The sequence below is a fragment of the Streptomyces sp. NPDC001348 genome (genome assembly GCF_053597535.1).
Map to the genome: position 1 here is coordinate 15,319 of NZ_JBSFIK010000051.1, position 48,666 is coordinate 63,984.

Sequence of the window (48,666 nt, forward strand, 5' to 3'; positions counted from 1 at the left end):
GTTGCGGGAGTGGGGCCCCTGCCGGGGGTCGACGGCGCGGCCCTGGCGGGATGCGGGAGCGTGGCGCCTGGCGGGTTGCGGGAGTGGGGCCCCTGCCGGGGGTCGACGGCGCGGCCCTGGCGGGATGCGGGAGCGTGGCGCCTGGCGGGTTGCGGGAGTGGGGCCCCTGCCGTGGTCCGACGGCGCGGCCCTGGCGGGATGCGGGAGCGTGGCGCCTGGCGGGTTGCGGGAGTGCGGCCCCTGCCGGGGGCCGGGAGCGTGGCGCCTGGCGAGATGGGAGAGCGCGGCGCCTTGCGGGATGCTGGGGCGTGGCCCTTGTTCGGGAGCGTGCCCCTTGGCGGGCCGGGGAGCACGCCTCCTGAGGAGGCCCGGGAGCTTACCCCCGGCGGGGGATCGGGGGCGTGCTCCCCGGTGGGGTTGAAGGGGCGGGGCCCCTGGGGGACGGGACGGGTAGGGGCGGCGGGGGCGAGAACCCCACGCCGCACCCACGCTCAGCCCTGCGGCAGCACCACCGCACGCCCGTTGACGCCCCCCGCGTGCAACCGCTCGTAGGCCGACGGAGCCTCTTCGAGGGAGAAGGTCTCGACATGCGAGGAGACGAGCCCCTGCCGCGCCAGCTCGAGGACCTCCATCAACTCCCCGCGGCTGCCCCAGTAGGGGAACGAGGCGGACACCTCGAACGGCAGCCCGCCGCCGAAGCCGACCGCCAGCGTGCCTCCGCCGATCCCGACGATCGTCACATCGCCCTCCACCGCCACCGACGCGGCGGCGACGTCCAGGGTGCTCCGCACTCCCACGAAGTCCAGGACCACCTCCGCTCCCGCACCACCGGTGAGTTTCCGGATCCGCCCCGCCGCCTCGGCATCGCAGAGCAACGTCTCGTGGGCGCCGACCTCACCGGCCAGCCGCAGCTTCTCCTCGCCGACGTCGAGGGCGATCACCCGGGCGGGGGTCAGGGCGCGCAGCAGCTGTACGGCGAGATGCCCCAGGCCGCCGACACCGATGACCACCGCCGTGCCGCCCGGGACCAGCTTCGGCAGAGACTTCCGGATCGCGTGGTAGGGCGTCAGGCCGGCGTCGGTCAGCGGCGCCGCCTGCACCGGGTCCAGTCCGCGCAGCGGCACCAGATGGCGGGGCGAGTCCACCAGCATGTACTCCGCGAGGGCGCCGGGAGAACCGAGCCCGGGCGGCATGATGCCGAGAGCGGCGGCGTCCTGGCAGTAGTTCTCCCTGCCCTCGGCGCACTTGCGGCACAGCCCGCAGCCCCACGGGCCGTACACGGCGACCTCGTCGCCCTCCGCCACCTCCGTGACACCGCTGCCCACGGCCGCGACCGTGCCCACGCCCTCGTGACCGAGCGTCAGCGGCAGCGGATAGGGGAACTGCTCCTCCGGCCAGCCCATGACGGCCAGGTCGGAGTGGCACAGTCCCGCCGCCGTCACCCTCAGCAGCACCTGGCCCGGGCCCGGCGCTGGCACGGGCACCTCGACGACCTCGGGGGCCTGCCCCACCTTCCGGTACTGAAGAGCCCTCACCGTCCCACCCCCTCGGCGCTGCCGGGCACGGCCCCGGTCCCGGTGACCGCGGCGGGGCCGGCACCCGGCGGCCGTGGCGCCTGCCGGCGGCGCAGCATCGCCGGCAGGGAGATCCGTCCGCCCGTGAGCACCAGCGCGGTGATGAGGACCGAGCCGGTGAACAGGCTCGCGGCCCACTGCGCGCTGGTGGCGAGCCCGAGCCCGGTGACGCCGGTGCCGAGCAGCAGCACCGCGAGCACCGTGCCCCAGGCGTTGAAACGGCCCGCGCGCAGCTGGGTCGCCCCGACGAAGGCCGCCGCGTAGGCGGAGAGCAGGTAGGGCGTGCCCGCCGTCGGCGACCCGGACCCCACCGAGGACGCGAAGACGACTCCCGCGAACCCGGACAGGAGCGCGGAGGTCACCAGGGTCAGGAAACGCAGCCGGTCGGTGCGCACGCCCTGCAGCCGCGACGCGTCGGCGTTGAAGCCGGTCGCGTACAACCGGCGCCCGGTGGCGGTGTGTTCCAGCAGGAACCAGATGGCCACCGCGGCGAGCAGCAGGTACAGCACCGGCAGCGTGATGCCGCCCGCGTCGAGCTGGGCGATGCTCGCGAACGGCTTGGCCAGGAGCTGCACACCGGTGATGGAGCTGTCGTCGGTGACCATGGTGATCAGCGACTGGATCAGCGCACCGGTGGCCAGGGTGGCGATGAAGGAGTCGACGCGCAGCAGCACCACCACGACTCCGTTGACCACTCCGACCAGCAGCGCCGCGGTCATCGCCAGGGCGACGGCGGTACCGGGCCCGAGCCCGGCGGAGACCAGGAACCGCGCGGTCAGCACGCTGGTGAGCGACATGGTGTAGGCGACCGACAGGTCGAAGACACGGGCCGCCAGCGGCGGTACGACGCTGAGCGCCACCAGCCCGGCCACGGCGTTGCCGTTGAGGACCTGCTTGACCGTGGTCACCGTCGGGAACGTCTGGGGCGCCCAGACGGAGAAGACCGCGACGATGACCAGCCACACGTACACGGCGCCGATGTTCCGGAACGACAGCGCCGCCGCCCGCCGCCTCAGTGTCCCCAGGGCGGACGGCGCGGGCCCGTCCGGCACGGACGGCCGGATTCCCGCAACCCGGGTCGGGGTGGATGTCATGTCACTCGGATCCTTCCAGTGCTCATCTCACTCGGTTCCTTCCATGGCGTGCACGAGCGCGGCCTCGGTGATGTCGCGGCCGCTGATCTCCCGTGCGATCCGGCCGTCCCGCACCACCAGGACCCGGGTGCACAGCGCGAGCAGGTCCTGGGTGTCGGACGAGGAGACGATGACGCCCATGCCCTCGTCGGCCTGGCGCTCTATCAGGTCGTAGAGCTGCAGGCGGGTGGCGATGTCCACGCCGGCGGTGGGTTCGCAGAGCGCCAGCACCGGGGGGCGCTGGGCCAGACAGCGGGCCATCACCACCTTCTGCTGGTTGCCTCCGCTCAGTGTGGTGATGCGGGCCCCGCGTCCGGCGGTGCGCACCGCGACCCGCTCGATCCACTCGTCGACGAGCGCGGACTCGCGGCGCCGGTGCAGGTGTCCGCCCCGGGCCCGCAACCGGTGCAGCAGCGGGAGGGTGAGGTTCTCCCCGACCGCGAAGTCACCGATCACTCCCTCGCCCGCCCGGTCCGCCGGGACCAGGGGGATGCCCAGTGCGCCCGCGCCGCGGGCGTCGGTCCACCGCTCGGAGCGCCCGGGCAGCCGCAGCCTGCCACGCACCGGCCCGGTGCCGGCCCCGCACACCGCGTACGGCACGAGCTCGTGACCGGAGCCCACCAGGCCGGTGATCCCCAGCCGTTCGCCCCGGGCCAGGTCGAAGCCGATGCTCCGCAAGGGTCCGGCCGACAGGTCGCGGACCTCGAGGACCGCCTCGGTGGCACCGGCGGGGCGGGCCGGCCGGTGGTCGGTCTCCGTCTCCTCGCCCGCCATCAGCTCCGCCAGCGAGCGGGGCGTCAGGTCGGCGACGCGGCGGGTGGCGATGCGGCGCCCGCCGCGGATCACCGTGACGCGGTCGGCGAGGGCGAAGATCTCGTCCATCCGGTGCGACACGTACAGGACGCTGGCACCGGCGTCGCGGACCTCGCGCACGATGTCGAACAGCCGGGCCACCTCACCCGGCGGCAGCACGGCGGTGGGCTCGTCGAGCACCAGCACACCGCGCCGGCCCTCCCAGCCCTGCAGCGCCGCCGCGATGGCCACGACCGCGCGCTGGACGGGAGAGGCCTGGGACAGCGGCCGGCGCACGTCGATGCCGAGGCCGAACCGTTCCACGAGTGCGGTCGTGCGCCGCTCCATCTCCGGCCAGCGGATGTTGCCGAAGGCGGTACGGGCGAAGCCGCGGCTGAGCGCGAGATTGTCGATGGCGCTCAACTCGCCCACCAGCCCGAGCTCCTGGTGGACGAAGCGGAGCCGGTCGTGCCGGGAAGCCGCGACCTGGCCGAGGCCGAACGGCTCGCCGTCGAGCTCGGCGAGCGCACCCGGCTCCGCATGGTGGTATCCGGCGAGGATCTTGATGAGGGTGGACTTGCCGGAGCCGTTGGGCCCGATCAGGGCGTGGATCTCGCCGTGCGCGACCTCCAGGTCGACGTCCTGCAGCGCCTGGGTGCCGCCGAACCTCTTCGACAGCCCGGTCACCCGCAGTACCGGGCGGTCCGCGTGTTCCGCCGAACCGTCGACGTGGTGTCGCGCCCCCGGTGACGTGTCAGCGTGCACCGGTCCTCCTTACGTTGCGCGGGAAGGCGCCGCCGCCGGCACCGGAGCCGGCGGCGGGCCGGCCGGTCAGTTCAGTCCCCAGAGCGCCTTGAACTGCGCCCGGTAGTCCGCGACGATCGGGAAGTCGCCGTCGGCGGAGGGCAGGTTGTCCTTGGTGACCAGCATGTTGGGCAGTACCGCCTTCTGGTCCACCGCCATCGACTGGCCGGTGAAGTGCCGGGCCAGCGCGTCCACCTGGATCCAGGCCGTCTCGTGTGAGTTCAGTGCCATCGCGCCGTCGGTGAGACCGCTCTGGATGTACTGGTAGTTCTGCGCGTCACCGACGTTGACGACGATGTGCTTGCCGGTGATCCCGGCGGTCTTCAGCGCGGCCGGGACGCCCACGTTGAGCAGCCCCAGGGAGAAGACGACGTCGGTCACCTTCGGGTGGGAGCGGAGGTACGACACCACGCGGTCCGGCATGTCCTTGCCGACCGCGGTGATCGGCACGTCGACGTTGTCCAGCGCACAGCCGTCGCACCACTGCTTGTACTTGGCCGCGAAGGTGTCCTTGACGGGCTTGAGGATGGTGTAGGCCGGCAGGTCGAAGTACACCGTGTTCGCCTTGGCGCCGCTGTTCGCCACCACCCACGAGGCGATCATCGCGCCCTGGACACCGACGTCCTTCGGGCCGTTCTTCAGCAGGGAGACGCCGCCGCCCACCACGTCGTCGGCGTTCGACTGGATGACGGGGATGTGGGCCTTCTTGAGCTGCGCCAGTTGCTTGGCGTAGACGGCACGCGGGAATCCGGAGGCGACGACGGCGTCCGGCTGGTCGCGCACCGCCTGTTCGTAGGCGGCCTGGACGGACTCGGGAGTGCCCTGGGTGGCGATCTGCTTGACCTTCCAGCCGAGCTGACCGGCCGCGGCGGTGAAGAAGTCGGCCAGATCCTTGCAGGACTGGACGCCGCAGAGGATGAAGTCGACCTGCTTGCCCTTGGGGATCTTCTTGCCCACGGGCTTGCTGACGGGGATCGAGTCCGGGCGCTCGGAATACTTCTGGAGGGCCGCGCGGGCAGCCGCCAGGCCGGGGGAGTCCGCCGCCGCCTGCGTCGCGACCGCGGCCGGAGCGGTGCTGCTGCCGCACGCCGTCAGGGCGAGCAGCGCGGTGAGGGGGACGATCGCGGTGAGGGCGCGGCGGACCGCGCGACCGGGTCTGGAACTCATCGTTGAGTACTCCCGTGGTGTGGTGCCTGAGCTGCCGCGGCCCGCGTCGCTCCCGCGTCCGCGGCGGTCGGCTCCGTTCAGGCGGATCCTGGGCCGCCCGGGGCGGGACGGCACGCGTGGGGGGTGAGACATGGAGGGCTGCGGTGCTCGCCGTCGTGGGGTACGGCGCGGGCCGCCCGGTGTCCGAGCGGCGCTGGGCCGGGAGGGTCGGAGCCCGGCCGATGCCAGAAACTTATGAGGCACTACAGCCTCAAGTGGGTCGGAGTGTGACACGGCGCGGACGCGTTGGGGAGGGGGCTGTCGCAAAAAATTCCCGGATGGTCCATGGATTCCACGGTGACCTCGGGTGATGCGACCGCGTCGACCGTCACGACTGTTGCTCCGGGCCGCGCTCGGTAACTACACTCGATCTAAAGTTTCTGCCGGAGGAGAGATGATGGACGAAACGTCGGAGGTGGGCACGGCGCGGTGCCCTGGGCCCAGCGTCCAGGACTACCTCGACCGGGACAGCCGGCCGGTTCCCGCCGCCTTGAGGTTCGAAAGGAACGACTACCTCGGCAGCGAGGACATCGACTCCGCGCGCTTCGTCTCCCGCGAGTGGGCGGAACGCGAGATGCGGCAGGTGTGGCAGCGCGTATGGCAGTTCGCCTGCCTGGAGAGCGAGATCCCCGAGGTCGGTGACCACGAGGTCTACGAGATCGGCACCGACTCGCTGATCGTCGTGCGGACGGCCCCGGACGAGATCCGCGCCTTCGTCAACGCGTGCCTGCACCGCGGCCGCAAGCTCCGCATCAGCGGCGGCAACGTCGGCGAGTTCCGCTGCCCGTTCCACGGCTTCGCCTGGAACCTCGACGGAACCATGCAGGCGCCGCCGTGCGCCTGGGACTTCCCGCACGTCACCGAGGAGAAGTTCTCGCTGCCCGAGGCGAAGGTGGCGACCTGGCGCGGCTTCGTCTTCATCAACATGGACCCCTGTGCGGAGTCCTTCGAAAGCTACCGCGGCACCTTCGACGACTACTACATCTGGCCGCTGGAGAACCGCTACAAGTCACTGCACATCGCCAAGGTGCTGCCCTGCAACTGGAAGGTCGCACAGGACGCGTTCATCGAGTCCTTCCACGTGATCGCCACCCATCCGCAGATGCTGCCCTGGCTCGCCGACGCCAACTCCCAGTACGACGTCATGGCCGACCAGCCCCACTGGAACCGCATGATCAACATCCAGGGTGCCCCCAGTCCGCACGTGGCCGACTCGGTCACGGAGGAGGACGTGCTGGAGACGTTCTACGACTCGCGCGCGTTCTACTCCGCGGCCCAGGGCCGTGACCTGGTGAGGCAGGAGGGGGACGAACTGCCGGCGATACCGCCCGGCGGCACCGCGCGCCAGGTGCTCGCCGACCGGATGCGCGAGCAGCTCGCCGCCACCTCGACGCAGGACTTCTCACGGACCGCGGACACCGAACTGCTGGACGCCATCAACTACCTGCTGTTCCCCAACTTCAATCCCTGGGGCGGCGCCAAGTCCAACATCGTCTACCGGTTCCGGCCCGACGGCCTCGACCCCGACTCCTGCATCGCCGAGATCATCTTCATGTCGGCCCCCAAGGAGCCCGGCGTGATGCCGGCCCCCGCCGGGATCCGCTGGGTCCCGCAGGACATGCTCTTCGCGGACATCCCCGAACTCGGTGTGCTCGGACCCGTCTTCGACCAGGACTGCGAGAACCTGCCCTACGTCCAGCAGGGACTGAAGACGATGCGCAAGCCCGGCATCACCCTGGCCAACTACCAGGAGAGCCGCATCCGGCACTTCAACCGGACACTCGACCACTGGATGGACAAGTGACCCATCGTGTGGCCGTCAGGCCTTCGGGTGCCGAGCTCGAAGTGCTCGACGGCGAGGACCTGTTCAGCGCCGCGAGGCGGCTCGGCTACCGCTGGCCCACCGTCTGCGGCGGCAAGGGCACCTGCCGTACCTGCTTCGTGGAGGTCGACGAGGGCGCCGAGAACTGCTCACCGGTGGACCCGCTGGAGCGCGAGGGCCTCCAGGCCCTGCGCCGGCCGGTGGACGGCCGCACCAGGCTCGCCTGCCGGCTCCGGGTCGCCGGCCCGGTGACCGTGACCAAACGCGGCGTGCGCCGCCGAGTGCAGGAGTGAGCACCATGCCCAAGCAAGTCACCCATCCGCTGACCGGCCACGTGTACCGGCTCACCGACGAGGGACTGGTCGAGGTGACCGACCCGAAGACCGGGGCGCGGGGCATCTTCGACTTCCAGGCCCGCTGGCAGTCGGGCGAACTGCGCCACGCCGACCTGCAGATGGCCGGCTGGGTGGGCCGGCTCGCCCGGCGGCGCCCGCCCGGCCGGCCGGAGGAGTGAGCCGATGACGGCCCGCACCACCCGGGTGGTCTGTCTGGTGCGCCGCCCGGCCGGCGAACCGGCCCCCGGCGACTTCACGATCGAGGAGCGTGTGCTGCCGCCGCTCGGCGCCGGCCAACTCCTCGTCCGCAACCTCTACATGAGCGTCGACCCCTCGATGCGCGGGCGGCTGGAGAGCACCGAGAAGCACTACACGCACAACTTCACCCCCGGATCCCCGCTCGACGGCCGGGCCCTCGGTGTCGTGGAGGAGAGCCGCTCGGCCGCGGTGCCACCGGGCACCTTCGTACGCCACCAGCTCGGCTGGCGGGAGTGGGCCGTCGTCGACGCGTCCGACAGCGACGGCGCCGGGCGCATCGACCCCGGACTCGCTCCACTGCCCACCTGGCTGGGACTGCTCGGGCAGACCGGCTTCACCGCCTACGTGGGACTGACGCGGATCGCCGCGGTACGCCCCGGTGACACCGTTCTCGTCTCGGCGGCGGCCGGTGCCGTGGGCAGCGCCGCCGGACAGTTCGCCCGGCTCCTGGGCGCCCGGCGCGTCGTCGGGACCGCGGGCGGGCCCGACAAGTGCGCGCTGCTGGTGAAGGAGTTCGGCTACGACGCGGCCGCGGACTACCGCGCGGAGCCGGTGCGCGACGCGCTCGCCCGGCTGGCGCCCGACGGCATCGACGTCTACTTCGACAACGTCGGCGGCGAGCAGCTCGTGGCCGCCCTGCACGCCCTGCGGCCCGGCGGCCGGGTCGCGCTGTGCGGCATGATGTCGCAGTTCGGCGGCGGGGGACGGTCCGCCGGCATCAACCAGCTCATGCAGGCGGTCCTCAAGCGGCTCACGCTGCGCGGGTTCATCGTGCGCGACCACGAGGACCTGCGGCCCGAGTTCGAGCGCCGGGTGGCGGGCTGGCTGCGCTCGGGCGAGGTGACGGCCCGGGAGACCGTGGCGGACGGCCTGGAGAACGCGGCCCAGGCGCTGCTGTCCCTGCTCGCCGGCGGCAACGTGGGCAAGATGCTGGTCAGACTGGACGAGAACGCCTGAGGGGCCCGGGGCTGCGTGCCCCAGGCCCCTCACCAGGCTCGGCGATCCTTCAGCGCATGTCGTGCGAGGCGGCCACCGTGTGGGTCTGGAGGCTGACGCCCACGCGCACGAGCCCGGACGTGGCCGCCCGGAACTCCTTCATGTGCGCGGTGGTGAAGTGCTCGTCGAGTGCCGGCTGGGACGACCACCGTTCGTACACCCGGATCCGCCGTTCGTCGGCGGGATCCGGGGTCATCGCGTAGTCCAGACAGCCGGGTTCCTCTTCGCGCGTGCGGCGGCCCAGCGCGACGAGGTGGCCCAGCATCGTGTCGCGGTCCTCCGGCTCGTAGTCCATCCACCCGGAGACGATGATCTGCTCTGCCATGTGCGTCCCTTCCATGACCGCGGGCCCGTCGCTCCTGTCAGGGGAGCGACGGGCCCGCGGCGTTCAGATGCCGGCCGCGGCCGGAACGCTGTCCACGGTGACCGTGCCCTTGTCGCCGTCGACCGTGATCACCATCCCGTCGCGCAGCCGCTCGGTTCCGCCCTCGACGGAGATGACGGCCGGAATGCCCAGTTCACGGCAGACCACGACGGCATGGCTGTTGAGCGCGCCCACGTCCACCACGGCCGCCCCGGCGACCAGGAACAACGGCGTCCAGGCCGCGTCCGTGATCGGCGCGACCAGCACCTCACCGGGCTCGAGGGCCTCGCACGAGGCCGGGTCGGTGACCACCCGCACGGTACCGGTGTAGGTGCCGTGGCTGCCGCCGACGCCGCTGAGCACATCCCCCTCGGCCGCCGCGTCGGTGCGCTCCACCGCCCGCCGCGGCCAGGTGTCGATCTCGGTCCGCGCGTCGTCGGCGACGAAGAACGGCGGCTCCAGCTCGTGCAGTCCCGCGTACTCCTCGAGCCGCCGGCCGATGACGGCGCCGAAGGGCTCCGGGTCGGCGACGTAGTCGTCGAGCTCGGTCTCCAGCAGCATCATCACGTCCTCGGGCCTGGCGAAGCGCCCGGCCTCGACGCCCCGGCGGCCGAGCTCGCGCACCGCCATCCGGATCTCGTTGACCACGGTCACGCAGTTGCCCTTGGTGCGCTCGCGGGCCGGGATCCACACCTGGGAGGCGTGCATGCCGGCGTCGAACATCGGTTGCGCGTCCTCGGGCAGGGCGGCCCGTACCCCGGCCGCGGTCTCCTCGCGGCGTGCCGTCAGCCTGCGGTGCCGCCCGGCGGGGGAGTCGGCCTCGGCGCTGTGCCGGATACGGTCGACCAGGGCCAGCGCCTGGACCGGCGCCGCCTCCCAGGACAGCGCGTGGATGTCCCACTCGTTGGGGCCGCGGTCACCGTGGGCGGCCAGGAACTCCTCGAAGGAGTCACGGAACGCCTTGACGTCCCCGGCGGCCCCGTCGAGGGCCCGCTCCACCGCGTCCGGTCCCCGGTCGAACAGCTCGGTCAGCTCCGCCGAGGCCACCACCTGACGGGACAGGTCCCACAGGCCGGCCGAGGACGACGCCGAGTCGACGTCGCCGAGACCGCTGATCAGGTCCAGCATGGCGTCCGGCCGGTCCACGCTCGCGCAGAGCGGGCCGAGGATCGCCGGCCCGACGGACGCGGGCAGCGAGGACTCGACGTGCCGCTGGAAGGTGGTCTCCACCTCCGGGAGCAGCGAGCGGACGTGCGCCACCAGTCCGGCGTCGGACAGCTTCGCCAGATCCGGCCGTTCGCGGCGGATGCGGCGCACCCGCTCCCGGTCGCTGTCCGCCTCCGGGAAGCTCGTCTGGCCGAGCATCCGCTGCAGTGTCGCGCCCGCCTTGGCCGTCAGCTCCTCGTCCTGGTCCTCCGGGTGGGGCACGTACACCGGGGTGTCGGAGCGCCGGCCGACGAAGGCCGCGTCGATCTGGTCCGCCGTCTGCCCCATCCGGATGCCGAACAGCCGCATGTGCGACAGGTTCAGGTAGAAGTAGCCGCCGAACATCCCGACGAACGGGGGCCTGGGACCGGCCACCTCGTCGTCGCGGTAGATGCCGAAACCCACGAAGCCCTTGCGCCAGCCCCGCAGACCAGGCCCCCACACCAGGGTCCAGCCCAGTGGGCTGGCCGGTTCCGGCAGGGTCTCGCCCGCGTTGGCGCGGGTGTAGTGCGGCAGCCGCTCACTGCGCTGCCAGTCCGTGATCCAGCTCTTCATGACCGGGGTCTCCCGCCGTCCGTGCCCGCGCCTGCCACTGCCCGTCCCGCGCCTACCACTGCGCCGTCCCGCCGTCGACGCTGATCAGCGCGCCGGTGATGCCCGCGCCGGCGTCGGACGCCAGCAGTGAGGCGACCGCGGCGATCTGTTCCACCGTGGTGATCTTCTTGGTGGCGGCGTGCTCGGCGAACCGGCCGAGCCACTCCTCGTAGCTGATGCCCTCGGCCTCCGCCGCGGCCGGGCCGGCGGCCCGCATCAGGTCGGTGTCGACGGCGCCGGGGCAGATGGCGTTGCACGTGACGCCCTGGGTGCCGTACTCGAAGGCGGTCGCCTTGGTCAGCCCGTGGATGGCGTGCTTGTTGGTGATGTAGTGGCTGATCGCGGGCTTGTTGGCCTGCTTGCCCTCGACGGAGGAGATGTTGATGACGCGGCCCCAGCCGTGCTCCAGCATCTTCGGCAGCGCCCGCCGGGTGCCGTAGAAGTAGGCGTTGAGGTTGAACGCGAGCGCGTGGTTCCAGGCCTCGTCGCTGAGCTGGTGCAGGGGAGCGAAGCCCTGCGTGCCGCCCGCGTTGTTGACCCAGATGTCGAGCCGGCCGAACCGCTCGGCGGCGAAGTCGGCGAGGCCCTCGACGTCCTCCTGGCTGCTGGTGTCGCAGGGGTGGAAGACGGCCCGGTCCCCGGCGTCCATCTCCTCCAGTGCCTGCTTGCCCTTGACCTCGCTGCGGCCGCTGACGACGACCGTGGCGCCGTCGGCGAGGAAGGCCTCGGCGATGGCGCGGCCGATGCTGCGTGTGCTGCCCGTGATCACCGCGACACGTCCGTCGAGGCTGCCCGTAGCCACCATGGTGTTCTCCTGCGGTTGTTGTGGATCGGTCACCTGGCGGCTCTGGGTGCGTTGTCCAGGTGCTCGTGAATGGTGCGGTGGAAGTGCTGGAGGCCGGGCTCGTTGCGCCCGAAGACGAAGTCGGTCCCGGCCGCGGCCAGGGCCTGCAGCCCCTGCTGGACTCCGTAGGTCGTCGCGTAGTCCTCGTCGCGGACCACTTCGTAGAACCACTCGCCGAACTGGTCGGCGGCCCCCCGTTCCTCCTCGGTGACGGCCGGCTCCCGCAGCAGGATGATCTGCTGGGTGACCGATTCGGTGGCCGTCCGGGGCAGGACCAGCGAGACGGCGATCTTCTGACGCCAGCCGCCGGCGATCGCCAGCCCGGGGAAGAGCCAGTAGATGGGGCCGACGCAGTCCCCGGGGTCGCGCTGGTCCGGCGGCAGGTCCACCGCCTGGGCGATGGGCCGCAGAGCGGGCGCCACGCGCTGGTGGGGGCCCCAGGTGTCGTGCGCCATCATGTTCGACAGATTCGTCTCGAACACCGTCTTCGGGTGCAGCGAGGCGAAGTGGTACGTCTCCAGGTACCCGTCGAGGGTGACCTTCCAGTTGGGGCTGGTCAGCTCGCGTGTCGCATAGTGGTGGCACTCCGCCAGGCGAAGCCCCTCCAGCAGCGGTCCCAGGTCGCCCAGCCAGGCGTCGAGGTCCTGCTCGGCCGCCGGATCCAGGGAGACGAAGACGATGCCGGCGCGCTCCGCGGCGGGCAGCCGGACCAGGCCGCGGCCCTCGCGCGGCACGTTGCCGAAGGTCTTCTCGGCGTACACGCCCCTGAGCTCACCGGCCAGGTCGTAAGACCACGAGTGGTAGGGGCAGGTCAGCCGCTTCGACACGCCGCAGCCCGCTTCGAGCAGTCTGGCCCCGCGGTGCCGGCAGGCGTTGATCATCGCGTGCACGGCGCCCTGCCGGTCACGGGTGATCAGGACCGGGACGCCGAGCACGTCGATCGCCTTGTAGGTGTTCGGCCCGGGAAGCTCGCACGACATGGCGAGCGGCAGCGGCACGCTACGGTGGACGGCGTCCGTCTCGCGCCGCCAGCGGTCGGCGTCGAGGTAGTTCGAGACGGGTTCCGTCCACTGGTCCGCGGCCTCGTGCGTCGTACCCGCGCGGTAGTGCTCCACGACACGTTCGACGAGCTGGCCTGCCTCTTCCCGCATCACCACGGAAGCGGGGTCGGTGGACCGGTCCTGGCTGATCCACGAGGAGTATTCCGGCGCCCCGGGCGGCTGACGCTCGTCAGTCGTCTGCTGGGGCTCCAGTGAACTGGTCCGGACCACGGCGTCCTCACAATCCTCCCAGCCGAGCTGGGGAACGGCTCCGGTTGCGGCAGCTGGGCTGTGAGCGACAAAACAACAGGGCTTAGTGTTGTCTGTCAATAGTAAGTAGGAAAAGTGATGGACGGATTGCCCGCGTTCGAGGTGGTGGCCGGTGGAGCCCGGTGTGTCGATGACTCGGCCTTTCGAGGCCGGGATGGTCGTGGCGGACCAGGAGTTGATGGAGCGGTTCTACCGTGAGGCGCTCGGCTGTCGTCCCGTGCACCGCTCGGTGGTGCCCCAGGGGATCGCGGGGCCGGCGGGTCTGGGCGGGGAGCTTCTGGTCGTCTGGCTCCAGGTGCCGTCGGGAGGCCTGATCAAGTTGATCCGGCCCCGGGTCGCGGCCGTGCCGGCCCGGGCGGCCGTACCGCTCGCCGCACGCGGCGGACTGTCGTATCTCACCTTCCCTCTCGACGACATCGAGCCTGTCGTCGCCGCGCTGCCGGCCGCGGGTGCCCGGCCGCTGTCGTCCCCGGTCGTGGTGGAGGCGCGCGGGCGGCGGATCAGCTTCTGGGTCGATCCGGAAGGCAATGTCGTCGAGTTGGTCGACTGCCGTAGTAATTAGACAGCCTCTTCAGTAAGGTGCCCCCTGCCAGTTACTGTAGGCAGACACAACAAAGTCCGATCGGTGGGACACCTCCCTCGGGGCGAAGGGGCGGACGATGGCTCACACAACACCGCAGCAGCCGACCGCGCAGGTCATCCGTGACCTGCACGAGCGCATGGTCCGCATCCGGCTGTTCGAGACCGAGGCGGGAAAGCTCATGGAGGCCGGCAAGCTGCCCGGCTTCCTGCACCTCTACGTCGGCCAGGAGGCCGTGGCGGCCGGGGTGATGGCGGCGCTCCGCGACGACGACCAGATCACCTCCACTCACCGCGGACACGGGCACGCCGTGGCCAAGGGCGTCGGCCTGCGGCAGATGTACGCCGAGCTGTACGGCCGGGTCACCGGCGCCTGCCTCGGACGCGGCGGCAGCATGCACATCAACGACGTCCGGCTCGGCATGCTCGGCGCCAACGGCATCGTCGGCGCCGGCATCCCGATCGCCGTCGGCGCCGCCTTCGCCGCCCGGTACAAGGGCGAGGACAGCGTCGCCGTCACCTTCTTCGGTGACGGCGCCACCAACATCGGCTCCTTCCACGAGGCCGCCAACATGGCCGCCGTCCTGCGCCTGCCGGTGCTGTTCGTCTGCGAGAACAACGGCTACGCCGAGTTCACCCCGCAGTCCAAGCACATGCTCCTCACCGACGTCGCCGACCGGGCGGCGGCCTACGGCATGCCCGCCGTGATCGTCGACGGCATGGACGCGGTCGCCGTCCACCGGGCCACCGTCGACGCCGTCGCACGTGCCCGGTCCGGCGAGGGCCCGATGATGATCGAGGCCAAGACCTACCGCTACTTCGACCACCAGGGCGTCAAGGGACTGCGCCACCCCTACCGCTCGCAGGAGGAGGTCGACGAGTGGAAGGCCCGCGACCCGATCGACCTGCTGGAGGCCCGTGCCGTCGCCGACGGCACCGCCACCCGCGCGGAGCTGGACCACGTGTGGCAGCGCACGCGCGACGAGATCGCCGAGGCCATCGCCCACGCGGAGGCCAGTCCGCTGCCCGACACCGCCGACCTGCTGCTCAACGTCTACTCGGGGTGACCGACATGACCGCCATCACCGAAGCACCGGCCGGCGCCCCGCAGCGCACGGCCCGCACCCTGACCTACGTCAAGGCCTTCAACGAGGGGCTGGCGCAGGCCATGCGCGAGGACGAGAACGTCTTCGTCGCCGGAGAGGACGTGGCCGGATACGGCGGCGTCTTCCGCATGTTCGACAACCTGCTGGACGAGTTCGGCCCCCGCCGCATGATCGACACCCCGATCTCCGAGGCCGCGCTGGTCGGCCTCGGTGTCGGGGCCGCCGCCCGGGGCCTGCGCCCCGTCGTCGACCTGATGTTCATGGACTTCATCGGGGTCTGCCTGGACCAGATCGTCAACCAGGCCGCGAAGATGAAGTACATGTTCGGCGGGGCGGTCTCGGTGCCGCTCACCATCACCACCGCCTCCGGCGCCGGGCTGGGCGCCGCCGCCCAGCACAGTCAGAGCCTGGAGGCCTGGCTCGCCCACGTGCCCGGCCTGAAGGTGGTGATGCCGTGCGACGCCTACACGGCCAAGGGCCTGACCGTCTCGGCGATCCGGGACGACAACCCGGTCGTCGTCATGCTCAACAAGGTGCTGCTGGGCAGTAAGAGCGAGGTGCCGGAGGAGATCTACGGCATCCCGCTCGGGCAGGCCCACACCGCGCGGCCGGGATCCGACGTCACCGTGATCGCCCTCGGCCGGATGGTCGGCGAGGCCCTGGCGGCGGCCGGCGAGCTCGCCGCCGAGGGCATCGAGATCGAGGTGATCGATCCGCGCACCGTGCAGCCCCTGGACACCGAGACCATGATCGCCTCCGCCCGGCGGACCAACCGGGTGCTGGTGGTGCACGAGGCCGTCACCTTCGGCGGACTCGGCGCGGAGATCGCCGCCCGGATCCAGGACGAGGCCTTCGACTTCCTCGACGCGCCCGTCCTGCGGATCGGCGCCCCCTTCTCGCCGGTGCCGTTCTCCCCTGTGCTGGAGAAGGCCTACGTACCCGACGCGGCCCGGATCGCGCAGGGCTGCCGCCGGCTGCTCGAAAGGTCGTGAGGACATGGCTGTCGAGGTGCTGCTGCCGAAGATCGGCCTGACCATGCAGGACGGCACGATCGACGAGTGGCTGGTGCCGGCCGGGGGGACCGTCCGGGCCGGTGAGGCGCTGCTGCGGCTGGCCACCGACAAGGTCGACGTGGACGTCGAGGCGGAGGCCGGCGGAGTGTTCCACCCCCTGGTCCCCGTGGGCACCACCGTCCCGGCGGGGGCGCTCATCGGCTGGCTGCTGGCCGAGGGCGAGCAGCCACCGGGCCCGGGGGGTACGCCGATGCCTCCCGGGCCCGGGACCAACGGGGCCGCTCGCGAAGTCCCGCCCACGGCACCCCCCGCGGACGTCGCCGTCCCCGTGAACGGTGCCGCGTCCCTGGGCGGCGACACGGCCCGGCGCGGAAGCGGAGGCCGGATCCTGTCCTCGCCCAACGCCCGGCGGGTGGCGGCCGAGGCCGGTGTCGACCTGGGCGCCCTGCATGGCACGGGACCCGGCGGCCGGATCGTCTCCGAGGACGTGGAGGACTTCCTCGCCGCCGCGCCCGCGGAACACGCGTCCCCCGTCCTCCCCGTCTCCCCGCTGGTCCGCCGTCTGGCGAAGGAGCGCGGTATCGACCTCGCCGACGTGCGCGGCACGGGCGCGGGGGGCCGCATCCGCAGGGCCGACCTCGATGCCGTCACCCCGGCACCCGCTCCCACCCCGGCACCCAAACCCACCGCGGCGCGGCCCACTCCGGCGCGCTCCGCTCCACCGCGCCCCGGCGACGTCGTCCCGCTGACCGGGATGCGCGGCACCATTGCCCGCCGGATGCACGCCAGCCTCCAGGAGATGGCGCAGCTGACCCACGGTTACGAGGTGCGCATGGACGCCGTCGTGGCCCTGCGGGCCCAGCTCAAGCAGGAGTGGGCCGACAGCGATCTGCCGGTGCCGAGCCTGAACGATTTCCTGCTGAAGGCCGCCGCACTGGCCCTGCGGGAACACCCGCTGCTCAACGCGGGAGTGCACGAGGACGGCATCCACCTCTACGAGGACATCCACCTCGGCTTCGCCGTCGCCGTTCCGGGCGGCCTCCTCGTACCGGTGATCGAGGACGCGGCGGCCTTGCCGCTGCCAGAACTAGCCCGCCGGACGAGGGAGTTGGCGGACGCCGCCCGCGCGGGACGGGTCTCCCCGGCCCAACTGGAGGGAGCCACGTTCACCGTCACCTCACTCGGCGGGTACGGCGTCGACTTCTTCACCCCCGTGATCAACCCCGGCAACGTCGCCATCCTCGGCGTGGGCAGGCTCCGGGACGGCGTCGAGTGGGTCGACGACCGGCCGTCGCGCACCCGGGTGCTCACCCTCAGCCTCACCTTCGACCACCGCGCCGTCGACGGTGCTCCCGCCGCCGAGTACCTGCGCACCGTGGAGAGGTTGCTGCGCGGGCCGTTGCGCCTGCTGGTGTGAGGCTCCCCCGTCGTGCCGGTCAGCGCGCCACGGTGATCCGGTCGGCGAGCCGGTGGACCTCCTCGGTGAACGACCGGTGCCCGAGAGCCCGGTAGACCTCGTCGCCCCGGATCTGCGAGATCGCCGCGTTCTCCAGCAGCGCGAGCACCCCCAGGCCGGTCACCGCCGCCTCCGCGTCGGTGACCGGCTCGCCGTCCCTGCGCACCAGCCGTACGAGCTCTTCCAGCAGGTGCGCACGGATCTCGTGGCGCAGCACCTCCGCCTCCTGGCTCATCCCCGCCGAGGAGACGAAGAAGACGGTGGCGGCCGACCGGTGCTCCGCCAGCCACGCCAGCAGCGCCGTCACCTCCGTGCCGACGCCCGAACCGGGGGTGTGCGCCTCGGTGAGCGACTTCAGCTGCTCGCGCAGCGCCGCGGAGAACACCCGCATGCCTTCCACCAGGACCTGGTCCTTGGAGGAGAAGTGGTAGTACACCGCCGCGGACGTCATCTCGGCCCGTGCGGCGATGTCGGCCACCGTCACCTCGTCCGGCGGCTGGGTGGCGAAGAGCTCGGTGGCTGCTTCGATCACCCACTGCCGGCGCGAGGGGCGGTGAGCGGCACGAGGTCCGGAAGTCGTCATGGTGTCAAGTATGCCCAACGCCACTTCCCGCAGCACCACGGCGGTACCAGGATTTACGGCACCGTCATGACCGAGTTACTGGATAACATGGTCAGTACGCCGGGCGTATCGGCACCGGACCCGGAAGCCGCAAGGGGAGCACACATGGCCAGCACGCAGAACGGCAAGCAGCCGGCCCACCGGCCCTCACGGCGGCAGCACATCATCGACGCCGCGGTGCGTGTCTTCGGCCGCAAGGGATTCGCCGAGACCAGCGTCCAGGACATCGCGGACGAGGCCCAGGTGGTGCCCACGGCCGTCTACTACCACTTCGACGGCAAGGAGGAGCTTCTCGAGCTGGCCATGCGCCGGGTCTTCGACCAGCTGAACGCCGTCGTGGAGGAGGCCCGTCCGGAGACCGAACCGGGTGACGCCCAGGGGCTGGTGCGCGTCATCGACGCCGTGTGGGACTGGGTGGAGAAGAACCCGGACGAGGCCCGTCTCTTCCAGGTGCAGGTCGCCTCCGCCAACGGCAACGTGAAGCTGCTGCGCGACGAGTTCGAACAGCGGCACATCCAGCGTGCGTACGACTACCTGCCCGAGGCGGCCACCCGCAGCCCCCGCGCGGCCAGGGCCAGGCACGCCGCGCAGGCGCTCGCGGTCCGTACCCTGATCAGCACCACCATGCTGGTCACCGCGCTGCGGGCGGAGGGCGGGCCGCTGGCGGGCCTGCCGCCGCGTGCCGTGCAGGAGGCGGTCAGGTCGACGGCGCTGCGGATCATCGCCGCGGAGCAGGACGCCGCCGCGTCCGTCTGAACGCGGGTTCGCGCCCGGTGCGCTGCGGTGCCTCGCCCCCGCGTCGGTGACCCCCGGGCGGAACCTGGCCTCGCCTCTCACACCGTCAGCACCGAGCAAGCGCTGATCCCCGGTGCCCCGTACACATGGGTGAAGCCCACGCGTGGGCCGCCGGGCACCTGTACCCCTGGTGCCCGGCCCTGCAACTGCCGTACCACCTCGTGGAACTGGCGCAGTCCCGAGGCGCCGACGGGCTCCCCGCCGGCCAGGCAGCCGCCGTCGGTGTTCACCGGCAGCCGCCCCGTGGGGTCGGTCTCCCCGGCGGCCAGCAGTTTCTCCTGCTCGCCGTGGGCGCACAGCCCGGTCTCCGCGAGGTGGATCAGTTCCGAGCCGCTGTCGGTGTCCTGCACCTGGGCCACCCGCACGTCCGCCGGACCCACACCGGCCCTGCGGAAGGCCGCCTCGGCCGCGTCGACGCTGGGACTGCGGTGCGGTCCCGGCGGCAGCCAGGGAGAGAACACCTCGAAGGAACCGAACCGCCGGGTGCGGAAAGCCAACGACGCGAGTCTCACGGGGCGTTCGCACAGGTCGAAGGCCCGGTCACCCAGTGCCAGCACCAGTGCCGCCGCGCCCTGCCCCGGCGAGCAGAACATGTACTGGGTCAGCGGCGGACTGACCTCGGCGGAGTCCAGGATCTCCTGCTCGGTCAGCGGCTTGCGGCGCCAGGCCAGGGGATGCCGGGAGCCGTTGCGGAAGGCCCGCGCCGCCACCATCGCCAGCGCCCGCTCCGAGATGCCGTGCTCGTGCAGGTACCTCCGGGTCTTCAGCGCGAAGAACTGCGTCGTGAGCATCATGCCGCTCTCGGCGTACCACTCGCCGAGTCCGTAGCGGGCGGGGGAGGCGTTGAACGCGCCGCGCCCGTGCTTGTCGAAGCCCACCGCCAGCCCGAGCGAGGCCTCGCCCGCGCGCAGTGCGGCCGCCACCGCCAGCACGGTCGAGGCGCCGGTCGCGCAGCCGTTCTGCACGTTGACGAACGGCACTCCGGTCAGCCCCAGCCGGCCCACCAGGGTGTCGGGTTTCCCGGACACGTCGGAGCCGCCCGCCGCGTACCCGATGTCCTGCCAGGCCACGCCGGCGTCGGCCAGTGCCTCGCGCACCGCCCGTTCGGCCATGTCCATTCCCGTGACGCTCTCGTCCCGGCCGAAGGGATGCATCCCGCAGCCGACCACGTAGACCTCGTCGCTCCGGCTCATCGCCCGCCTTCCCGGGCCGGCCCGAACGCGAAGGTCAGCACCTCGGTCCCGTCCTCGTCGTGGTACGCGGCCACCGTGGTGAGCCGCACCGGAAGCCCGATCCGTATCCCGGCGCGGGGAATCGCCAGCCGCGACTCCACCAGCACCTCGCCGAGGTCCACATAGCCCACGTGGTACGGCTCGTAGCCCCCGGCCGGCGGCCGGTACGGCGGCTTGGGCGGGAACGCCTGGAGCGTCCAGGACCACAGCCGTCCGCTCACGGGCAGCGCGTGCGCGGACATGGCCCCGTCCGAACACCTGGGGCACGCGTCCTGCCTGGGGAAGACGACGGTGCCGCACCCGGAGCAGCGTGCGCCCGCCAGGCGCGGTGGATCCACGCCGTCGAACAGGGTCTCGTCGATGAGTCTGGTGGTCATCCCGTTCCGCCCGGTCATTGCGTTCCGCCTTCCGCCCTCACCAGCCCAGCAGCGCGGCGAGCCGTTCCCGGTGGTGCGCGGCGCCGCCCAGCAGGGCGGCGTCGGACTGCGCCCGCCGGAAGTACAGGTGCGCGTCGTGCTCCCAGGTGAAGCCCATCCCGCCGTGCAACTGCACGCACTCGGCGGCCACGAACAGGAACGCCTCCCCGCACCACGCCTGCGCCACCGCGGCCGCCTCGGCCAGCGCCCCGGGGGAGTGCGCCGCGCGCACCGCGCGCACCACCGCCGACCGCGCGGCCTCCACCTGCAGCAGCATGTCGGCGCAGGTGTGCTTGACCGCCTGGAAGCTGCCGACGGCCCTGCCGAACTGGGTGCGTTCCCGCACATGGGCCACCGTCATGTCCAACGCGGCCTGGGCCCCGCCCAGTTGCTCCGCGGCCAGTGCCACCAGGGCCACGTCCAGGGCGCGGGTGACGACCTCCGCGCCCTCGCCCCCCGCGGTCAGTGCCCGGGCCCGCGCACCGGAGAAGGACACCACCGCCTGTCCGCGGCTGAGGTCCAGGGTGCGGACCCGGCGCACCGAGACCCCCGGATCGTGGGGGTCGACGAGGAACAGGTCCACACCGTCGGTGCCCGCGGCCGCGACCACCAGTGCCTCGGCGTCGGCGCCGTCCAGGACGAACGGCGCGGTGCCGTCCAGCACCGGGACACTGCCGTGCCAGGAGGTGACCGCCACCGGCACGGCACCGGGCCGCCAGGCGCCGTCGCGGGACGCCACCGCGAGCGCGTGCGTCGTCCCCTCGGCCAGCCGTGCCAGCGCCGCGTCCGCCGTGCCGCAGCCCGCCAGCACCTGCCCGGCGAGCACCGTGGACGACAGCACCGGAACCGGGGCGAGGGTCCTGCCCAGTTCCTCGCAGACCACGGCGATCTCGGCCAGACCGCCGATGCCCCCGGCCGCCTCGGGCAGTCCCAGGGCGGCCAGCCCCACCTGCCGGCCGAGGGTGTCCCACAACCCGGCGTCGATGCCGGGCGCGGTCTCGGGCAGCCGGCGCACCGCCGCGGTGCCGCCGGCGTCCGCGCACACCGTACGCACGGTCTCGCGCAGGTCTTCCCGTTCGGTGTCCGACAGGGCCGTGCCCTCGGTCACGGTGCTCGTCATCGTGGGATCTCGCTCTCGTCGTGCCGCTCCCGCAGGGCACTGTGCGCGGCCGCCATCCGGGCGACCGGCACGCGGTGTGCGGAGCAGGAGACGTAGTCGAGGCCCAGGTCGTCGCAGAGGCCGATCGACTCGGGGTCCCCGCCGTGCTCACCGCACACGCCGAGCTTGATGCCGGGACGCGCGCGCCGTGCCCGCTCGGCCGCCAGGGCGATCAGGGCGCCCACCCCGTGCGGGTCGAGCCGCGCGAAGGGGCTGGCGGTCAGGAACCCGCGCTCCAGGTAGGAGGCGAGCACCTGCCGTTCGACGTCGTCCCGGGAGAAGCCGTACGTGAGCTGGGTGAGGTCGTTGGTGCCGAAGGAGAAGAACTCGGCGTGCTCCGCGAGCTCGGCGGCCAGCAGGGCGGCCCGCGGTGTCTCGATCATCGTGCCGATCCGGTACGGGACCCGGACGCCGGTCCGTTCGGCGACCGCGTCGGCGGCCCCCCGTACGTACGCCGCCGCCGCGGCCAGTTCCTCCGGCAGGCTGACGAGCGGGATCATCACCTCCAGCGCGGGCCGCACGCCGGTGGCGGCGACATCCGCCCAGGCGGCGAACAGCGCCTCGGCCTGCGCCGGGTACAGCCGCTCGTGCAGCAGGGCCAGGCGCACCCCGCGCAGCCCGAGCATGGGGTTCGCCTCCCGCAGCGCGGCGGCCCGCTGCTCGGCCCCGGCGTCGCCGGCCTCGCCCGGCGCGGGCAGGAACTCGTGCAGCGGGGCGTCGAGCAGCCGTACGGTGACCGGGCGGTCCCCGACGGCGGACAGCAGGGCCCGGAAGTCCTCGTGCTGAGCCTGCTCGAGGGCGAGCAGCGCCTCGTCCCGGGCGTCCCGGTCGGCGGCGAGGAGAACCCGCCGGATCAGTGGCAGCCGGTCCCCGAGGAACTGGTGCTCGGTGCGGCACAGGCCGACGCCCTCGGCACCCAGGGCCACCGCGGTGGCCACCTCGGCAGCCGTGTCCGCGTTGACGCGTACGCCGAGCCGCCGTAGACCGTCCGCCCAGCCCAGCAGGGTGGACAGCTCCGGTGGCGGGCCGGCGACCGTGACCGGCAGCGTGCCGGCGTACACGGCGCCGGTGCGGCCGTCGAGCGACACCGGGTCGCCCTCGTGCAGCACCCGGTCCCCGATGCGGACCGTGCCGGCCGCCCGGTCCACGCGCAGGCCGTCGGCGCCGCAGACCGCCGGTGTGCCGGCGCCGCGCGCCACCACGGCGGCGTGCGAGGCGATGCCGCCGCTGCCGGTGAGCACCGCGGCGGCGGCCAGCATCCCGGGGACGTCGGCCGGTGTGGTCTCGTGGGCCACCAGGACGGCGGGGGTGCCGGCCACGCCCAGTTCGAGGGCGCGCTCGCTGGACAGGGCGATCGGGCCGGCCGCGGCTCCGGGGGAGGCGGGCAGCCCGCGGACGAGGGGCTCGTCCGTTCCGGCCGGCTTCAGCCGCGGGTGCAGCAGCTCCTGCACCTGGGCGGGACCGACCCGGCGTACCGCCTCTTCCCGCCCCAGCGAGCCCTCCGCGGCCAGGTCGGCGGCGAGGCACACGGTGGCGCGCAGCGGAGGGCGGCTCGGGGTCGAGGCGGCCAGCAGCGCGATCTCGCCGTCGCGCAGCTCGAAGTCGACACGGACCGGCGCGTGCAGATGGCGTTCGAGGGTGAGCAGGGAGTGCTCGAGGAGCGCGTGGGCCGGGCCGAGCTGCTCCAGCGGCTCACCCTGGTGCGGGGGCGGCGCGCTGCGGCGCACGCCCCGGAAGAAGGAGCCCCGCGCCGCGAAACGACCGGTGTCGGGGTCCCGGCTGTCCGCGGTGCCGTAGCCGGAGCGGTCCCACGGTCCGATGCGCAGCGCCTGGACGTGCAGGGCGATGCCCAGGTCCGCGGGCAGCCGCTGGGCCTTGCGGGACCGCCTGGCCCGGGGAGAGGCCCACCGCGCCAGCATCGCCCGGGCGGCCAGCGCGAGCTGCTCGGCCGGGTCGTCCGGGTACGGCCGCCCCGTGTGCCGGGCGACGGCCGACAGCAGCGCGTCGACGCGGGCCCTGGCACCGGCGGCGTCGAGCAGGGCGTCGTCGAGGTCCGCTGCGGGCACGCCGAGGGCGTGTTCGGCGGTCATCCGGACAGTGGCCGCCCAGACCTCGTACAGCGCCTCCTCCCGGCCGATGACGGCGCACAGGCCGTCGGCGCCGGCCGGGGCGAGGCCGATCCCGGCCAGGTCGGGCGGCAGTCCCGCGACCTCGGCCGGCGCACTCGCAGACAGGCGCAGCAGCAGGGGTCTGGCCCGGTCGCCGATCCGCCGTCCCGACAGCTGTTCGACGAGTTCCACGGCGGCGCGGGCGGTGTCCGGCTCGCCCAGTGACGCCGCCGACCCGGCGGCCAGGGTGAGCCCGGGGACCACGGGGAGTCCCAGGGCCACCAGCCGGTCCATGGCGACGCCGTGCGTGCCCAGTTCACCGGCGTCCAGCCCGCGGATCCGTCCCTGGCCGTACGGCACCAGGCTGTGGCCGGGAGCGGGAGCGGGAGCGGGAGCGGGGGCCCGGGTGGGCGGGCCGGCCGGGCGGTCGGTGATGCTCAACCCCGGCTCCCCGCGACGAGCTCCTCCTCGAGCGCCTCGTCCTCGGCCCGGCTGACGCCGAGCACGAGCAGCAGCTCCTGGTGCAACCGCATCCACACCGTGTGGTACGAGTCGCACAGCGGCGAGGCCAGCCACTCCACCGCGCCGTCGTCGAAGCGGTCGAGCGCGTCCTCCAGGGCGGCGAGGTACCGCCCGCTGCCCACGAGCACCCGCTCGAGCCTGCGCAGCACGGGCTGGATGGCCTCGTGCACGTCCTCCAGGGCCTCGCGGACCTCGGCGTCGTAGACGCTGTCGGTGTGGTCGTTGGCGGTGCCGTCGGGGCGGCACTGCCACGCCGTGCACACCTCGCGGATCCTGCGGTTGACCGGCAGGAAGGCCCGGTAGGCCGCGGTGATCCGCTCCTCCTGCTCGGAACCCGCGGGCACCCGCAGGAGCCGCGCGGCGATCGCCTTGGCGCGCTCGGTCGGCAGGACGACCGGGCCCTTCACCATGGCCAGCCCGGCGCCCGCCAGGCCGCCGTACTCGGACTCCGGCCTGCCGCGCCACATGCCACGCAGAACCAGGTCGACAACGGCGTCGGTGAGGGACTCGTCGAGAGCGTCCGTCCCGGCCGTGGCAGCAGATTGCATCGCCGCACCTTTTCCTTGGGTTTCCGCGGTTTCCGCGGGTTCCTTGGGTTTCCTCGGGTTTCCCTGGCTTTCCCTGGGTTCCCCCGGTTCCGTGTTGCCCGGAGGTTACGCTCCGGCAGCGCCCTTAGTGAAGGGGTTGTCAAGAAACAGTTTCCGGATCGCGTGGCGGGGTGCGCCCGCCGCCGCTCTCCGCGCGGGCCCGGGCGGCCAGGAACGACGCCATGCGGGCCTGCGCCTGACGGCCGTCCGCCAGGTCGGCGATCAGCCGCGCCTCCTGCGCGAGACGGCGGCGCAGCCCGGCCGCGGCGTCGCCGCGCAGCAGAGCCTTCGCGGCCCGCAGCGCCTCGCCCGCTCCGGCGGCCAGCTCGGCGGCGCTACGGTACGCCGCCCCGTCCAGTTCCTCGTCGCCCACCGCCCGGGTGACAAGGCCGCACCGCTCGGCGTCCTCGCCGGTCAGCACCCGGTTGGTCAGGACCAGGTCCGCCGCCAGTCGGGAACCCACCAGGCGCGGCAGAAGCCACGACGCGCCGCAGTCCGGGGTGAGCCCGATCGCCGTGTAGGCCAGCCGGAACCGCGCCGACCTGGCGGCCAGGACGATGTCGCCGACGAGGGCGAGCCCGACGCCGCCCCCCGCGGCGGCACCGCGCACCGCGGTCACGACCGGCACGGGCAGCTCGTACAGGGCTGTCACCGCCGCGTGCGCGGCACTCGCCACGGCGTGCACATAGGCGCCGGTCTCCCGGCCGCGGCCGGCGAAGGCGCGCAGGTCGCCGCCCACGCAGAAGGCGTTGCCGGACGCCCGCAGCAGCACCGCGCCGCCCGGGTCCCCGGCCACCTCGGCGGTGCGGTCCCGCAGCGCCTCGGCGGTCCGCAGGTCCAGGGCGTTGCCCCGCCCCGGATCGTCCAGTCTCAACTCGACCACTCCGTCCGGGTGGCGGACCACCCGGACCGGCTCGGTGCTCATGGTGGCTGTCTCCCGTCGTCGCCGGTGTCGCTCGGATCACTCGGCAAGATACTGGAGACGTTGTACAGTTTCTAGGTCGCGACGGGCACCGATGCCCGTACGCCCGTCGGCGGGAGGAACCGTGCCTGTCCAGTTCGATGTCGACCCGGCCGTCGCCCGACTCGCCGAGGCCACCGCCGAGTTCGTCCGCGAGGTGGTGATCCCGGCCGAGCGCGAGTGCGGCGGATCCGTGCACGACGCCCCCGAGTCCCTGCGGGAGGCCCTGCAGAAAGGCGCCCGGGAGGCAGGGGTGTTCGCGCCGCACGTGCCGAAACGGTGGGGTGGCCACGGACTCGACCTGCGCGGGCAGGCGGTGGTGTTCGAAGCCGCCGGCTACTCCCTGCTCGGTCCGCTCGCGCTGAACTGCGCGGCCCCGGACGAGGGGAACATGCACCTGCTGGAGAAGGTGGCCACGGAGGACCAGCGGGAGCGGTATCTGCGCCCCCTCGCCGCCGGCGAGCTCCGGTCCTGCTTCGCGATGACCGAACCGGCTCCGGGCGCCGGCGCCGATCCGCGGTCCCTGCGGACCACGGCGACCCGGGTTCCCGGCGGATGGCGCATCGACGGGCGCAAGTGGTTCATCACGGGGGCGGACGGAGCGGGCTTCGCCATCGTGATGGCCCGCACCTCCGGCAGTCCCGGCGATCCGGGCGGCGCCACCATGTTCCTGGTCGACGCCGGCACGCCCGGCATGCGCGTCGTCCGCACCATCGAGACCCTCGACGAGGGGTTCTTCGGCGGACACTGCGAGATCGCCCTCGAGGGCTGCGTGGTCGGCGACGACCAGGTGCTCGGCGCGGTGGACCAGGGCTTCGCGGGCGCGCAGGTCCGGCTCGGCCCCGCCCGCATGACGCACTGCATGCGCTGGCTGGGAGCCGCCCGCCGGGCCCAGGACATCGCCCTGGAACGGGCGGGGAGCCGGACGGCGTTCGGCTCGGTGCTGGGCGACCTCGGCATGGTGCAGCAGATGCTGGCCGACTCCGAGATCGACATCGAGGCGAGCCGCGCGCTGATCCTGCGTACCGCCTGGGAGCTGGACACCGGCTCCGCCGCCGCCACCCAGCTGACCTCGGTGTCCAAGACCTTCGTGGCGGAGGCGGTGAACCGGGTGGTCGACCGGGCGGTGCAGATCTGCGGAGCGCTGGGCGTCTCGGCCGCGGACGCCCCGCTGGCACGCCTGTTCAGGGACGTGCGGCCCTTCCGTATCTACGACGGCCCGTCGGAGACGCACCGCTTCGCCATCGCACGCCGCGCACTGAAGCCCCACCGGCAGCCCCGGCCGGAGGCGACCGTGGGCTCCTGACCGCGCCGGCCGGTGCAGCCGGCACACGCGAGGCCGCCGCATGCCGTGGCGGCCGCCGTCCTGCCGGTGGGCAGCACCCCGAGCGGGCACCGGCCCCACCGCCCCCGCGAACTCCCCACGCCGTCCGGCGGCACCGCGGCCGTCCCCCTCCGCGCCGGACCTCCGGGGCCCGCCGCCGCGCCCGGGCCGGCGCGCGGGCACCGTGCCGCCGCGCCCGCAAACCCCTACTCCCACCAAGGACCACCGCATGGAAACCATCTCCCGCCTCGGCGTCGTCGGCTGCGGCCTCATGGGCTCCGGTATCGCCGAGGTCGCCGCCCTCGGCGGTGTCGACGTCCTGGTCGCCGAGTCGTCCCCGGAGGCCGCACGAGCCGGCCGCCGACGTGTCGAAGCCTCCCTCGACCGCGGACTGCGCCGTGGAAAGATCACCGAGGCCGCCCGGGACGCGGCACTCGGCCGGCTCGCCTTCGCCGACGACCTCGGCGCGCTGGCGGACCGTCAGTTCGTCATCGAGGCGGTCGCCGAGAACCGCGCCCTCAAGACCGGCGTCTTCACGACCCTCGACCGGGTGCTCACCGACCCCCGGGCCGTTCTGGCCAGCAACACCTCGTCGATCCCCATAGTCGACCTCGCCGTCAGCACCCAGCGGCCCGAACAGGTCATCGGCATGCACTTCTTCAACCCGGTACCGGTACAGACGCTGGTCGAGATCATCCCCGCTCTCACCACCAGCAGCGACACGGTGGTCCGCACCCGTGCCTTCGCCTCCGGGCACCTGGGCAAGGAGATCGTCGAGGCGAGCGACCGCTCCGGGTTCGTGGTCAACGCGCTCCTGGTGCCCTACCTGCTCGCCGCGGTACGCATGGTCGAGTCCGGATCCGCCGGTGCCGAGGACATCGACCGCGGGATGGAACTCGGCTGCGCCCATCCCATGGGACCGCTCCGGCTGCTCGACCTCATCGGTCTCGACACCGCCCAGTCCGTCGCGGAATCGATGTACGAGGAGTTCAAGGAACCCCTCTACGCCCCGCCCGCACTGCTGCGCCGCATGGTGGCCGCGGGCCGCCTCGGACGCAAGAGCGGCCGCGGCTTCTACGACTACACGGCCTGAGGACCCCCGGCGCGGCTCAGCCGTCCCCGGCCCGCGCGGCCCACAACCCCCGCACGTGTCCCAGGTGCCGGGTCATGACCTCGCGCACGGCCCGCTCGTCGCGGGCCAGCAACGCGTCGAGGAGTTCCAGGTGTTCCTCGGCGGAGGCCAGCAGGCGGCCCGCCTCCACCAATGCGGTCAGCCCGTACAGCCGGGAGCGTGCGCGCAGGTCGGCGACCACCGCGACGAGGTGGGAGTTGCCGGCGAGGGCGAGCAGACCGAGGTGGAAGCGGGTGTCGGCCTCGACGTACGCGATGAGGTCGCCCGCCGCGGCCGCGGTGACGATCTCCCGGGCGGCCGGGCGCAGCGCCTCCAGCGAGGCGCGGTCCGCGGTGCCGGTGAGGGCCACCACGGTGGGGACCTCGATGAGCGCGCGGACGTGGGTGTACTCGTCGAGCTGCCGGTCGGAGACGGCGGTGACCCGGAAGCCCTTGTTGGGGACGGCGTCGACCAGGCCCTCCTTGGCCAGGTCGAGCATCGCCTCCCGCACCGGCGTGGCGGAGACGCCGAAGCGGGTGGCCAGCGAGGGCGCCGAGTACACCTCGCCGGGCCGCAGTTCACCCGCGATCAGCGCGGCCCGCAGCGCGTCGGCGACCCGCTCCCGGTAGCTGCTGCGGCGGCCGCCCAGCCGGGGGAGTGCCGGGGCCTCGCCGTCCGGGGCCGGCCGCTGTGCCATGTCACGCGTCACCGGGGGAGTCTAGAGGACGAAGCCCGCGGGGAACGGGTCGGTGGGATCGAGCAGGTACTGGGCCGTGCCGGTGATCCAGGCGCGGCCCGTGAAGCTCGGCAGCACGGCCGGGATCCCGGCCACCTCGGTCGTGCCGAGCAGCCGGCCGGTGAACCGGGTGCCGATGAAGGACTCGTTCACGAACTCGGTGTGCAGGGGCAGTTCGCCCCGCGCGTGCAGTTGCGCCATGCGCGCGCTGGTTCCGGTGCCGCAGGGCGAGCGGTCGAACCAGCCGGGGTGGATGGCCATCGCGTGCCGGGAGTGGCGGGCGGTGGCGCCGGGCGCGTACAGGTGGACGTGGTGGCAGCCGCGGATCGACGGGTCCTGAGGGTGGACCGGTTCCGCCTCGTCGTTGATGGCCTCCATCAGGGACAGGCCCGCGGCGAGGATGTCGTCCTTGCGGGCGCGGTCGAAGGGCAGACCGAACTCCTCCAGCGGCAGGATCGCGTAGAAGTTGCCGCCGTAGGCGAGGTCGTACGTCACCGTCCGCCCGTCGGCGAGCACGGCCTTGCGGTCCAGGCCCACGCTGAAGGACGGCACGTTGCGCAACGTGACGTTCCGGGCGGCGCCGTCCTCGACCGCGACCTCGGCGACCACCGGCCCGGCCGGGGTGTCCAGGCGGATGGTGGTGACCGGCTCGACGACCTCCACCATGCCGGTCTCCACCAGCACGGTCGCCACGCCGATCGTGCCGTGCCCGCACATCGGCAGATAGCCGGAGACCTCGATGTAGACCACGCCCCAGTCGCAGTCGGGCCGGGTCGGCGGCTGCAGGATCGCGCCGCTCATCGCGGAGTGCCCGCGCGGCTCGTTCATCAGCAACTGCTTGATGTCGTCGCGGTGTTCACGGAAGTACAGCCGCCGCTCGTTCATGGTCGCGCCGGGGATGGTGCCGATGCCCCCGGTGATCACCCGGGTGGGCATGCCCTCGGTGTGCGAGTCGACGGCGTGCAGGACCAGCCTGCTGCGCATGATGTCCCTCCTACTGGGCGAGCCCGTCCGCGACGGCCTTCTCGGTGGCGGCCCGGACGGTGGCCTCCTGCTCGGGCGGCAGCGGCATGCGCGGCGGCCGCACGGGACCGCCGTACCGTCCGACGACGTCCATGGACAGTTTGATCGCCTGCACGAACTCGGTGCGCGAGTCCCAGCGCAGCAGCGGGTGCAGCTGCCGGTAGAGCCGCTCGGCCGTGGCGAGGTCGCCGCCGGTGGCCGCGTGGTAGAGCTCGACGCAGGCGGTGGGCAGCGCGTTCGGGTAGCCGGCCACCCAGCCCTTGGCACCCGCGATGGCGAGTTCCAGCAGCACGTCGTCGGCGCCGATCAGCAGATCCAGCTCCGGGGCGAGTTCGGCGATGCGGTAGGCCCGGCGGACGTCGCCCGAGAACTCCTTCACCGCGTGGATCAGGCCCTCGCCGTGCAGCCGGGCGAGGAGTTCGGGCACGAGGTCGACCTTGGTGTCGATCGGGTTGTTGTACGCGACGACCGGCAGCCCCGCCTCCGCGACCTCCCGGTAGTGGGCGAGCACCGACCGCTCGTCGGCACGGTAGGCGTTCGGCGGCAGCAGCATCACCGCACCGCACCCCGCCTCCCGTGCCTGTTCGGCCCAGCGGCGGGCCTCGGCGGAGCCGTAGGCGGCGACGCCCGGCATGACGCGCTGCCCGCCGATCGCGGCCACGGCCGTCTCGACCACCTTGGCGCGCTCCGCGGGGGTGAGCACCTGGTACTCGCCGAGCGAGCCGTTCGGTACGACACCGTCGCAGCCGTTCTCGACGAGCCAGGCGCAGTGCTCGGCGTACCTGTCGTGGTCCACCCTGAGGTCGTCGTCCAGCGGGAGCGCGGTGGCGACGAGGACGCCGTGCCAGGGGCGGTGGTCGGTCATGAGGGTTCCTCTCCGATGGGGTCTTCGGGAGCTCGGGCCAGTACGCCCAGCGGCACCGGCCGGGCGAACGGCCGCCGGGAAGGGGCGAGTTCGCATCCGGCGAGCCCCGCGACCGCGGGCCCGCACACACGGCCCTGGCACCAGCCCATCCCGGCCCGGGTGAGCAGCTTCACGGTGCGCAGGTCGCCCGCGCCGAGTCCGGTGACGGCCGCGCGGACCTCGCCGGCGGTGACCTCCTCGCAGCGGCAGGCGACGGTGTCGTCCGGGACACGGTCCGGCCAGCGGGCGGGCGGCGCGTACACCGCGTCGACGGCCGCGAAGAACGCCCGCAGCCGGGTACGGGTCCGGGCCGCCGCCGACCAGGCCGCGGGGTCGGGTTCCCGGCCGTGCAGACGGGCGGCGACCGAGCGGCCCGCGATGTGTCCCTCGGCGAGTGCGAGGGCCGCGCCGCCGATGCCGGTGGTCTCGCCCGCCGCCCAGACGCCGGGGACGTCGGTGCGCTGTTCGTCGTCGACGTGCACGTCCGTCCCGTTCAGCGCGCAGCCCAGTGTCTCGGCGAGGTCGGTGTGCGGCAGCATGCCGTGGCCGACCGCGAGGGTGTCGCAGGGGATGCGGTGCTCGACTCCGGGCCGGATCCGTCCGGCGGTGTCCAGGGCGGCGACGGTCACCGCCTCCAGCCGGTCCGTGCCGTGCGCCCGGACGACGGTGCGGCGGGTCAGCACAGGTGTGCGGTGCCGCAGCAGCCGCGCCGCGTACCCGGCGCCCTCGGCGAGCTTGCCGGGCTGTGCGGCGAGCGCCGCAGGCCTGCGCAGGAGGGCTTTGGGGCCGGCGGACTCCACCAGGGCGGCCACGCGCGCGCCCGCCGCCGCGAGGCCGGTCGCCACGGGGAGCAGCAGCGGCCCGGTCCCGGCGACGACGGCCGTCCGCCCCGGCAGCACCAGCCCGCCCTTGAGCATGGCCTGCGCACCGCCCGCGGTGACCACTCCGGGCAGGGTCCAGCCCGGGAAGGGGAGTACGACCTCGTAGCCGCCGGTGGCCAGCAGGACCGCGTCGGCACGCACCGTCGCGGGCTCCTCCTGCGCGGGGCCGCGCAGCGCGTGCACGACGAAGCCGGCGGACCCGCGTTCCACACACCACACGTGGTGGTCCGTCAGATGGCCGACCCGTCCGGCGCCGCGCTGCTCCGCGAGTCCGTCCCGCAGCCGTTCCCAGGTGCGCCACTGGTGGTGCAGCGCCCGGGCACGGCGCGCGCCGAGGGCGGCGGCGGGCTGCCGGTAGAACTGGCCGCCGGCCTCGGGGCCGGCGTCCACGAGGGTGACGCGCACCCCCCGTGCGGCCGCGGCCAGCGTCGCGGCGAGCCCCGCCGGGCCCGCGCCGATCACGGCGAGATGCCCCCGCTCAGCCGTCGCGGCCATCGTGTCCCGTTCCCTCCTGTGTGACGATCACGTCGCCCGGCCGTACGGGCACCAGGCAGGCCCGTTGGTTCGGGCGGTCGTTGACCGTGACCAGGCAGTCGAAGCAGACCCCGATGCCGCAGAACACCCCGCGGGGGCGCCCCTCGCGCCGGGTGGTCCGCCATGCGGTCACACCCGCCGCCCACAGCGCGGCGGCGACCGTCTGGCCGGGGAGGGCCTCGATCGCGCGGCCGTCGAAGGTGACGGTGAAGGCGGGGCCGGGCCGGGCCCGGGCCAACTCCAGCGGATTCACGCCGTGTTCACCCCGTTCGTCGCGAAGCGCTCGGGCCGGAAGGGCGCGAGGGGCAGTTCCGGTGGCGTCCCGGTCAGCACCTGGGCGATCAAGTGCCCTGTCCCGGTGGCGAGTCCGATGCCCGCCCCCTCGTGCCCGCAGGCGTGGAGGAGTCCGGGCACACGCGGGTCGGGGCCGATCGCGGGCAGGTGATCGGGCAGATACGGACGGAAGCCGAGGTAGGACCGCATCGCGCGCACCCGCTCCAGGAACGGGAACAGCCGGGTGGCCCCGGCCGCGAGCGCCCGTACCACGGGCAGGGAGAACGAGCGGTCGAAGCCGACCCGCTCCCGGCTCGCGCCGATGAGGACGGGCCCGGCGGCCGTGCCCTCGACGACCGGCGAGGTCTGCAGCGCGGCCGAGTCGCTGGCTACGTCGGCCACGTAGTCCGCGGCGTACACCTTGTGCCGCACCAGCCGGGGCAGCGGCTCGGTGACCAGCACGAAGCCGCGCCGGGGGAGGACGGGAAGGTGGACGCCGGCGAGGCGGGCCAGGTCACCGCCCCAGCTCCCGGCGGCGTTCACCACGGCGGGCGCGTGGACGTCCCCCCGGTCGGTGCGCACGCCGAGCACCGCGCCCCGGGCCGTGCGCAGCACCCCGGTCACCGTCCACCCGGTGCGCAGCCGGGCGCCCGAGGCGCGGATCAGACGGGCGGCGGCCAGGGCCGGCATGACCTGGGCGTCCTCGGGATAGTGCACGGCGCCGGCGAGCCCGGGCGCCAGCTGGGGTTCGAGGTCGGGAAGCTCGTCCGCGCCGACGGGGACCGCGGTGACCCCGGTGGCCCGCTGGGCGTCGGCGAAGGAGGCAAGTGCGGTGAGATCCCCGGGGGTTGCGGCCACGACGACGCCGCCCTTGGCCTCGTACTCGAACCCCGCGCCGTCCTCACGGGACAGCTCCGACCACAACCGGGCGGACAGCAGGGCGAGTTCCAGCTCCGGTCCCGGTTCCTTGTCGGAGACGAGCAGATTGCCCTCGCCCGCACCGGTCGTGCCGCCGGCCACCGGACCCCGGTCGACGAGGACGACATCCAGGCCCGCCCGCGCCGCGTACAGCGCGCAGGCCGCGCCCGTCATCCCGGCGCCGACCACCACGACATCGCAGGTCAGTCGCTTCGCCACACCAGTACTATGTCACATATCGCTTGCCCCGGACAGGTCTTGACCGGGGCAGGTCTTGACCGGGGCCGGGCTCCGCCGGCGGCCAGTGGGCCGGCGCTCGGCCACCGAACTCACGGGGGACCGTTCCCCGGTCGCCGTGATCCGTCCGCGTGGCGGCGCAGGCGGAAGCGGTGCCCCCGGTGCGTCGAGGACGGTGCCGCGGCGGCCCCGGCGAGTTCCGGGGTCGTCACGCGGACCTTCCGTCCGCCGCACCGGGGGCAGACCGCGTCCGTGAGGGGCGAGCGCAGGGCCCGGCCGGCCTCGTCCACGTACTCCTGTGTGCAGAGCACGGTCGGGTCGGTGAAGAACACCACCTGGAAGACGGCCTGCCAGACGTGGCGGCAGTCCCCGCAGGCGAACACGAACGTCTCGGGCACGGCTCCGGGCACCTCCCCGCTCACCCGGCGCGGTTCCTCGGCCATCGGATCCGGCTCCTTCCGCACGGGCGGCCCACCTCCAGCCCACCGCGCCGCCCGCCGTCCGGCAAGTCGATCCGGGCCGTCGGCGGTCGCCGAGGACGGGCGCGGGCCCGTCAGGGAGTGGCCGCCGGCCCGGCCTCAGCGGGAGGCGCCGTCCACCAGGGCGGCCAGGGCCGAGGCCAGCCGGGACAGTCCGGGTCCGAGGGCGGGTCCACCGGGCTCGGTCATGTAGGTGTCCCGCCGGATCTCCACCATCAGCGCGCTCACCCGCCGGTCCCCGCCGTAGAACTCGAGCGGCACGTACGCGCCGCCGAACGGGCTGTTCAGTCCCGTCTCCCCGCACCGCGCGAACACCTTCCCGGCCAGCGCCGCGAGTTCGGGCGGTGTGTGGAAGGCGTCGGTACCCACGCACACCGGGGGCCGGGGGCCCGCGCCGTGCAGCTCGTAGGGCAGCCCCACGCGGGGATACGAGTGCACGTCGATCACCACGGCCCGTCCGGTCGCGGCCAGCCGCCCGGCCACCGCGTCCGTCATGGCCCGGGCGTACGGCCGGAAGTACCGCTCGACCAGCGGCTCGGGGTCGGTGCCGGCGGGCCGCAGCTCGGTGCGGTGCGTGGTCCGCGTGTACACCGCGCCCATCCCCACCGCGAGCATCTCCTCCCGCTCGTCCGGGAACCGCTCCGGGTCGACGACCAGCCGCGACAGCCGGTTGACGAACCGCCAGGGCGTCACCGAGGCCAGCCCGGCGGCGGCCTCGGCGAGCTCGGCCGTGTGCGCGTCGGTGATGTGGTCCAGCTCCCGCTCCAGCGAGACGTCGTCCAGCACGATCCCCTCCCGCACCGCGTCCGGTATCTCCCGCGCGGAATGCGGGACATGGAGGATCACGGGTGAGTCGACCGCGCCCGGCAGGAGTTCGAAGGAGGGCGGGTGGCTGGGCACTGACGGCTCCGGGGCGTGGTCGGCGGCAGGGGAGACCAGGATGCGGGATCGACGCCGAGCCGCGCCCGCGGCACGGGGAGCCGCGTCACCTCCGGCGACGGGTGTGCCGGCCCACCGTGACGACGACCAGCAACGAGCCGAGGAAAGCCCCGAGGGTGGCGGCGGTGTCATGGGACTGGTAGCCGATGATGGCGAGCATGCCCGGCCGGTTACCCGCGTCCGCCGACGGCATTCCTGGTCGGCAGGGCCCCGTGCGCTTCCGCCCCGGCCGCGCACGCGGCTCCGCCCCGGCCGGGCAGTGCCGACCGGGGCGGAGACGCTGGAGAGGTGACCGGCCCTGGGGCCGCTCGCGTCAGCTCAGGGACGCGAGTGCCTCGTTCCAGGTGGCCGACGGGCGCATGACCGCGTCCGCCTTGGCCTTGTCGGGCTGGTAGTAGCCGCCGATGTCGGCCGAGGAGCCCTGGACGGCGTTCAGCTCGCCGACGATCTTCTGCTCGTTGGCGGTGAGCGTCTCGGCGAGCGGCGCGAAGGCCTTGGCCAGGTCGGCGTCGTCGGTCTGGCCGGCCAGCTCCTGCGCCCAGTACAGGGACAGGTAGAAGTGGCTGCCGCGGTTGTCGATGCCGCCGATGCGACGGGTCGGGGACTTGTCCTCGTTGAGGAAGGTCGCCGTGGCCCGGTCGAGGGTGTCGGCGAGGACCTTGGCGCGGGCGTTGCCGGTGAACTCGGCGTACTGCTCGAAGGACGGCACCAGGGCGAAGAACTCACCCAGGGAGTCCCACCGCAGGTAGTTCTCCTTGACCAGCTGCTGGACGTGCTTCGGCGCGGAGCCGCCGGCGCCCGTCTCGAACAGGCCGCCGCCCGCCATCAGCGGGACGACCGACAGCATCTTGGCGCTGGTGCCCAGCTCCAGGATCGGGAACAGGTCGGTGAGGTAGTCGCGCAGCACGTTGCCGGTGACGGAGATGGTGTTCTCACCGCGGCGGATGCGCTCCACCGACAGCTTGGTCGCCTCGACGGGGGAGAGGATCCGGATGTCCAGGCCCTCGGTGTCGTGCTCCGCCAGGTACTGCTTCACCTTGGCGATCAGGTTGGCGTCGTGGGCGCGGGTCTCGTCCAGCCAGAACACCGCCGGGTCGCCGGTGGCGCGGGCCCGGGTGACGGCCAGCTTCACCCAGTCCTTGATCGGCGCGTCCTTGGTCTGGCAGGCGCGGAAGATGTCGCCGGCGGAGACCGTCTGCTCGATCACGACGTTGCCGGCCTGGTCGACCAGGCGGACCGTGCCGGTGACCGGGATCTCGAACGTCTTGTCGTGGGAGCCGTACTCCTCGGCCTTCTGCGCCATCAGGCCGACGTTCGGGACCGAGCCCATGGTCGACGGGTCGAAGGCGCCGTTGGCCTTGCAGTCCTCGATCACGGCCTGGTAGACGCCCGCGTACGAGGAGTCGGGCAGGACGGCGAGGGTGTCGGCCTCCTGGCCGTCGGGACCCCACATGTGGCCGGAGGTGCGGATCATGGCCGGCATGGAGGCGTCGACGATGACGTCGGAGGGGACGTGCAGGTTGGTGATGCCCTTGTCGGAGTCGACCATGGCCAGCGCGGGCCCCTCGGCGAGCTCGGCCTCGAAGGACGCCTTGATCTCCGCGCCCTCGGGCAGCGACTCGATGCCCTTGAGGATGCCGCCGAGACCGTCGTTCGGGGTCAGACCGGCCGCGGCGAACGTCTCGCCGTACTTCGCGAACGTCTGCGGGAAGAAGGCGCGCACCACGTGACCGAAGACGATCGGGTCGGAGACCTTCATCATCGTGGCCTTCAGGTGCACGGAGAAGAGGACGTCCTCCGCCTTGGCACGGGCGACCTGCGCCGTGAGGAACTCGCGCAGGGCGGCGACGCGCATCACGGAGGCGTCGACGACCTCGCCCTCGCGGACCGGCACGGACTCGCGTAGGACGGTGGTGGAGCCGTCGTCACCCTTGAGCTCGATGCGCAGCGCGCCGGCCTCGGAGATCACCACGGACTTCTCCGTGGAGCGGAAGTCGTCGACACCCATGGTCGCCACGTCCGTCTTGGACTCGGCGGTCCAGGCGCCCATGCGGTGCGGGTGGGACTTGGCGTAGTTCTTCACCGACGCCGGGGCGCGACGGTCGGAGTTGCCCTCGCGCAGCACCGGGTTCACGGCGGAACCCTTGATCTTGTCGTACCGGGCGCGGATCTCGCGCTCCTCGTCGGTCTTGGGGTCGTCCGGGTAGTCCGGCAGCGCGTAGCCCTTGGCCTGCAGCTCGGCGACCGCGGCCTTGAGCTGCGGGATCGACGCCGAGATGTTCGGCAGCTTGATGATGTTGGCCTCGGGCGTCTTGGCCAGCTCGCCCAGCTCCGCCAGGGCGTCGGGGATGCGCTGGTCCTCCTTCAGGTACTCCGGGAAGACGGCGATGATGCGCCCGGCCAGCGAGATGTCGCGAGTCTCCACGTCGACACCGGCCTGCGAGGCGTAGGCCTTGATCACCGGCAGGAACGAATGCGTCGCCAGGGCCGGGGCCTCGTCTGTGTAGGTGTAGATGATGGTCGAGTCAGTCACCGGGTGCTCCGCTCCACGTCTGCAACATTGCTCGACATCAAGATATCTCGTGGCCGCCCCGGGCTCGACAGGGGTCCGGGACTCGGAATCCCTCAGCGGCGGCGGCCCCGGTCCGGGCCGTCCCCACCCGCCACCTCGCGCTCGATCCACCGGCAGATCACGTCCACGACGTAGACCAGTTCGGCGCGGCTGAGCTCCCGGCCCTTGGGGATGCCGTGCCAGCGCCGCAGACAGTTCCGGCAGCAGGTGGCGGTCGCGTGCTGGGCGACGAACACCGGATGCCCGCGGTACGGGGTCTGCTTGCCGTCCTTGACGGGCTCGGCCGGGGCCACCCGCTCGGCGACCAGGTCGTAGGCGTGCCACCGCATCGTGGCCGGGCCCTTCAGCTCGGCGGTGGCCAGCTCCCGCCCGCGCAGCCGGAACCGGGCCCGGAACGGCTGCCGCGAGATCGCGTCCAGCCGCTGGTCGAGCGAGCGGGGCGCGGGGTCGGGGGATTCGGGCGGGCGGTTCATGCTGCTTCGAGGGTAGTGCGGCGGCCGGCTTCGCGAACCGGCCGCCGGGCACGGACCCGCTCGCCTCCCGGTGCCGCGGCGGCCACGGGCGACCGGTGTCAGGAGGCGTTCGCCCCCGACGGCACGTCCTCCCCGCTGCGCTGGTGCGGGATGACCACCGAGCCCTGCTGCAGTGCGACCGTCCGGGTGGGGGCGGGGATGCGGATGCCCTCTTCGCGGTAGCGCCGGTGCAGACGCTTGATGAACTCGTGCTTGATCCGGTACTGGTCGCTGAACTCGCCGACGCCGAGGATGACGGTGAAGCCGATGCGGGAGTCGCCGAAGGTGTGGAAGCGGATGGCGGGCTCGTGGTCCGCGACGGCGCCGGCGACCTCGGTCATCGTCTCGGCGATGACCTCCGTGGTCACCCGCTCGACGTGGTCGAGGTCGCTGTCGTAGCTCACCCCGACCTGCACCAGGACGGTCAGCTGCTGCTCGGGACGGGTGTAGTTGGTCATGTTGCTCTTCGCCAGCTCCCCGTTGGGGACGACGACCAGGTTGTTGGACAGCTGGCGGACCGTCGTCTGCCGCCAGTTGATGTCGACGACGTAGCCCTCCTCACCGGTGTTCAGCCGGATGTAGTCGCCGGGCTGCACCGTCTTGGAAGCGAGGATGTGGATGCCCGCGAAGAGGTTCGCGAGGGTGTCCTGCAGGGCCAGGGCGACCGCCAGACCGCCCACGCCGAGGGCGGTCAGCAGGGGCGCTATCGAGATGCCCAGCGTCTGCAGCACCACCAGGAAGCCGATCGCCAGGACCAGCACCCGGGTGATGTTGACGAAGATCGTGGCCGAGCCTGCGACGCCCGAGCGGGACTGCGTGACGCTCTGCACCAGACCGGCGATCACCCGTGCCGCGGACAGCGTCACCACGAAGATGAGCAGCACCTGCAGGCACTGGTTGGTGTGGTGCTGGACGGTCCGGGTCAGCGGCAGCGCCGCCGCCGCACCGGCCGCGCCCGCCGCGATCGCCGCCCACGGCACCACCGTGCGCAGCGCGTCCACGGCCACGTCGTCGCCGCTCCACTTGGTCCGCTTGGCGTGCTTCGCCAGCCAGCGCAGCAGCGTGCGGGAGGAGAAGGCCACCAGCAGGCCCGCCGCCAGGGCGATGCCCGCGAGGATGAGGTCGTCCAGGGTCAGCGCGCGGTTCACCGGTCACCTCCGGGGTGGGAAGCTGCGGCGAACGGCTTCGCCGACGGCCCAGTGTGAAGAATCGTCACGTTGTCACCTGCTCGTTTGCGGGATGTGCGGTCGCGCCGGGCCGGTTGGACGTCGACGACCGGCGCGACTTTTCATCCTGCCGTATCCGGCACGGCAGTTCGCACGCGTGCGGCCCCTCGGAGCGAGAACGAGCCGTGTCGTCCCTCACGACCGGGTGGCAGAGGGCCCCGCCCTCAGATGACCTTCAGCCGCACCAGCGCCCCCAGTGTCAGCGCGCCCGGCACCAGCGGTACCCACACCGTGATGATCCGGTAGGCGAGGACCACCGCGGTGGCGACGGCCGCCGGGCCGCCCACCGCGACCAGCGCGACGATCAGCGCCGCCTCGACGGAGCCGAGGCCGCCCGGCGTCGGCACGAGGGCCACCGCGGCCGTGGCCGCGAGATAGGCCAGCGCCATGTGCGTGGCCGGCACCGGCATCCCCAGCGACCGCCCCACCGCGGCCAGCCCGGCCGCCTGCAGCGCGGGGAACGCCAGCGAGCCGCCCCACAGGGCCAGCGCCCGGCACGGACGGGAGTGCACCGACCGCGCCTCGCCCAGGGCGGTCCGCAGGAACGAGCACACGGCCCTGCGCAGCCGTCGTACGCACGCCAGCGCGGCCACCGCCGCCAGCAGCACCACGCCCACGGCCAGCAGCAGCGGGCCCACCGTTCCGGCCGGCACCAGGCTGCCCAGCCGGAGCGCGTCGGGGAAGGCGAGCAGCAGCCCGGCCAGCAGCACCAGCCGGCCGACGCACTCCGCCATCATGTACAGCGCGAGTGCGGCCGAGGAGCGGGCGAGCGGCACCCCGCACACGGTCATGAACCGCAGGTTGACCGCGCTCGCGCCGAGCCCGGTCGGCAGCAGGTGGTTGGCCGCGCCGGCCGCGAACTGGGTGGCCAGCAGCCGTCGCCTGGGCAGTGGCTGCACGACGGCACCCTGCCGGGTGAAGGCGGCGGCGACCCAGGTCAGACAGGTGGTGCCGACCGCCGCGAGAAGCCATGGCCAGGACGCCGTGCGCAGGTGTCCGAAGCCGTCGGCGAGCACGGAGCGGTGCCGCACCGCGGCGACGGTGACGAGCAGGAGCGGGAGCAGGCACAGGGCCTGACGGACGGGGACGCGTCGGGGGAGTCGTCCCTGGCGGAGTTCGGGGAGTTGTACCGCTGTCACACCCGGAGAGGGTTTCCGGGCCGCGCCAACGCCGGGTGGCGGTGACGGGGCCGACGGCTTACGGGCGGGAAGCGTCTGTGGGGAGAGCTGCGGGGGAGGGGTCATCGGGTCCTTCGAGGGAGGGGACGTCGGGCGGATATTGACCTCGATCAAGCTTGAGGTCCTACGGTCTGTGCCATGAGCATGGAGACCACCGCGTGGACACAGTTGCACAGCGTGATGAACGCGCAAGCGGAACGACGCCCCTTCGACCGCCGGACACTGCGCCGCATCGGGGCGTTCGCCCGCCCGCACCGCCGCCGCATCGTCTGGTTCGTACTGCTCGGGGTGGTGACCGCGCTGCTCGCCGTGGCGACCCCCGTGCTCGCGGGCCGCGTCGTGGACGCGATCGTGTCGCACGGCGACGAGCGCACGGTCGTACGCCTGGCCGTGCTGATCGCGCTCATCGCGGTCGCCGAGGCCGCCCTCGGGATCCTCGGCAGACGGCTCTCGGCGACGCTCGGGGAGGCGCTCATCCTCGATCTGAGAACGGCTGTGTTCGATCATGTGCAGCGCATGCCGGTCGCGTTCTTCACACGCACTCGTACGGGAGCGCTCGTCTCCCGTCTCAACAACGACGTCATCGGCGCCCAGCGCGCCTTCAGCAACACCCTGTCCGGAGTCGTCAGCAACATCGTCACGCTGCTGCTCACCCTCGCCGTCATGCTCACCCTGTCCTGGCAGATCACCCTGCTCGCGCTGGTGCTGCTGCCGGTGTTCGTGGTGCCCGCCCGCCGGATGGGCAGCCGGATGGCCCGGATGCAGCGGGAGGCGGCCGCCCTCAACGCCGCGATGGGCACCCGGATGACCGAGCGTTTCTCCGCCCCCGGCGCCACCCTGATCAAGCTGTTCGGCCGCCCGGAGGAGGAGTCCGCGGCGTTCATGGACCGCGCCGCGCGGGTGCGGGACATCGGTGTCCGCACGGCCACCGCCCAGTCGGCGTTCATCACAGCCCTGACCCTGGTGTCCTCCCTCGCCCTCGCCCTGGTCTACGGGCTCGGCGGCTGGTTCGCGCTGCGCGGCCACCTGGAGCCCGGCGCGGTGGTGTCGCTGGCCCTGCTGCTGACCCGGCTCTACGCGCCGCTCACCGCGCTCGCCGGGGCCCGCGTCGAGGTGATGTCCGCACTCGTCAGCTTCGAGCGGGTGTTCGAAGTGCTGGACCTGGAGCCGCTCATCGAGGAGAAGCCGGACGCCCGTGAGGTGCCCGAGGGGCCGGTGGCGGTGGAGTTCGACGAAGTCCGCTTCGGCTACCCGTCCGCCGACAAGGTCTCCCTCGCCTCCCTGGAGGAGGTCGCCGCGCTCGACGGCCGCGGCGGTGCCGAGGTGCTGCACGGCGTCACCTTCCGTGCCGAGCCCGGGCAGACGGTGGCCCTCGTCGGCTCCTCCGGTGCCGGCAAGTCGACCGTCGCACAGCTGCTGCCACGCCTGTACGACGTCGACGAGGGTGCCGTCCGCGTCGGCGGGGTCGACATCCGCGACCTGACCGCGGCCTCCCTGCGGGCCACCGTCGGCATGGTCACCCAGGACGGCCACCTCTTCCACGACACCGTCCGCGCCAACCTGCTGCTGGCCCGTCCCGGGGCGAGCGACGACGAACTGTGGGACGCGCTCGGCCGCGCCCGCCTCGACGAGGTCGTACGGTCCCTTCCCGACGGTCTGGACACGGTGGTCGGCGAGCGCGGCTACCGCCTGTCCGGCGGCGAACGGCAGCGCATGACCATCGCCCGGCTGCTGCTGGCCCGCCAGCGCGTCGTCATCCTCGACGAGGCCACCGCCCACCTGGACAACACCGCCGAGGCGGCCGTGCAGGAGGCCCTGACCGAGGCCCTCAGGGACCGCACCGCCCTGGTGATCGCCCACCGGCTGTCCACCGTCCGCACGGCCGACCTGATCCTGGTCGTCGAGGCCGGCCACATCGTGGAACGCGGTACGCACGAGGAACTCCTGGCCGCCGGCGGCCGGTACGCGCAGCTCTACCGCACCCAGTTCGAGAAGCGGGACGCCGAGACCGGGACCGAGGTGGCCGCCGGGGCGTGACCGGTGGCCGACCGGGCGAGAGCGTACGACTGGCCCTGCATCCCCTGAAGGGGAAGACGCCGGGTCAGGAGAACACCCAGGTGACCAGCACCACCGTCCTGCGGTTCACCGACTTCGGTACCAGGGCGAGCGTCGTGGCGCCGCCCGCGTCGGACACCGCGGACGTCACCGACCGGCTGGCGAAGTCGGGCGGGTCCGCGCAGACCGGCTGACCCCCGCACCCCGGGGCCCCCGGGCGCCCCCGGGGTGCCGGAAGGTGTCAGCTGCCGCAGCCTGGATACGCGGTCAACCACGGCAGCACGGCGCGTCCGGAAGGTCATCCACGCCATGGGCAGCGACACGTACGGCGAGAAACAGGACGAGACGGCACCCCCGGCCCCGTACCGTTCCGAAGTCACCCTCCGGGTGAACGGAAAACCCCACACCCTGCTGGTCGACCACCGGCGCGCCCTGCTCGACCTGCTGCGCGAGGACCTCGGCCTCACCGGGGCCAAGAAGGGCTGCGACCACGGCCAGTGCGGGGCCTGCACGGTCCTGGTCGACGGGCGCCGGGTCAACGGCTGCCTGCTGCTCGCCGTCTGTCTCGACGGCAGCGAGGTGACCACCGTCGAGGGCCTCGCGGGCGACGGGGAGGAACCGCACCCCCTGCAACGGGCCTTCCTGGACCGCGACGCCTTCCAGTGCGGGTACTGCACACCGGGCCAGATCTGCTCCGCCCTGGGCGTCCTCGCCGAGGCCGCCGCCGGTCACCCCTCGCACGTCACCGACCCGGCGGCCCCCTCCGGCCGCCCCGTACCGCTGGACCGGGCCGAGATCCGCGAGCGGCTCAGCGGAAACCTCTGCCGCTGCGGGGCCTACCCGCGCATCGTCGACGCCGTGGAGGACGTGAACCGGTGAAGCCCTTCGGATACGTACGGGCCCGCAGCGTCGAGGAAGCGGCCGAGGCGTACGCCGCGCACTCCGGCGCCCAGTACCTCGGCGGTGGCACCAACCTCGTGGACCTGATGAAACTCGGGGTGGCCGGTCCCGCCGTCCTGGTCGACGTCAGCCGGCTGCCCCTGGACACCGTGGAGGAGCTCGACGACGGCTCCCTGCGCGTCGGCGCCACCGTCCGCAACAGCGACCTCGCCGCCCACCCCCTGGTCCGCGACCGCTACCCCGTACTGTCCCAGGCGCTGCTCGCGGGAGCCTCCGGCCAGCTGCGCAACGCCGCCACCACCGGCGGCAACCTGCTGCAGCGCACCCGCTGCCCCTACTTCCAGGACCTGTCCAAGCCCTGCAACAAACGCGTCCCCGGCACCGGCTGCGGCGCCCGCGACGGCGTGCACCGCGACCACGCGGTCCTCGGCCACTCCCCGCAGTGCATCGCCACCCACCCCTCCGACATGGCCGTCGCCCTGGCCGCCCTCGACGCCCGCGTCGAGCTGTACGGCACCGAGGGCACCCGCAGCCTGCCGGTGGCCGACTTCCACCGGCTGCCCGGCGACCACCCCGAACGCGACACCGAGATCCGGCCCGGCGAGCTGATCACCGGCGTGGTCCTCCCGGCCGCCACCGCCGGGGCCCCCTCCGCCTACCGCAAGGCCCGCGACCGGGCCTCGTACGCCTTCGCCCTCGCCTCCGTCGCCGTAGTGCTGCGGGTCGCCGACGGCAGGGTCACCCAGGTCGGCCTGGCCTTCGGCGGGCTGGCGCACCGGCCGTGGCGGGCCCGGCTGGCGGAGGAGGCCCTGCTGGGAGCGGCCGCCACCCCGCCCGCCTTCGAAGGCGCCGTCGACCTGGAACTCGACGCCGCCGAGCCCCTGCGCGACAACGCCTACAAGGTGCCCCTCGCCCACAACCTGGCCCTGGACGTCCTGAACCGGCTTGCGCCGACGCCCGTGGGGAGCTGAACCGGATGCCACAGGAGGACACCATGGCCCGCACCGGCACCGCCCTGGGCGCCCCGGCCGAGCGCCGGGAAGGCCGGGAGAAGGTCACCGGCCGGGCCCGCTACGCCGCCGAACACCACCTGCCCGGCCGCGTCCACGCCTGGCCCGTGCCCGCCACCGTGGCCCGCGGCCGGGTCATCGCGGTCGACGACGCCGCCGCCCGCGAGGTCCCGGGCGTGCTGGCCGTGCTCACCCACGAGAACGCATCCCGGCTCACCGAACCCGAGGACGCCACCCTCGCCGTGCTGCAGAACCCCCGGGTGCCGCACCGCGGCTGGTTCGTCGCCCTGGTCGTCGCCGACACCCCGGAGGCGGCCCGCGCCGGCGCACGGGCGGTCCGGATCACGTACGACGCCGAGGAGCACGACGTCACCCTCCGGCCGGAGCACCCCGGCGGCTACGAGCCCGAGGAGGCCAACGGCCAGCCCGCCCGGACCGAACACGGCCACCCCCACGGTGCCTTCGCGGCCGCCCCGGTCCGCGTGGACACCCAGTACACCGTGCCGCCCCTGCACAACCACCCCATGGAGCCGCACGCCACCACCGCCCACTGGGACCGGGCCCGGGACCGCCTCACCCTGTACACCTCCAGCCAGGGCGGCACCACCGTCCGCTCGGTGCTCGCAGGGATGTTCGACATGCCGGAGGACCACGTCTCCGTCGTCGCCGAACACGTCGGCGGGGGCTTCGGATCCAAGGGCACCCCGCGCCCCGACGTGGTCCTCGCCGCCCTGGCCGCACGCCACACCGGCCGCCCCGTGACCGTCAACCTCCCGCGCAAGTACCTGGCGGCCGTGGTCGGCCACCGCGCCCCCACCCTGCACCGGCTGCGTCTCGGCGCCACCGCCGACGGCCGCCTCACCACGCTGCTGCACGAGGTGACCACGTACACCTCCCGCGTACGGGAGTTCGTGGAGTCGGCGGCGGTCCCCGCCCGGGTCATGTACGCCGCCCCCCATATGCTCACCGCCCACCGGGTCGTCCCGCTGGACGTGCCCGGCCCCTCCTGGATGCGGGCCCCCGGCGAGGCGCCCGGCATGTACGCCCTGGAGTCCGCGATGGACGAGCTCGCCGACGCGCTCGGCGAGGACCCCGTGGAGCTGCGGATCCGCAACGAGCCGGACGCCGAGCCCGACAGCGGCAAGCCGTTCAGCAGCCGGCACCTCGTTCAGTGCCTGCGCGAGGGCGCCCGCCGCTTCGACTGGGCCCACCGCGACCCGCACTCCGGGGCCCGGTCCGAGGGCCCGCTGCTCATCGGCACGGGTGTGGCCGCGGCGACCTACCCCGTCGTGGTCTTCCCCTCCACCGCCTCGGCCCACGCGCTGCCCGACGGAACCTTCCTGGTACGGGTGAACGCCGCCGACATCGGCACCGGCGCCCGCACCGTCCTCGCCCAGGTCGCGGCGGACGCCCTCCGGGTGCCGCTCGACCGGGTGCGCACCGAGGTCGGCAACAGCGACCTGCCGTCCGCCTCGCTGGCCGGCGGCTCCTCCGGCACCGCCTCCTGGGGCTGGGCCGTGCATGAGGCGTGCACCCGGCTCGCCGAGCGCCTGGCCGGCCACACCGGGCCGCTGCCCGGCACCGGCCTGGTCGAGCGGGCCGACACCTCAGGCCGGGCCGACGCCGACAGTCCGTACGCCCGCCACGCCTTCGGCGCCCACTTCGCCGAGGTCACCGTGGACACCGTCACCGGCGAGGTCAGGGTGCGCCGGCTGCTCGGCGTCTACGCGGCCGGGCGGATCCTCAACGCCCGCACCGCCCGGTCCCAGTTCGTCGGCGGCATGACCATGGGACTCGGCATGGCGCTGACCGAGGGCAGCACCCTGGACGCGGCCTTCGGCGACTTCACCGAGTCCGACCTCGCCTCCTACCACGTGCCCGCACACGCCGACGTCCCCGACATCGAGGCCCACTGGATCGACGAGGACGACCCCCACCTCAACCCCATGGGCAGCAAGGGCATCGGCGAGATCGGCATCGTCGGCACCGCCGCCGCCGTCGGCAACGCGGTCCACCACGCCACCGGCGTCCGCTTCCGCGAACTGCCGCTCACCCCGGACCGTGTGCTGACCGGTCTGTCGGGGCCGTGACACCGCCCGCCTAACACCGTTTGCGGCCACCCCGCTCCTGGCGTTGCGTTGAACCGGAAGGATCCCACAGCGGCGCGAGGGAGCGGCGATGATCGAGGCGCGACAGCTGACGAAACGGTACGGGGAGAAGGCGGCGGTCGAGGAACTCGACTTCGTGGTCAGACCCGGTACGGTCACCGGCTTCCTGGGCCCCAACGGCGCGGGCAAGTCCACCACCATGCGCATGATCGTCGGACTGGACGCACCCACCAGCGGCAGCGTGACCGTGAACGGCAGGCGGTACGCCGAACACCGGGCGCCGCTGCAGGAGGTCGGCACCCTCCTGGAGGCCGGGTCCGTCCACCCGGGCCGCTCCGCCTTCGACCACCTGATGGCCCAGGCCCACACCCACGGCATCCCACGCCGCCGGGTGGAGGAGGTCATCGAGCTCACCGGTCTGCGGGCCGTGGCCAAGCGGCGCGCCGGCGCCTTCTCCCTCGGCATGGGCCAGCGCCTGGGCATCGCCGCCGCCCTGCTGGGCGACCCCGCGACCCTCATGCTCGACGAGCCGGTCAACGGGCTCGACCCCGAAGGCGTGCGGTGGATCCGCACCCTGCTCACCCGGCTCGCGTCCGAGGGCCGTACCGTCTTCGTCTCCTCGCACCTGATGAGTGAGATGGCCCAGGTCGCCGACCATCTGATCGTCATCGGCCGCGGACGCCTGCTGGCCGACACCACGGTGCGGGACCTGGTACGCCGGGCCGGGGGCGACACCGTGACGGTCGCCTCCGACCGGGCCGACCGTCTGCGCGAGATCCTCTCCGGCCCCGGAGTGGAGATCACCGGCGCGGTCGGCTCCGAGGAACTGCAGGTCACCGGTCTGTCGGCGCGCGCCATCGGCCTCCGGGCCGCCGAGCACGGCATCCCGTTGTCCGAGCTCAGCTCCAGGACCGTCTCCCTGGAACAGGCGTTCATGGACCTGACCGGCGACGCCGTCGAATACCAGGGCGCCACCACCCTCGACACCCCCCGGAGCACCGCATGAGCCAGACCGCCCTGACCGGGAGCCCCACGCCGGCACCCGCACCCGCCCCCGCGCCGCGCCCGCCGTACCGGGTCACCGCACGCCGCGTGCTGCGCTCGGAGTGGGCCAAACTGTGGTCCCTGCGCTCCACCTGGATCACTCTGGGGCTGGGCCTGCTGTTCCTGGTGGGCTTCGGTGTGATCGCCGCCGTGCACTACCAGGCCGACTACACCTCGGGCAGGCAGATGCGCCCCTACGACGCGCACGCCACCGCCCTGAGCCTCTCCGTCTTCGGCACCAACTTCGCCCAGCTCGCCCTGGGCGTACTGGGCGTGCTGGCCACCGCCGGCGAGTACTCCACGGGCACGATCCGCTCGACACTCGCGGCGGTCCCCCGCCGCCTGCCGGTGCTGTGGTCGAAGGCCGCGGTGCTCGGCCTGGTCGCCCTGGTCGTCGCCACCGCCGGGGTGTTCACCGCGTTCCCGATCGGTGCGGGCGTGGTCTCCGGCACGCCCGCGGCCCTGTCGCTGTCCCACCCGGGTGTCGTCCGCGCTCTGCTGGGCGCGGGCCTCTACCTGGGCCTGGTCGCCGTGATCGGCGTCGCCCTGGGAGCGCTGCTGCGCTCGGTGGCCGGCGGTATCGCCGTCCTGGTCGCCTCGCTGATGCTGCTGCCCGGCCTGGTCTCCCTGCTGCCCAGCTCCTGGCAGGACGACATCAGCGAGTTCCTGCCCAGCAACGCCGGTGAGTCGATGTTCGCGCTGACCCACGACTCGACGAGCCTGCCGCCCGCCGCCGGGCTCCTCGTCCTCCTCGCTTGGACCGCACTGGCACTCACGGGCGCCGCGTACCGCCTGCTGCACACCGACGCCTGACGCTCACGTCGATGCCGGACTCGGCACCCGCCGCGAGCACCGGTTCCGCGTCGACGCCGGTGAGCGGCAGGACCCGGAGCCGGGAGCCGGCCAGC

At 73.2% G+C, this 48,666-nt stretch carries 45 protein-coding genes; 18 read left to right on the plus strand and 27 right to left on the minus strand.

Features of this window, described 5'->3' with window-relative positions; genetic code table 11:
- Nucleotides 1–491 precede the first annotated feature (491 nt).
- The 4 genes from ACWC21_RS36015 to ACWC21_RS36030 form a co-directional block, all read right to left on the minus strand.
- Nucleotides 492–1,535, minus strand: a complete 1,044-nt coding sequence (locus ACWC21_RS36015) for an NAD(P)-dependent alcohol dehydrogenase (RefSeq protein WP_450888236.1) — start codon at nucleotides 1,533–1,535, stop codon at nucleotides 492–494.
- Entirely contained in the window at nucleotides 1,532–2,668 is a 1,137-nt protein-coding gene (locus ACWC21_RS36020; protein WP_450888238.1) for an ABC transporter permease, read from the minus strand. The genes ACWC21_RS36015 and ACWC21_RS36020 overlap by 4 nt, the downstream gene beginning before the upstream one ends.
- A gap of 27 nt (nucleotides 2,669–2,695) precedes the next feature.
- Nucleotides 2,696–4,264, minus strand: a complete 1,569-nt coding sequence (locus ACWC21_RS36025) for a sugar ABC transporter ATP-binding protein (RefSeq protein WP_450888240.1) — start codon at nucleotides 4,262–4,264, stop codon at nucleotides 2,696–2,698.
- A gap of 66 nt (nucleotides 4,265–4,330) precedes the next feature.
- Nucleotides 4,331–5,470 (minus strand): sugar ABC transporter substrate-binding protein, encoded by a 1,140-nt coding sequence (locus ACWC21_RS36030; protein ID WP_450888242.1) that lies wholly within the window; start codon nucleotides 5,468–5,470, stop codon nucleotides 4,331–4,333.
- 436 nt (nucleotides 5,471–5,906) lie between these two features.
- Between ACWC21_RS36030 and ACWC21_RS36035 the strand changes: the two genes are divergently transcribed.
- Genes ACWC21_RS36035 through ACWC21_RS36050 form a run of 4 tightly spaced genes read left to right on the plus strand, consistent with a single transcriptional unit; the run spans nucleotide 5,907 to nucleotide 8,881 of the window.
- Nucleotides 5,907–7,313, plus strand: a complete 1,407-nt coding sequence (locus ACWC21_RS36035; protein WP_450888244.1) for an aromatic ring-hydroxylating oxygenase subunit alpha — start codon at nucleotides 5,907–5,909, stop codon at nucleotides 7,311–7,313.
- Complete coding sequence (locus ACWC21_RS36040; protein ID WP_450888246.1) at nucleotides 7,310–7,624, plus strand: 2Fe-2S iron-sulfur cluster-binding protein; 315 nt, start codon at nucleotides 7,310–7,312, stop codon at nucleotides 7,622–7,624. The genes ACWC21_RS36035 and ACWC21_RS36040 overlap by 4 nt, the downstream gene beginning before the upstream one ends.
- Before the next feature lie 5 nt (nucleotides 7,625–7,629).
- Nucleotides 7,630–7,845: a transposase gene (locus ACWC21_RS36045; RefSeq protein ID WP_450888248.1), complete on the plus strand. Its 216-nt coding sequence runs from the start codon at nucleotides 7,630–7,632 to the stop codon at nucleotides 7,843–7,845.
- A 4-nt stretch (nucleotides 7,846–7,849) separates the two neighbouring features.
- On the plus strand, nucleotides 7,850–8,881 hold the full coding sequence (locus ACWC21_RS36050; protein ID WP_450888250.1) for an NADP-dependent oxidoreductase: 1,032 nt from the start codon (nucleotides 7,850–7,852) through the stop codon (nucleotides 8,879–8,881).
- Between the two features lie 49 nt (nucleotides 8,882–8,930).
- Here ACWC21_RS36050 and ACWC21_RS36055 read toward each other — a convergent pair whose 3' ends face one another.
- From ACWC21_RS36055 to ACWC21_RS36070, 4 genes are all read right to left on the minus strand, one after another.
- Nucleotides 8,931–9,245 (minus strand): putative quinol monooxygenase, encoded by a 315-nt coding sequence (locus tag ACWC21_RS36055; protein ID WP_450888252.1) that lies wholly within the window; start codon nucleotides 9,243–9,245, stop codon nucleotides 8,931–8,933.
- A 63-nt stretch (nucleotides 9,246–9,308) separates the two neighbouring features.
- Nucleotides 9,309–11,045, minus strand: a complete 1,737-nt coding sequence (locus ACWC21_RS36060; RefSeq protein ID WP_450888253.1) for a PEP-utilizing enzyme — start codon at nucleotides 11,043–11,045, stop codon at nucleotides 9,309–9,311.
- Between the two features lie 52 nt (nucleotides 11,046–11,097).
- Entirely contained in the window at nucleotides 11,098–11,889 is a 792-nt protein-coding gene (locus ACWC21_RS36065; protein ID WP_450888255.1) for an SDR family NAD(P)-dependent oxidoreductase, read from the minus strand.
- Between the two features lie 29 nt (nucleotides 11,890–11,918).
- Nucleotides 11,919–13,199: an aromatic ring-hydroxylating oxygenase subunit alpha gene (locus tag ACWC21_RS36070; protein ID WP_450888257.1), complete on the minus strand. Its 1,281-nt coding sequence runs from the start codon at nucleotides 13,197–13,199 to the stop codon at nucleotides 11,919–11,921.
- A gap of 169 nt (nucleotides 13,200–13,368) precedes the next feature.
- On the opposite strand from ACWC21_RS36070, the gene ACWC21_RS36075 reads away from it, so the two are divergent.
- From ACWC21_RS36075 to ACWC21_RS36090, 4 genes are all read left to right on the plus strand, one after another.
- Nucleotides 13,369–13,800 carry a VOC family protein gene (locus ACWC21_RS36075; protein ID WP_450888259.1) on the plus strand — a complete coding sequence of 144 codons (432 nt, stop codon included), beginning with the start codon at nucleotides 13,369–13,371 and terminating at the stop codon, nucleotides 13,798–13,800.
- Between the two features lie 97 nt (nucleotides 13,801–13,897).
- Nucleotides 13,898–14,884 carry a thiamine pyrophosphate-dependent dehydrogenase E1 component subunit alpha gene (locus ACWC21_RS36080; RefSeq protein ID WP_450888261.1) on the plus strand — a complete coding sequence of 329 codons (987 nt, stop codon included), beginning with the start codon at nucleotides 13,898–13,900 and terminating at the stop codon, nucleotides 14,882–14,884.
- 5 nt (nucleotides 14,885–14,889) lie between these two features.
- Nucleotides 14,890–15,915: an alpha-ketoacid dehydrogenase subunit beta gene (locus ACWC21_RS36085; RefSeq protein ID WP_450888263.1), complete on the plus strand. Its 1,026-nt coding sequence runs from the start codon at nucleotides 14,890–14,892 to the stop codon at nucleotides 15,913–15,915.
- A gap of 4 nt (nucleotides 15,916–15,919) precedes the next feature.
- Nucleotides 15,920–17,353: a 2-oxo acid dehydrogenase subunit E2 gene (locus tag ACWC21_RS36090; protein ID WP_450888265.1), complete on the plus strand. Its 1,434-nt coding sequence runs from the start codon at nucleotides 15,920–15,922 to the stop codon at nucleotides 17,351–17,353.
- A gap of 19 nt (nucleotides 17,354–17,372) precedes the next feature.
- On the opposite strand, the gene ACWC21_RS36095 is transcribed toward ACWC21_RS36090, so the two are convergent.
- Nucleotides 17,373–17,975 (minus strand): TetR/AcrR family transcriptional regulator, encoded by a 603-nt coding sequence (locus ACWC21_RS36095; RefSeq protein ID WP_450888266.1) that lies wholly within the window; start codon nucleotides 17,973–17,975, stop codon nucleotides 17,373–17,375.
- A gap of 144 nt (nucleotides 17,976–18,119) precedes the next feature.
- Between ACWC21_RS36095 and ACWC21_RS36100 the strand changes: the two genes are divergently transcribed.
- Nucleotides 18,120–18,770, plus strand: coding sequence for a TetR/AcrR family transcriptional regulator (locus ACWC21_RS36100; RefSeq protein ID WP_450888268.1), 651 nt, complete (start codon nucleotides 18,120–18,122; stop codon nucleotides 18,768–18,770).
- A gap of 77 nt (nucleotides 18,771–18,847) precedes the next feature.
- Here ACWC21_RS36100 and ACWC21_RS36105 read toward each other — a convergent pair whose 3' ends face one another.
- The 6 genes from ACWC21_RS36105 to ACWC21_RS36130 all read right to left on the minus strand — a co-directional run bounded on the left by ACWC21_RS36105 (nucleotide 18,848) and on the right by ACWC21_RS36130 (nucleotide 25,758).
- On the minus strand, nucleotides 18,848–20,002 hold the full coding sequence (locus tag ACWC21_RS36105) for a thiolase family protein (protein WP_450888270.1): 1,155 nt from the start codon (nucleotides 20,000–20,002) through the stop codon (nucleotides 18,848–18,850).
- Nucleotides 19,999–20,418 carry a Zn-ribbon domain-containing OB-fold protein gene (locus tag ACWC21_RS36110; protein WP_450888272.1) on the minus strand — a complete coding sequence of 140 codons (420 nt, stop codon included), beginning with the start codon at nucleotides 20,416–20,418 and terminating at the stop codon, nucleotides 19,999–20,001. Before ACWC21_RS36110 ends, ACWC21_RS36105 begins: the two co-directional genes overlap by 4 nt.
- Nucleotides 20,419–20,455: 37 nt before the next feature.
- Entirely contained in the window at nucleotides 20,456–21,577 is a 1,122-nt protein-coding gene (locus ACWC21_RS36115; RefSeq protein WP_450888274.1) for an acyl-CoA dehydrogenase family protein, read from the minus strand.
- The gene (locus ACWC21_RS36120) at nucleotides 21,574–24,165 is read right to left on the minus strand and encodes a putative PEP-binding protein (protein ID WP_450888275.1); all 2,592 of its coding nucleotides are present in this window, start codon (nucleotides 24,163–24,165) and stop codon (nucleotides 21,574–21,576) included. Before ACWC21_RS36120 ends, ACWC21_RS36115 begins: the two co-directional genes overlap by 4 nt.
- Entirely contained in the window at nucleotides 24,162–24,794 is a 633-nt protein-coding gene (locus tag ACWC21_RS36125) for a hypothetical protein (protein ID WP_450888277.1), read from the minus strand. The genes ACWC21_RS36120 and ACWC21_RS36125 overlap by 4 nt, the downstream gene beginning before the upstream one ends.
- 139 nt (nucleotides 24,795–24,933) lie before the next feature.
- Entirely contained in the window at nucleotides 24,934–25,758 is an 825-nt protein-coding gene (locus tag ACWC21_RS36130) for an enoyl-CoA hydratase/isomerase family protein (protein WP_450888279.1), read from the minus strand.
- 121 nt (nucleotides 25,759–25,879) lie between these two features.
- On the opposite strand from ACWC21_RS36130, the gene ACWC21_RS36135 reads away from it, so the two are divergent.
- Both ACWC21_RS36135 and ACWC21_RS36140 read left to right on the plus strand, forming a co-directional pair.
- Nucleotides 25,880–27,100 carry an acyl-CoA dehydrogenase family protein gene (locus ACWC21_RS36135; RefSeq protein WP_450888281.1) on the plus strand — a complete coding sequence of 407 codons (1,221 nt, stop codon included), beginning with the start codon at nucleotides 25,880–25,882 and terminating at the stop codon, nucleotides 27,098–27,100.
- Nucleotides 27,101–27,347: 247 nt separating this feature from the next.
- Nucleotides 27,348–28,211, plus strand: a complete 864-nt coding sequence (locus ACWC21_RS36140; protein WP_450888282.1) for a 3-hydroxybutyryl-CoA dehydrogenase — start codon at nucleotides 27,348–27,350, stop codon at nucleotides 28,209–28,211.
- 16 nt (nucleotides 28,212–28,227) lie between these two features.
- Here ACWC21_RS36140 and ACWC21_RS36145 read toward each other — a convergent pair whose 3' ends face one another.
- The 12 genes from ACWC21_RS36145 to ACWC21_RS36200 all read right to left on the minus strand — a co-directional run bounded on the left by ACWC21_RS36145 (nucleotide 28,228) and on the right by ACWC21_RS36200 (nucleotide 40,602).
- A complete protein-coding gene (locus ACWC21_RS36145) occupies nucleotides 28,228–28,926 on the minus strand; it encodes a GntR family transcriptional regulator (protein WP_450888316.1) in 699 nt (232 codons plus the stop codon).
- Nucleotides 28,927–28,947: 21 nt separating this feature from the next.
- On the minus strand, nucleotides 28,948–29,949 hold the full coding sequence (locus ACWC21_RS36150; RefSeq protein WP_450888284.1) for a proline racemase family protein: 1,002 nt from the start codon (nucleotides 29,947–29,949) through the stop codon (nucleotides 28,948–28,950).
- Between the two features lie 10 nt (nucleotides 29,950–29,959).
- The gene (locus ACWC21_RS36155) at nucleotides 29,960–30,853 is read right to left on the minus strand and encodes a dihydrodipicolinate synthase family protein (RefSeq protein ID WP_450888286.1); all 894 of its coding nucleotides are present in this window, start codon (nucleotides 30,851–30,853) and stop codon (nucleotides 29,960–29,962) included.
- Nucleotides 30,850–32,268 (minus strand): FAD-dependent oxidoreductase, encoded by a 1,419-nt coding sequence (locus ACWC21_RS36160; protein WP_450888288.1) that lies wholly within the window; start codon nucleotides 32,266–32,268, stop codon nucleotides 30,850–30,852. The genes ACWC21_RS36155 and ACWC21_RS36160 overlap by 4 nt, the downstream gene beginning before the upstream one ends.
- Entirely contained in the window at nucleotides 32,252–32,560 is a 309-nt protein-coding gene (locus ACWC21_RS36165; RefSeq protein WP_450888289.1) for a (2Fe-2S)-binding protein, read from the minus strand. Before ACWC21_RS36165 ends, ACWC21_RS36160 begins: the two co-directional genes overlap by 17 nt.
- The gene (locus ACWC21_RS36170; protein WP_450888291.1) at nucleotides 32,557–33,717 is read right to left on the minus strand and encodes an NAD(P)/FAD-dependent oxidoreductase; all 1,161 of its coding nucleotides are present in this window, start codon (nucleotides 33,715–33,717) and stop codon (nucleotides 32,557–32,559) included. The genes ACWC21_RS36165 and ACWC21_RS36170 overlap by 4 nt, the downstream gene beginning before the upstream one ends.
- Before the next feature lie 110 nt (nucleotides 33,718–33,827).
- Nucleotides 33,828–34,178: a hypothetical protein gene (locus ACWC21_RS36175; RefSeq protein ID WP_450888293.1), complete on the minus strand. Its 351-nt coding sequence runs from the start codon at nucleotides 34,176–34,178 to the stop codon at nucleotides 33,828–33,830.
- Nucleotides 34,179–34,313: 135 nt separating this feature from the next.
- On the minus strand, nucleotides 34,314–35,114 hold the full coding sequence (locus ACWC21_RS36180; RefSeq protein WP_450888295.1) for an N-formylglutamate amidohydrolase: 801 nt from the start codon (nucleotides 35,112–35,114) through the stop codon (nucleotides 34,314–34,316).
- A 352-nt stretch (nucleotides 35,115–35,466) separates the two neighbouring features.
- Nucleotides 35,467–37,686: an NADP-dependent isocitrate dehydrogenase gene (locus tag ACWC21_RS36185; protein ID WP_450888297.1), complete on the minus strand. Its 2,220-nt coding sequence runs from the start codon at nucleotides 37,684–37,686 to the stop codon at nucleotides 35,467–35,469.
- 92 nt (nucleotides 37,687–37,778) lie between these two features.
- Nucleotides 37,779–38,198, minus strand: coding sequence for a DUF4186 domain-containing protein (locus tag ACWC21_RS36190; protein WP_450888299.1), 420 nt, complete (start codon nucleotides 38,196–38,198; stop codon nucleotides 37,779–37,781).
- 98 nt (nucleotides 38,199–38,296) lie between these two features.
- Nucleotides 38,297–39,385 carry a mechanosensitive ion channel family protein gene (locus ACWC21_RS36195; RefSeq protein WP_450888301.1) on the minus strand — a complete coding sequence of 363 codons (1,089 nt, stop codon included), beginning with the start codon at nucleotides 39,383–39,385 and terminating at the stop codon, nucleotides 38,297–38,299.
- A 242-nt stretch (nucleotides 39,386–39,627) separates the two neighbouring features.
- A complete protein-coding gene (locus ACWC21_RS36200; protein WP_450888303.1) occupies nucleotides 39,628–40,602 on the minus strand; it encodes a lysylphosphatidylglycerol synthase transmembrane domain-containing protein in 975 nt (324 codons plus the stop codon).
- 183 nt (nucleotides 40,603–40,785) lie between these two features.
- On the opposite strand from ACWC21_RS36200, the gene ACWC21_RS36205 reads away from it, so the two are divergent.
- The 7 genes from ACWC21_RS36205 (at nucleotide 40,786) to ACWC21_RS36235 (ending at nucleotide 48,571) form a co-directional block, all read left to right on the plus strand.
- The gene (locus tag ACWC21_RS36205) at nucleotides 40,786–42,678 is read left to right on the plus strand and encodes an ABC transporter ATP-binding protein (RefSeq protein WP_450888318.1); all 1,893 of its coding nucleotides are present in this window, start codon (nucleotides 40,786–40,788) and stop codon (nucleotides 42,676–42,678) included.
- Nucleotides 42,675–42,890, plus strand: a complete 216-nt coding sequence (locus ACWC21_RS36210) for a hypothetical protein (RefSeq protein WP_450888305.1) — start codon at nucleotides 42,675–42,677, stop codon at nucleotides 42,888–42,890. The genes ACWC21_RS36205 and ACWC21_RS36210 overlap by 4 nt, the downstream gene beginning before the upstream one ends.
- 115 nt (nucleotides 42,891–43,005) lie before the next feature.
- Nucleotides 43,006–43,575, plus strand: coding sequence for a (2Fe-2S)-binding protein (locus tag ACWC21_RS36215; RefSeq protein ID WP_450888307.1), 570 nt, complete (start codon nucleotides 43,006–43,008; stop codon nucleotides 43,573–43,575).
- On the plus strand, nucleotides 43,572–44,567 hold the full coding sequence (locus tag ACWC21_RS36220; protein ID WP_450888309.1) for an FAD binding domain-containing protein: 996 nt from the start codon (nucleotides 43,572–43,574) through the stop codon (nucleotides 44,565–44,567). The genes ACWC21_RS36215 and ACWC21_RS36220 overlap by 4 nt, the downstream gene beginning before the upstream one ends.
- Nucleotides 44,568–44,590: 23 nt before the next feature.
- Nucleotides 44,591–46,696, plus strand: a complete 2,106-nt coding sequence (locus ACWC21_RS36225) for a xanthine dehydrogenase family protein molybdopterin-binding subunit (protein WP_450888320.1) — start codon at nucleotides 44,591–44,593, stop codon at nucleotides 46,694–46,696.
- 88 nt (nucleotides 46,697–46,784) lie between these two features.
- Nucleotides 46,785–47,720: an ATP-binding cassette domain-containing protein gene (locus ACWC21_RS36230; RefSeq protein ID WP_450888311.1), complete on the plus strand. Its 936-nt coding sequence runs from the start codon at nucleotides 46,785–46,787 to the stop codon at nucleotides 47,718–47,720.
- Nucleotides 47,717–48,571 (plus strand): ABC transporter permease, encoded by an 855-nt coding sequence (locus ACWC21_RS36235; RefSeq protein ID WP_450888312.1) that lies wholly within the window; start codon nucleotides 47,717–47,719, stop codon nucleotides 48,569–48,571. Before ACWC21_RS36230 ends, ACWC21_RS36235 begins: the two co-directional genes overlap by 4 nt.
- The last annotated feature ends 95 nt before the right edge of the window (nucleotides 48,572–48,666 follow it).

Bases quoted from the DNA above. Each gene is read 5' to 3' on its own strand.
- ACWC21_RS36020 (WP_450888238.1), bottom strand. From the start codon at position 2,668: ATGACATCCACCCCGACCCGGGTTGCGGGAATCCGGCCGTCCGTGCCG.
- ACWC21_RS36030 (WP_450888242.1), bottom strand. From the start codon at position 5,470: ATGAGTTCCAGACCCGGTCGCGCGGTCCGCCGCGCCCTCACCGCGATC.
- ACWC21_RS36035 (WP_450888244.1), top strand. From the start codon at position 5,907: ATGGACGAAACGTCGGAGGTGGGCACGGCGCGGTGCCCTGGGCCCAGC.
- ACWC21_RS36045 (WP_450888248.1), top strand. From the start codon at position 7,630: ATGCCCAAGCAAGTCACCCATCCGCTGACCGGCCACGTGTACCGGCTC.
- ACWC21_RS36050 (WP_450888250.1), top strand. From the start codon at position 7,850: ATGACGGCCCGCACCACCCGGGTGGTCTGTCTGGTGCGCCGCCCGGCC.
- ACWC21_RS36055 (WP_450888252.1), bottom strand. From the start codon at position 9,245: ATGGCAGAGCAGATCATCGTCTCCGGGTGGATGGACTACGAGCCGGAG.
- ACWC21_RS36060 (WP_450888253.1), bottom strand. From the start codon at position 11,045: ATGAAGAGCTGGATCACGGACTGGCAGCGCAGTGAGCGGCTGCCGCAC.
- ACWC21_RS36065 (WP_450888255.1), bottom strand. From the start codon at position 11,889: ATGGTGGCTACGGGCAGCCTCGACGGACGTGTCGCGGTGATCACGGGC.
- ACWC21_RS36075 (WP_450888259.1), top strand. From the start codon at position 13,369: ATGACTCGGCCTTTCGAGGCCGGGATGGTCGTGGCGGACCAGGAGTTG.
- ACWC21_RS36080 (WP_450888261.1), top strand. From the start codon at position 13,898: ATGGCTCACACAACACCGCAGCAGCCGACCGCGCAGGTCATCCGTGAC.
- ACWC21_RS36085 (WP_450888263.1), top strand. From the start codon at position 14,890: ATGACCGCCATCACCGAAGCACCGGCCGGCGCCCCGCAGCGCACGGCC.
- ACWC21_RS36090 (WP_450888265.1), top strand. From the start codon at position 15,920: ATGGCTGTCGAGGTGCTGCTGCCGAAGATCGGCCTGACCATGCAGGAC.
- ACWC21_RS36095 (WP_450888266.1), bottom strand. From the start codon at position 17,975: ATGACGACTTCCGGACCTCGTGCCGCTCACCGCCCCTCGCGCCGGCAG.
- ACWC21_RS36100 (WP_450888268.1), top strand. From the start codon at position 18,120: ATGGCCAGCACGCAGAACGGCAAGCAGCCGGCCCACCGGCCCTCACGG.
- ACWC21_RS36105 (WP_450888270.1), bottom strand. From the start codon at position 20,002: ATGAGCCGGAGCGACGAGGTCTACGTGGTCGGCTGCGGGATGCATCCC.
- ACWC21_RS36110 (WP_450888272.1), bottom strand. From the start codon at position 20,418: ATGACCACCAGACTCATCGACGAGACCCTGTTCGACGGCGTGGATCCA.
- ACWC21_RS36115 (WP_450888274.1), bottom strand. From the start codon at position 21,577: ATGACGAGCACCGTGACCGAGGGCACGGCCCTGTCGGACACCGAACGG.
- ACWC21_RS36125 (WP_450888277.1), bottom strand. From the start codon at position 24,794: ATGCAATCTGCTGCCACGGCCGGGACGGACGCTCTCGACGAGTCCCTC.
- ACWC21_RS36130 (WP_450888279.1), bottom strand. From the start codon at position 25,758: ATGAGCACCGAGCCGGTCCGGGTGGTCCGCCACCCGGACGGAGTGGTC.
- ACWC21_RS36140 (WP_450888282.1), top strand. From the start codon at position 27,348: ATGGAAACCATCTCCCGCCTCGGCGTCGTCGGCTGCGGCCTCATGGGC.
- ACWC21_RS36145 (WP_450888316.1), bottom strand. From the start codon at position 28,926: ATGGCACAGCGGCCGGCCCCGGACGGCGAGGCCCCGGCACTCCCCCGG.
- ACWC21_RS36150 (WP_450888284.1), bottom strand. From the start codon at position 29,949: ATGCGCAGCAGGCTGGTCCTGCACGCCGTCGACTCGCACACCGAGGGC.
- ACWC21_RS36155 (WP_450888286.1), bottom strand. From the start codon at position 30,853: ATGACCGACCACCGCCCCTGGCACGGCGTCCTCGTCGCCACCGCGCTC.
- ACWC21_RS36160 (WP_450888288.1), bottom strand. From the start codon at position 32,268: ATGGCCGCGACGGCTGAGCGGGGGCATCTCGCCGTGATCGGCGCGGGC.
- ACWC21_RS36175 (WP_450888293.1), bottom strand. From the start codon at position 34,178: ATGGCCGAGGAACCGCGCCGGGTGAGCGGGGAGGTGCCCGGAGCCGTG.
- ACWC21_RS36190 (WP_450888299.1), bottom strand. From the start codon at position 38,198: ATGAACCGCCCGCCCGAATCCCCCGACCCCGCGCCCCGCTCGCTCGAC.
- ACWC21_RS36205 (WP_450888318.1), top strand. From the start codon at position 40,786: ATGGAGACCACCGCGTGGACACAGTTGCACAGCGTGATGAACGCGCAA.
- ACWC21_RS36215 (WP_450888307.1), top strand. From the start codon at position 43,006: ATGGGCAGCGACACGTACGGCGAGAAACAGGACGAGACGGCACCCCCG.
- ACWC21_RS36225 (WP_450888320.1), top strand. From the start codon at position 44,591: ATGGCCCGCACCGGCACCGCCCTGGGCGCCCCGGCCGAGCGCCGGGAA.
- ACWC21_RS36230 (WP_450888311.1), top strand. From the start codon at position 46,785: ATGATCGAGGCGCGACAGCTGACGAAACGGTACGGGGAGAAGGCGGCG.
- ACWC21_RS36235 (WP_450888312.1), top strand. From the start codon at position 47,717: ATGAGCCAGACCGCCCTGACCGGGAGCCCCACGCCGGCACCCGCACCC.